The sequence below is a fragment of the Methylobacter sp. BlB1 genome (assembly GCF_015476545.1).
Lineage (GTDB): Bacteria > Pseudomonadota > Gammaproteobacteria > Methylococcales > Methylomonadaceae > Methylobacter.
Map to the genome: position 1 here is coordinate 57,672 of NZ_JADMKV010000007.1, position 43,621 is coordinate 101,292.

The window sequence follows — 43,621 nt, forward strand, 5'->3', positions numbered from 1 at the left end:
TTGTTATCGCAGGCAAGGCCTATCATTCACGACTGCTGGTCGGCACCGGCAAGTACAAGGACCTTGAAGAAACCCGTCTGGCCATTGAAGCCAGTGGCGCGGAAATCGTTACGGTCGCCATTCGCCGCACCAATATCGGCCAGAATCCCGGCGAGCCGAATTTGCTGGATGTTATCTCACCGGACAAATACACGATTTTACCTAATACAGCCGGTTGTTATACGGCCGAAGACGCGGTAAGAACCTGCCGCCTGGGCCGGGAATTGCTGGGTGGACACAAGCTGGTTAAGCTGGAAGTTCTGGCCGACCAGAAAACCCTGTTTCCCGATGTGGCCGAAACCTATATTGCCGCTGAATTACTGGTTAAGGACGGCTTTGATGTCATGGTTTACACCAATGACGATCCGATTGCGGCCAAACGGCTCGAAGAAATCGGCTGCGTGGCGGTCATGCCGCTGGCGGCTCCGATCGGTTCGGGTTTGGGCATACGCAACCCTTACAATATTCTGACCATTGTCGAAAACGCCAATGTGCCCATTCTGGTCGACGCCGGCGTCGGCACGGCCTCTGACGCGGCTATCGCCATGGAGCTGGGCTGCGACGGCGTCTTGATGAATACGGCCATTGCCGCGGCGAAAAATCCGGTACTGATGGCTTCGGCCATGAGGAAAGGCATCGAAGCCGGCCGTGAAGCTTTCCTGGCAGGCCGTATGCCCAGAAAGCGCTTTGCTTCCGCCTCATCACCGATAGACGGCTTGTTTTTCTGATTCGACGGGGTGGCAAAGTCCGCCCCGTGCAGTAATCCCGCATTATGCTTATATGATTTCTCCTGAACAAAATTTCCCGCAGCGCATTCGCAGCTTTATCCGCCGGCAAGGCCGCATCACGCCGGGCCAGCAGCTTGCGCTGGACAATTACTGGGCCGTTTACGGGCTGGACCCGCGAGCCGATTATGACTTTGCCGAAGTTTTCGGACGCGATGCGCCTCTCTGTGTCGAGATTGGTTTTGGCAATGGCGAAAGTCTGGCCAAGATGGCCGCCGCCAATCCCGGGATCAACTACATTGGCATCGAGGTTCACCGGCCCGGTGTCGGGCATCTGATGATGCAGCTGGCAGAGCAGGGCATCAGCAACGTCAGGATCTATTGCCATGACGCCATAGAGGTTATAGAGCATAAGATGGCTGATCATAGTCTGGCCGGCGTGCACTTGTTTTTTCCCGATCCCTGGCCGAAAAAAAAGCACCATAAAAGACGCATTGTAAGGCCCAGCTTTGTCGATTTGCTGGTCAAGAAATTAAGGTCCGGCGGCTATTTTCATGCAGCGACGGATTGGCAGAATTATGCCGAGCATATGCTGGAAGTACTATCGGCGGAGAGCCGGCTGATAAACACTGCCGATAGCGGGATGGCGTATTGCGAGCGCCCCGATTATCGGCCGTTGACCAAATTCGAGCAGCGCGGTCTGCGCTTGGGTCACGGAGTCTGGGATCTGATTTTTAAGCGCGCTTAAAGTGCGATTTGCTTGAACCCGCTGCCACTGGAAGTGGCAGCGGGTTCAAGATTTAAGGGAATTCACTGATCAGCTTCTGCTGAATGAGTGGGCATCCAGCTGCATGGCCCTGATAATGGTAGCCAGTTCATCGCGTTGCCGTTTCAAGGGCGCCAGTTCTGCTTCAAGGCTTTCTATGCTTTCAACGATGTCGCCTTTGGACTCGTTAATTTTTCTGAGCATTTGCAGACGGCTTTCAATCTGCCTTTTATGATCTTTGATTTGATGCATCAATGGCGTCAAGACACTGTTGCTCCAGACCGACGCGTCGGTATGCGCCTGGCCCAGAATGTTTCTGGCCTTGGCAATGAGCGTGTTGTAAAGCTTATTGATGACAATGCTCTGTTCGGTCATGGTCGTTTTGGTGCTGGTGCGGAACGCTTCGCCCTCTTCAAAGATTTGTTCCAGCTCAAACTGATATTGCTTGATGGAGAACAGCTGCGGCTCGATCTCCTGAAAGCCGTATTCATCCTTGAATTTTTTATGGATGGCTTTCACTAGACGACGCGTTTCATTGGTAATGTCCACGGAATCCTGCAACAGATCACGCAATTCATCGAACAGTTTCCGGATGTTTTGCTTCATGCCGTAGGTTGTTAAGCTCTTGGACATGTCGTTCTTGGTTCTTTTAATGATGGCGTCGATTTTTTCTTTGCCGAACGAATCGACCAGCATCTTGGCCTGCACGCTGAAAACCCGGCGGCTGGCCTGAAAGTTCTCGATATTGGCCAGATAGACGTTTTGCCTGTCCCGCGTTTCGGCCATCAGCTTGGCCGTCATATCCTGATTTTGAAAGTCAATTTTCTTGAATTCCTCAAGCTGGCTGACGGCGTTGTTATAGGCGGAGTTCGTCAGATTGGACGATTCGCTGATCAAAAAGCCCATGTCCCGGACAATCGTATCCATCAGGATGCTTTGCCGTTGCCTCAGGATATCGTTGGCAAGATAATTTTCCAATACGGTCAAACGGCTTTTCTCGAGCAATGCCTGATCATTCTTGACTTTAGCCAGCAGGGCTTGCTTGGCCGATACCGGGAAAATGGCCGCTTCATTTATTTTTAAAATAAATGCCGAGTTTTTTACTTGGGACTGAATGGATGCTTCATAGCCATTGTCGCCGGATAGATCATCCCACATGGCATCGATTTTATTCATGACCACGGCCAGGCCTTGTTTGCTGGAACCTCGCGTGTTGCTGCAAACATGGCTGCGCCACATTTCCATATCGCTTTTTGTGACGCCGGTATCGGCGGCCAGCACGAAAACAATGGCTTGCGCACTGGGCAGCATGCTCAGGGTTAATTCGGGCTCTGTTCCCAAGGCATTCAGACCCGGCGTATCGAGAATCGCCAGCCCTTCTTTCAACAAGGGATGGGGAAAGCTGATCAAGGCATGGCGCCAGCAAGGTATTTCGACTTTTTCGGGGTTGATGATGCCTTGCTCCGCGGCTTCGCGCTCGTTCCATAGCCCCAGTTTGTCTGCAAGCTCGCGGTCCACCAGTTTAGTGGCGACCAGTTCTTTAAAGGCTTCCTGCATCTGGGTCGGCGAGTTGCAGTCCAGATCGATATGATGCCAGCGTTCGGGCTTCTTTTTAAATTCGGCCAGAGAAATGTCTTCAAGCCGGCTTTCAATATTCAACAAGCGAATATAACTGCCGCCTTTTTCATCGTAAAACAGTTCCGTTGGCGACATAGTGGTGCGGCCAGGCGAGGACGGCAATAATCTGAGCCCGGTCTCGGCAAAGAACAGCGAGTTGATCAATTCCGTTTTGCCGCGCGAAAATTCAGCAACAAAGGCCAGGGTAATACGGTCAGACTCCAGCCCCGTCAGGATATTCAAAATAATATCCGTGCTATGGGCATCGTTCATGCCATAGCGATTGCGCCACTGATGGTACATTTCTATAGCCTGTATCAGTTTTGCACGCCATTGCGAATATTCGTGCATTTGCTCTTTAAATTCCAGATTACTCATGGCAAGCCTTTTTGCTAACGCGATTCTTCTTGTTATTGAAACATCAGATTAAAAATTAGTTTTGACTAAGTGTAGTCGATATCTCGGGAACTGTTAGTCTTGGATGTCTTTTTTCTTTGGCAAATGCTTCAGGAGTTAAATGCCGTAAAGCCGCTGATATTCTTTTATGGCATCGATCTGCTCGTAAGCGGCATTGTCAGTTAAATATTCAATAATATGTTCCAGGGTGATGATCGATATAACAGGCATATTGAATTGCTCGCTGACTTCCTGGATAGCTGAAATCTCGTTTTGGCCTTTTTCCTGTCTGTCCAGCGCGATCAATACGCCGGCCGGTGTTGCCTGGGCCTGTCTGATAATGTCCACGGATTCCCTGACCGAAGTGCCGGCCGTAATGACATCGTCAAGAATGAGGACCCGACCTTGCAGCGGCGCGCCGACGAGCGTGCCGCCTTCGCCGTGATCTTTTGCTTCCTTGCGGTTGAAGGCGAAAGGGATATCGCCGCCGGTCAAGGCGGCATAGGCGATAGAGGCCGCGCTGACCAAAGGGATGCCTTTATAGGCGGGGCCGTAAAGAATATCCGGTTTAAGGCCGGATTGAAGCAAGGCCTGTGCGTAAAAATGGCCCAGCTTGCCCAGTTGGGCGCCGGTATTAAACAAGCCGGTATTGAAAAAATAAGGGCTGATGCGGCCTGATTTCAATTGGAATTCGCCGAATCTGAGCACGCCGCAGTCCAGCGCATAGGAAATAAAGTCTTTTTGATAATCAAGCATATACTTTTACGGATTGAAGAGTTTGCGGTTTATTATTAAGCTCAGTTAAGGAACATATAATGTTGAGCCGTTACAGTGATTAAGTACGAAGTTAAACCATTAATTGTTTCCTGTTGCGGAACAGCGAGTGGTTTTATTATGGATTATAGAACAAAATTAATGTTGATTGCCTCAAACGGCCGTTAAAGAAAAGGCGATCGTGTCCGCGGTATAAACTGGACGCACCGGCTAAACGAGACGAGCCGGTGGATTATCACTGCGGCAGTGAACAGAACTTTTCCAAAACACTGTCCAGAAAATTCCAGCCTTTTTCCGAACAATAATAATGACCGCCGCGGCTGGTAAGCAAATGCTGCTTCAGGCAGGCCGACAAGGCGGGCTCAAGCGTATCAATGGCAAGACCGGTCGTTGCTTCGTAGCCCGCGACAGAAAATCCTTGTTTAAGGCGCAAATGGTTCATGATGAATTCCAGAGGCAGATCCGCTCTGGCAATCGGGTCGGCGCCGCCGTTTTTATGGGTATCGCGCAGGTATTGCTCCGGGCTTTTCGGCTTGAACGTGCGCACGATCCTGTCCGGCAAAGCCAGCGATAGCTTGCCGTGGGCGCCAGCGCCTATGCCCAGATAATCGCCGAATTGCCAATAATTCAAATTATGCCGGCATTGAAAGCCCGGCCGACTGTAGGCAGAAATTTCATATTGCCGATAGCCATGATCGGCCAGGAGCGCTTGACAGACTTGTTGCGTGCTGAAGATAACGTCATCATCGGGCAGTCTGGGCGGAAACTTATGAAAGTAAGTATTTGGTTCCAGTGTCAACTGGTAGAAGGAGATATGCGTAGGATTCAGGCTTATGGCCGTTTCAATATCGGCTTTGCTGCTGTCGGTGCCGGCGTCCGGCAAGCCGAACATCAAATCCAGATTAAAGTTATCGAATCCGGCCTGATGGGCGCATTCTGCCGCACGCATGGCTTCCTTACCCGAATGAACTCGCCCCAGTTTTTGCAGTAGCGTATCGTTAAAGCTCTGTATGCCGATCGACAGGCGATTGATGCCCAGAGACCTGAATTCGGCGAATTTATTGATTTCAAACGTGCCGGGGTTGGCTTCCAGGGTGATTTCAAGGTTATCGGCCAACGCAACTTGCTGACTTATGCCCGCCAATAAGCGATGAAAAGACTCCGGCGAGAAAAGGCTCGGTGTGCCGCCGCCGATAAAAATGCTGCCGACAGGCCGGCTGATGCCGTATAACTGCAGATCCTGGGCCAGATCGCTCAACAGTGCATCGATATAGGCGGTTTCGGGCGTATCGGCTTTAACCGTATGTGAATTAAAATCGCAATAGGGGCATTTCTTGATGCACCAGGGAATGTGAATGTATAAGCTGAGCGGTGGCAAGGCAATCGTTGAATTTGTTTAAAAAACAATTAGTTTAACATAATATGATTGCCGATGAGCGAGCCGGGATGTTATGACAGGAAAACTGGCTATTTATCCATCCGCGACGCCGAAATAATGCACGTTTCTATCAAAATACAGGGAACTTTTATGATTTTTGACGGACCTACATGCTTCATACTCGGCAGCATGTTATTAATCGGACAGGTTAATTTTTAAATGCTGGAGTGATTGTTGTGGTTGTGGGTCCAATTCTTGGATTTCCTACTAAACTTGTACGCTTTAGCCATAATCTCGGTGGATTTTCTGTTCGAGCATTATTGGCAGATGTTTAACTACCTGAAACATAGAGTATATGCGACTTTTATTGGTTGAAGACGACGAAATATTGGGCGATGGCCTGACAGCCGGTTTAAAAATGGAAGGCTATGCCGTTGATTGGCTGACCAACGGCAAACATGCCGATGAGGCTCTGAAAGTCAACACGTATGAACTGATCGTGCTGGACCTGAATTTGCCTGATATGGATGGCCTGGAGATTTTGCGGGCTTTGAGAAGCCGTAAAGACGAAACACCGGTGCTGGTTCTGACGGCTAAAGACACGATCCCTGACAGAATATTGGGCCTCGACAGCGGCGCCGATGATTTTGTGATCAAACCGTTCGATCTCAATGAAGTCTGCGCCCGCCTGAGAGCCCTTGCCAGACGCAATGAAGGCCGGGGCGCGCCCAAGATCGAGCATCGGGGCATTGTGCTGGACCCGGCATCGCATCTGGTTACTTATAATGACGAAAAGGTGGATCTATCGCAAAAGGAATTCGAGATACTGAGCTTCCTGATGGGCAATATAGGCAAGGTGGTATCCCGCTCCAGACTCGAAGAAAGTCTGTATTCCTGGGATTCCGATATAGAGAGCAACACCGTCGAGGTTCACATTCACTACCTGAGAAAAAAACTGGGATCGTCGATTATCCGTACTGTCAGAGGAGTCGGCTACATTATTGACGTTGATGAAGATTAATGAGTTATTCGCTTCGAAAACTGCTGCTGTTCACGCTGCTTTCCACATTATTGCTGATTTGGGGCATTGCCGCCTATAAAGGCTATAAGGAAATCCGCAATGAAGTGGCAGAACTTTTTGATGCGGATCTGGCGCAATCCGCGCGCGCCTTAAATTCATTCGTCGGGCATCTGTTGTATGCCGGTTCGCTGTATGAGTTGTGGGATCTGGACAAGTCAGAAATGTTCGAGCCGACCAAGGTGTTCAATCACCGTTATGAACGGAAGCTGGCTTTTCAGCTTATTTATAAAGACGAGGGTTTGATTCTTCGCTCCGAAAGCGCGCCGCCCCTGCCGTTATCGATCTCGCAGAATGGCTATAGCAAAACGCTCATTAATAATCACTTATGGCATGTTTTCAGTATTTCCGAGGAAAAAAGCGAATACATCATTCATGTCGGGCAGCGTGATGACATTCGCACGGAGCTGATGGATGACATTTCCAGACATCTGATCAAGCCGTTTCTGATCGGCCTGCCTTTTTTGGGGCTGGCTATCTGGCTTATCGTCGGACGGGCCTTGAAGCCGTTTGGCCAATTGACGCAACAGCTGGCCAGACGCGAAGCCAGCTATTTAAAGCCTTTGTCGGTCAAGAAGCTGCCTATCGAAATCGTGCCCGTAGTTAACGAGCTGAATAATCTGTTCATGCAGCTTGAACGCGCTTTTGAGCATGAACGCCGCTTTACGGCCGATGCCTCCCATGAATTGAGAACGCCTTTGGCCGGCTTGTTGACCCAGGCGCAGGTGGCTCTGAAAACCGACGATGAGCTGACGCGCCGCCAGGCGCTAGGGCGCATAGAGCAGGGCGTGCACCGCATGACCGATATGGTGCAGCAGCTGCTGATATTCTCGCGCATTGAATCCGGCACCGAGTTTCTGTCCAAGGAAACGACCGTGCTTGGCTATGAAGTCGTGCAGACTGTCGCGGCCCTGGAGCCGGAAGCGCATAAAAAACGCATCCGCATGGAGTTTATCGAGGATAACGCCGTGCCGATCATCGGCAATCGACAGCTGATCAATATTCTGGTCAAGAACCTGATCGACAATGCCATAAAATATACGCCCGCAAACGGCTTGGTCAGAATCAGCGTATCGGGGCAGGAAAGGCATCTGCTGTTGAGCGTCGAGGATTCCGGGCCCGGGATTGCGCCTGATCAGTATGAAGTCGCGCTAAAACGGTTTCACCGTTGCATTGAAACGGCCAAGAGCGCCAAAGGCAGCGGTCTCGGCTTTTCCATTGCCCAGCGCATCGCCGTGATACATGGCGCTGAGCTGAGCCTGGGAGAATCCCAATTTGGCGGACTCAAGGTTACTGTGCTGTTTCCGCTGCCGCCAAAACCGGTTGAACGAAGAAAGCGAGCCAGGAAGTTGGGTTTTTTCAATAACAGAAAAAGCCTGGGTTAAGGCATTGGGCGATTGATCGCCCAATGCCTTGAATTTTAATAAGCGGCCAGATTGTCCGGTTCTTCGATGACCGGATTGATCAGCGTGCCGATGCCTTCGATTTCGATTCTGGCAGTCTGCCCCGGCTTCATGTAACCGCGCGGCTTCATCTTCACGCCGACGCCGCTGGGCGTGCCTGTGGCGATGATATCGCCGGGTTCCAGGGTCATGGCCTGGGACAGGTAAGCGACCATTTCGTAGCAGTTGAAAATCATATGCCGGGTATTGGAATCCTGCCGAAGCTCATCGTCGATCCAGGTTTTCAGGTTCAGATTATGGGGATCTGCGATTTCATCGGCAGTGACGATCCACGGTCCCAGAGGGCCGTTCGTATCGAACGATTTGCCCAGCGTCCAGGTCGGCGAGCGGATCTGCCAATCGCGCACTGAGACGTCATTGGCGATCGTGAAGCCGGCGATGACTTGATGGGCCTTGTCGACGGACACATAACGGCAGCGCTTGCCGATGACCAAAGCCAGCTCGCCTTCATAATCGAGTTTGTCGGAGACCCTGGGACGGTAGATAGGCTCATTGTGCGCAATCACGCAACTGCTCTGCTTGGTGAAAAACGTCGGATATTCCGGTTTCTCGAAGCCGGTTTCTTCGATATGATCGGCATAGTTCAGGCTGATCGCCAGATATTTGCCGGGCCGCGGTACCGGCGCCTGCAGCTTGACTTCACTCAGGGGAATCCGGTGATTGCCGCTGGCTATCAGCTGCTGCATGGCCGCCAGAGCGGTTGCGCCTGCCGCCAGAAATTCAATCATGGTTTTGGGTATGGCGTTGTCGCCGTGGCTGTCAACGACGGCCTGATCAATGACCGCGCCTACCCGCGTTACATTATTGTGAGTGAAAGTCGCCAGTTTCATCGGTATAGCTTTCCTGTATGATTTTGAGGGCCGCTATTGTATAACGAAGAGTTGGCGGCAAAAAAAAGATATAATCAAACATTTTAATGCACTGTTTCAAGAACATGACCCAAAACGGATTGGCCGGACCGGCCAAACAAGATTGCCAATGACACAGATTCGACTGATAGCGCTGGACCTGGATGGCACGCTGATTGATTCTGCGCCTGACTTGTCCGATGCGATCAACAGAATGCTGGCTGAACTGGGCATACGCCCGCACTCGGAGGCTGCCGTCGCGCAGTGGGTCGGCAATGGCGTGGTCATGCTGATAAAGAGAGCCCTGACCGGACAGCTGCAACCCTCGGCCGACCCCGAAAATCTGCCCGAGGCTCTAGCTTTATTCGGCGATTTTTATGAGGCCCATGTTTATGAGCGCAGCGTCATTTATCCGGGCGTCATGGAAGGCCTGCAGCAATTGAAAGAAAAAGGTTTCAAACTGGCCTGCATTACTAATAAAATTAAACGTTTCACGCAGCCGTTGATGGTGAAAACCGGCATGGCTGAGTATTTTGATTTCGTTACTTGTGGCGATTCGTTCGCAAGAATGAAACCGGACCCGTTGCCGTTGCTGAAGACAGCGGAACACTTTGGCATTGAGCCGGAGAAGGCCCTTATGGTCGGCGATTCGATCAACGACATGCGGGCAGCGCGGTCGGCGGGCTTCAAGACCGCCGCGGTGTCATACGGTTATGCCGGAAAATACAGTATCGAGGATTTGAACGCCGATTATCAGATCCAGACCATTGTCGAGCTTGTCGACTTGTTTTAAAGCGAACGCGCAGGGCGCAGTTGAAGACCAAAAATGACTCCAGAACAATTTAAACACTACACGCAGCAGGGCTACAACCGTATCCCCGTTAGCCGGGAGGTTCTGGCTGACTTGGATACACCCTTGAGTGCCTATCTGAAATTAGCCGATGGCCCTTATTCCTATCTATTCGAATCTGTGCACGGCGGCGAACAATGGGGTCGTTATTCGATCATAGGACTGCCTTGCAAAACCATCGTCAAAGTCACCGGCAACCGGATCACCCTGGAGAACAACGGCGAGCTGCTGGAAACGCTGACGCACGAAAACCCGCTGGCCTGGATAGAGCAGTTCAAGGCGCGCTATAAAGTGCCCGATCTGGCTGAGCTGCCGCGCTTCAACGGCGGACTGGTCGGCTATTTCGGCTACGAAACCATCGGCTATATTGAGCCGCGCCTGCGCAGATCAGCCAAAAACGACCCGCTGGGCAATCCCGATATTTTGCTGATGGTATCGGAAGAAATGCTCGTGTTCGACAACCTGTCCGGCAAAATGCTGCTGCTGACGCATGCCAATCCCGAAGAGCCCGGTGCCTACGACCGCGCCGTGACTCGCCTGAACGATCTGGCCGTCAAGCTGCGCGAGCTGAAAGCCAAGCCGGAAAATCATAAAGCGCCCAGAAAAGTCGATGAGGCGGATTTTGTCTCCGGCTTTACGCAGCAGGGTTTTGAAGACGCCGTGCTGAAAGCCAAGGAATACATTACCGACGGCGACATCATGCAGGTCGTGCTGTCGCAGCGTCTGTCCATACCTTACACGGCCTCGCCGCTGAATCTGTACCGGGCCCTGCGCTGCCTGAATCCTTCACCTTACATGTATTACCTGAATCTGGACGATTTTCATATCGTCGGCTCATCGCCGGAAATTCTGGTGCGGCTCGAAGACAACACCGTGACCGTGCGCCCGATTGCCGGCACACGCCGGCGCGGCGCGACACCGGAACAGGATCTGGTGCTGGAACAGGATCTGCTGGCCGATCCGAAGGAACTGGCCGAGCATTTGATGCTGATCGATCTGGGCCGCAACGACACCGGCCGCATCGCCGAAATCGGCAGCGTCAAACTGACCGACAAGATGATCGTCGAGCGCTACTCGCACGTCATGCATATCGTCTCCAACGTGACCGGACAGCTGCAAGACGGCAAAAACGCCTTCGATGTGCTGGCGGCGACCTTCCCGGCCGGAACCGTCAGTGGCGCGCCGAAAATTCGCGCCATGGAAATCATTGATGAGCTGGAGCCAGTCAAGCGTGGCATCTATTCGGGCGCCGTCGGCTATATCGCCTGGTCCGGCAATCTCGACACCGCTATTGCAATCAGAACCGCTGTGATAAAAGATCAAACCTTACATATACAAGCCGGCGCCGGCATTGTTTACGACTCCATCCCCCGCAACGAGTGGGATGAAACTATGAATAAAGGCCGCGCCATCTTCCGCGCCGTCAGCATGGCCGAAGCCGGCCTGGAAGGAGAGCAATCATGAGCGCTGTAAAAGTGGTCATGGTCGATAACTACGACTCGTTCACCTACAATCTGGTGCAGTATTTCGGCGAACTCGGCGCCGATGTCACGGTCGTGCGCAACGACCAGGTGACCGTGGCCGACATTGAAAAACTGGCGCCCGACAAAATCGTGATTTCGCCGGGACCCTGTACGCCCAAAGAAGCCGGCGTCTCGGTCGAGGCTATTTTAAAGCTGGCCGGCAAATACCCGATCCTGGGCGTCTGTCTCGGCCACCAGAGCATCGGCTACGCGTTCGGTGGCAACATCATCCACGCCAAGAGCATCATGCACGGCAAAACCTCGCCGATTTACCATCACGATGTCGGCGTCTTCAAGGGGCTCAACAACCCCTTCACGGCGACGCGCTATCATTCGCTGGTGATCGAGCAGGCGACCTTGCCCGACTGCCTGGAAATAACGGCCTGGACCCGGGATGAAGCCGGTAATATCGACGAAATCATGGGCGTGCGGCACAAACAGTTCGATATCGAAGGCGTGCAGTTCCATCCCGAGTCGATCCTGACCGAGCACGGGCATGATATGCTGAGGAATTTTCTGGAGCGGTGATTGTTCGTTTCTACTTAAGAAATACAGCGGGCTAGATTCGCGGGAAGACAACCAAATTTTGAGGTAACTTATGAAATTAAAAGTCGTTGTTCATGAAGCCGAAGAAGGAGGGTTTTGGGCGGAAGTGCCGGCGATTCCGGGATGCGCGACTCAGGGCGATACATTTGAGGAGCTTTTGGCTAACCTTTATGAAGCGGTAGAGGCTTGCCTGTCGGTCGATCTGGATCAAATCGAAATCGCTAACAACGACAGAATTCTGGAGATTGCCGTTTGAAATCCGTATCGGGGAAACATTTTGCCCGGATACTCGAAAGTCGAGGCTGGCAGCTGTGGCCAGGATAAACGGCAGTCACCACGTGTATATGCAGCAAGGCAATCCCGTTCGTATTTCGCTTCCGGTGCATGGAAATGACGACTTAAAAATCGGGCTGCTCAAGCACTTTATGAAGATAGCCAATATTACAGAAGAAGATTTATAAGACCAGGTAAGCTGGCGTGACCATCAGATAACCGAGAACCACAATGCAAATCCAGAAAGCCCTGCAGATACTGCTCGATAAACAAGACCTGAGCGCCGATCAGATGCGCGCGGTCATGCGCCTGATCATGAGCGGCGGCGCGACCGATGCGCAGATCGGCGGTTTCCTGATCGCCTTGCGCTGCAAAGGCGAAAGCATCGATGAAATCGCGGCCGCGGCCGAAGTCATGCGGGAGCTGGCCGGCAAAGTGCATGTCAAAGGTGAATACCTGATCGATACCTGCGGCACGGGCGGCGACGGCGCAAATACATTTAATATTTCCACGACCTGCGCGTTCGTCGTAGCCGCAGCCGGCGGGCGTGTGGCCAAGCACGGCAATCGCTCCGTTTCGAGTAGCTGCGGCAGCGCCGATGTGCTGGAAGCGGCCGGTGTCAATCTCGATCTGACGGCCGAACAGGTCGCCCGCTGTGTCAATGAGCTCGGCGTCGGCTTTCTGTTCGCGCCCAAGCATCACGGCGCCATGAAATACGCGATCGGCCCGCGCAGGGAAATGGGCGTCAGGACGCTGTTCAACCTGCTGGGTCCGCTGTCGAATCCGGCCGGCGCACCAAACCAGCTCATCGGCGTCTTCGGCAAGGACTGGCTGGAGCCTTTGGCGCAGGTCCTGAAAAAGCTCGGCAGCCGGCATGTGCTGGTCGTCAATGCCGATGACGGGCTCGATGAAATCAGCATCGCCTGCGCGACTAGCGTTGCCGAACTGAAAGACGGCCAGGTCACGACCTATAAGGTGACGCCCGAGCAGTTCGGCTTGCAGCGCGCCGATATCGCCGAGCTGGCCGTCGACGGCACGGCGTCCAGCCTGGCGATGGTGAAGTCGGTGCTGGACAACCGTCCAGGACCTGCCCGCGATATCGTGGCGCTGAATGCCGGCGCGGCGATTTATGCGGCCGATCTCGCCGATTCGCTGGCAGCCGGCGTGGACAAAGCCCAGCAGGTCATTGCCAGCGGCGCGGCGCGCGCGAAATGGGATGCCCTGATTGCCTATTCAAAAACTTTAACTCACTGAAAACCATGACCAATACGCCTGATATTCTGAGAAAAATCCTCGACAAAAAACAGGAAGAAGTCGCGCATCGCAAACTGCGCATGTCCGTTGCCGACCTCGAAGACATCGGCGGCGGCATGGAGAGACCGCGCGGATTCTATAATGCTCTGCAGAGCCGGGTGCTGGCCAAAAAGCCGGCCATTATCGCCGAGATCAAGAAAGCCTCGCCCAGCAAGGGCGTGATCCGCGAGGATTTCCAGCCGGTCGCGATCGGCCAGGATTACGCCATGAACGGCGCGGCCTGCCTGTCGGTGCTGACCGACAAGGAATTCTTTCAGGGCTCGGAAGTATACCTGCAGATGGTCAGGGAGCGCTGCCCGTTGCCCGTGCTCAGAAAGGATTTCATGATCGACCCGTATCAGGTTTACGAAGCGCGCGCGTTGGGCGCGGACTGCATTCTGCTGATCGTGGCGGCGCTGACCGACAGCCGGATGCAGGAATTGTCCGACACGGCCACGAAGCTGGGTATGGACGTGCTGGTCGAAGTGCATGATGCGGCCGAAATGGCGCGCGCGTTGCAACTCGATACCAAGCTGATCGGCATCAACAACCGCAATCTGCGCACGTTCGAGACCACGCTGCAAACGACCCTGGACTTGAAAGCCCTGGTGCCGGCGGACCGCATGATCATTACCGAGAGCGGCATCCATACGCCGGACGATGTGCGCCTGATGCTCGATAACGAGGTTTATACTTTCCTGGTCGGCGAGGCGTTTATGCGCGCCGAAAGCCCCGGCCAGAAAATGCGCGAATTGTTTTCTTTATAATCCTGAAGCCGCGCTCCGGCGCCGGATCTTATGGTTTATGTCATTTACAGCATGGAACGGCCTGGCGCTGCTTCATGCTGTCTCGGTTGAATAATTGCATGCAGGTATAAGTTGATCGTTTCCGATTTTGTTTTGCGCGACTGGGGCGCTTGGGCGCCGGGGTTGAGCAGTTCCGATGACTGGCAGGCATGGAGTGCGGGACATAAATCGATGACGGCGGAGCCGCCCGGGGCGCCGGCTTCGGTGCCGAAAATGCTGCAGCGCCGGCTGAACCTGCTGGCGAAAGCCGTGTTTCATGCCGCCGACCACTGCATCAAGGCCGGTGAGCAGGTGCCGACGGTATTCAGTTCCACGCACGGCGAAATCGGCAAATCGTTCCAGATGCTCAAGACCATAGAAGCGGGCGAGGAACTGTCGCCGACAGCCTTCAGCCTGTCCGTCCATAACGCCATTTCGGGGCTGTTTTCGATTGTTTACGACAATCAGCAGGAAAGCACGGTTATTGCGCCGGGCATGGAAGGCATTGCCGCGGCTTTTATCGAGGCAGCCGGCATGCTGAGCGAGGGCAGGGACGAGGTTTTGCTGGTTTTGTACGATGAGCCGCTGCCCGATTTTTTCCCGTTTGAACCGTTCAAGCTGAACATCGATATGCCTTGCGCGCTGGCCTTGAAAATCGCGGCGGCAGGGCCTGGCCTGGCGATGCGGTTCTGTCGGTCGCCCGAATTGCGCGACGATGGCGAACAGCCGGTGCAGTTGCTGGCGTTTGCGAAGTTTCTGGCTTCCGGTCAGAAGTCGCTGACCCTGGGAAACCAAAAACATAGTTGGAGCTGGCATAAGCGATGACGGCAAAAATCCGGTACGGCTGGCGTCTTTTTGCCACAGGTTTCAGTTTTTTCAGTTTTGGTCTGGGCGGTTTGCTGCTATGGCTGCTGGTGTTTCCGCTGCTGTCGGTGCTGCCGGGCGCGCGCCGGCAGAAAATAAGCCGCGGGCAGCGCGTGGTGCATTACAGCTTTTACTCCTTCATTGGGCTGATGCATCGCTTGGGGATCATGACCTACGACATCGTCGGCCTGGAGAAACTGAACCGGCCGGGGCAATTGATCATCGCCAACCATCCGACTCTGGTCGATATCGTATTCCTGATCAGCCGGATCAAAGAGGCCAGCTGCATCGTCAAAGGTTCGTTATGGCGCAACCCGTTCATGCGCGGGCCTATCGTCAATGCCGGCTATATCAGCAACAGCGAACCTGAAAGCATGATCGCCGAATGCGTCGACTGGCTGAAGGCGGGCGGATCGATGATCATTTTCCCGGAAGGCACGCGCTCGGTGCCGGGCAAACCCTATCGGTTCCAGCGCGGCGCGGCCGCTATCGCGATACAGGCCGGAAAGATCGTCACGCCGGTAACGATTTCGTGTTATCCCAGCACGTTGACCAAGGCCGCGCCCTGGTACCGGATTCCCTACCGGCGCTTTCATCTGGCCATGCATGTCGGCGACGATATCGCGCTGGACGAATTTACCGGCGCGAGTTCGAAATCAATCGCCGTACGCCGGTTGAATCACTATTTGCAAGACTATTTTACGCAACAGAGAGAAGTCTATAAGTACTATGGAAAATGAACTAAAACAGTTGATCATCGATGCGCTGGATCTGGAAGATATCGGCATCGACGACATTGACAGTCATGAACCGCTGTTTAACGACGGCTTGGGTCTGGATTCAATCGACGCCCTGGAATTGGGCCTGGCGATCCGCAAGAAGTATGATGTAAAAATCGATGCCGAAAAAGACGATGTCGCGAAGATTTTTTCTTCGGTTTCGGCGCTGGCAGACTATATTGAATCGGTGCGCCGTTGAGGGTGTTATGAATTCACAAGAAGAAATTTTATCGGCTATCAAATCCATCATGGTCGAGCTGTTTGAAATTGACGAAGACAGCATCACCCTGGAAGCCCGGTTATACGAAGACCTTGATTTCGACAGCATCGATGCCGTCGACATGATCGTCAAACTGAAAGAAATGACCGGCAAATCCGTCAAGCCGGAAGACTTCAAATCGGCGCGCACGATCGGCGACGTGGTCGAGGCCGTCCATAGACTGGTGCAGGATTGATGCGGGTTGCGCTAAACAGCCTGATCGGCTTGCTGACGCTCGCCTATCCGTTCGCTGTTTACTTCGGCATGCACTATGTCGAACCGAGGGTCATCGCCGGTATTTTATTGACTCTGCTGGTCCTGCGTTTGGCCACTCGTATGGGCGGACAATGGCTGCGGCCGCTACTGATAGCCGGCATGCTCTATTGCGGCTTCGCGATCTGGGCCAACAATCTCATTGCCCTGCGCTTTTATCCGGCGCTGGTCAGTACCGGCATGCTGCTGATTTTTGCCTGGAGCCTGTGGTCGCCGCAGCCCCTGATCGAACGCCTGGCGCGGCTGCAGCATCCTGATCTGCCGCCCGAAGGCGTCGTTTATACGCGCCGGGTCACGCAAGTCTGGTGCGTGTTTTTTCTCATGAACGGCCTGATCGCACTGGCGACGGCCTTGTGGGGCAGTTTCGAGCAGTGGAGTCTATACAACGGCCTGATCTCCTATCTGCTGATGGGCACTTTATTCGGCGGCGAGTATATCGTCAGGCTGCGGACTCAAAAACATGCCCGATAGATTTATCACGCTGTCCAAGTGCCTGACGGCAAGGCTGGCCGATCCGCCGGTTTCCTGGCATGGCGGGCGTTATTATCACGCCAGCGAGTTTCAGGCGGCTGTCTGCCGATGGACGGACGAACTGCGGGCGCAGCCGGAACGGCGCTATGCTTTATACACCGAGGACGCCTATCCTTTCGCCGTGCTGTTGTTCGCGCTGCTGTATGCCGATAAGGAAGTCTGGATACCCGGTAATAACCGTCCAGGCTCGGCAGGACAGCTGAAGGAGCAGGGCTGCCGGTTGATCGGCGACTGGCCTGAAGAGGCGATTACGGACTATTTGCTGAACGCCATGCCATACCCGGATCAGCGATTGGCGCCGCTCGATCCGTCAAGCGCGCAACTGGTCATGTTCACCTCGGGCTCCACGGGCGAGGCCAAGCCGGTCCCTAAGCGATTGATACAGCTCCTGCGCGAAGCTGAAACGCTGGAAAAGCAGTGGGGCAGGCAGCTGGCCGATGCGGCGGCCTTGGCGACGGTCAGCCATCAGCATATTTACGGTTTATTGTTCCGCATCTTGTGGCCTTTGTCGGCAGGCCGCTGTTTCCACAGCCGCATCTATTTCAATGCCGAAGCCATAGCTCACTATGGCAAGAGCCGGCCCGTTTACTGGATTGCCAGCCCGGCGCACCTGAAACGGCTGGACCAGCCGCTGATGGCGGATTTTGCAGCTATCTTCAGCTCCGGCGGTCCGCTGTCGCATGAGGCGGCCATGCAGGTTTCCGCCTGCTGCGGGCAGTCCGCGATTGAAATCTTCGGCAGCACGGAAAGCGGCGGCATCGCCTGGCGCCGGCAGGGCCTTGAGCCGACGACGCCCTGGACGCTGTTCGAAGGTATGGCGTTGAGCCATGAGCAGGCGCGCTGGCGGCTGCAATCGCCTTATTTATTGGACGGCGAACGGCTGGAGCTGGCCGACCGGATCGAGCTCCTCGATGACGGCCGCTTCCTGCTGGCAGGCCGCCTGGACCGCATCGTCAAGGTCGAGGAAAAACGCCTGTCCCTGAGTGAAATGGAGCAGCGCTTGGCAGAGCTGCCCTGGATAGCTGAAGCCGTCACATTGATGATTGCGAAAAGCCGCGACACCATCGGCGCAGGCATCGTGCTGAACCGGGACGGCAGGCAACTGCTGGCAGAGCAGGGCAGATCAGGCCTGATCCGGCAGCTGCGCGAGGCGCTGCATCACTGGTTCGATGCCGTCGTTCTGCCGAGGAAATGGCTGATTCTGGACAGCATTCCGTTGACAACCCAGGGCAAAACCGACACGCGCCTGCTGAATGAACTGCTGGCGTCAAGCAGCCGTAAACTGCCTCAAGTGCTGGGCCTGAACCTGGCGCCTGAGCATGTCGAACTGAAACTGCTGATTCCGCCCGAGCTGGTTTATTTTAAAGATCACTTCCGGAATTTCCCGATCCTGCCGGGCGTCGTGCAGATCGCCTGGGCCGAGCATTACGGCAAGCTGTTTTTCGATATCGGCCAGCCGTTCTCGCATATGGACGTCATCAAATTCGTCAGGCTCATCGAGCCCGGCAATACGCTGACCTTGTCGCTGGAATGGAACGCCCGGGCCGGCAAACTGTATTTCACGATGAGCTCGAAGCAGGGGCCGCACAGCTCGGGCCGCTTGGTCTATGGAAAAACGCTATGAAAACCTGCATTATAAGGTCCCGGTGCATTGATTACATTGCGGAGGAAATATCATGACTATAGCGGAGAAGATTTTTGAGCAAGTTAGAACTTTGCCCGAGGCCGATGCGCGTGAAATTCTGGATTTTGTCGAGTTTCTGAAAGCGAAAAGGAAGCGGGATCATGAAGAACGGCAGGCTCATGCGCTGGCCGTTCTGGAAAAATTCAAGGGTCGCTACGACGGTACCAAATTCAACCGCGACGAGCTTCATGACCGTGCCGGCTTTCGTTGATACCAATGTTGTCGTCTATCTTCTCCGGTTAGCCTCTGAAAAAAGAAAATCCACGTGCATTATTCCAAACATCAAACAATCCGGCATCATGCCGGCACGGCCCGATTCATGCCATGAAAGCCTGCGTCATCGTGCCGGTTTATAATCATGAACAAGCCATCTCAGAGGTCGTGGCGAGACTGAAGGCGCAGGACCTGTTCTGCCTGCTGGTCAACGACGGCAGCTCGGAAGCCTGCTCAAACGTATTGGCCGCGATTGCCGAACGGGAAGCCGGCTGGCTGGCTCTGATCGACCGGCCTGAAAACGGCGGCAAGGGCGCGGCCGTGATCGACGGTTTCAACGAAGCCATCAGGCTGGGCTTTACCCATGCGCTGCAGATCGATGCCGACGGGCAGCACGACATTGACGATATTCGCGCATTCCTGGCGGCGAGCCGGCGCGAACCGGACGCCATGATTCTGGGCCGGCCCGTGTTCGACGATTCCGCGCCCAAAAGCCGGCGTTACGGCCGGCAATTCACCAACCTGTGGATAGCGACCAACACGCTGTCTCTGGCGATCGCCGACGGCATGTGCGGCTTCCGCCTGTATCCCCTGGCGGCTGTGGCGCGGTTGCTCAAGAGCACGCGTATCGGCCGGCGCATGGATTTTGACATCGACATCGTCGTGCGCCTGTACTGGCAGGGCACGGATGCCGTCAACGTACCCACGCGCGTGCGCTATCCTTACGACGGCGTCTCGCACTTCAAGCTATGGCGCGACAATGCCATGATTTCGATGATTCATGCCCGGCTGTTTTTAGGCATGCTGGTGCGTTTTCCGCAATTACTGATCAGGCATTGGCGATGAAGCAGAGCAAGCACTGGGCCGAGATGCAGGAAAGCGGCATCGTCTGGGGCATGCGCCTGCTGCTGAAAATTTACCTGCTGTGCGGCCGCCGTATTCTTCAGGTGTTTCTGTATCCTGTGGTCAGCTATTACTGGCTGGTCAACAAGCGGGGACGGCGAGCCAGCCGAGATTACCTGGATCGCGTGGCCGGCTTTTCGCCGTCGTTGAAGCCGGGCGGCAGTTACCGGCATTTCATCTGTTTCGCCAATGCCTTGATCGACAAACTGGCGGCCTGGTCCGGCGCTGTGTCACGCGCCGATGTCGAGTACCATGGCCGCGATGCCATGATGGCCCAGATCGCCAGCGGGCGCGGCGCAGTGCTGCTGGGATCGCACCTGGGCAACCTGGACGTCTGCCGCGTGCTCGCCCATCTGGACAAGGACATCCGCATCAACGTGCTCGTACACACCAAGCACGCCGAGAAATTCAACAAGTTGCTCAGCCAGTACAACGAAGCCAGCAGCATGAACCTGATACAGGTCACCGAAATCACGGCGGCCACGTCGATACTGCTGAACGACAAGATCGACAACGGCGAGCTGGTCATCATCACCGCCGACAGAACGCCGGTCAGCGAGCAGCCGCGCGTTCTCAAGGCTCGATTTCTGGGCGAAGAGGCACCGTTCCCGCAAGGCCCGTTCATCCTGGCGGCGTTGCTCAAATGCCCCGTCTATACGCTGTTCTGCCTGAAGGAGCGGGGCAGGCACGCGATTTACTTCGACCATTTCAGCGACGGGCTTAAGTTTCCGCGCAAAACGCGCGAACAGGCCATGCAGGTCGAGATCCAGCGCTATGCCGAACGCCTGCAGGCTTATTGCCTGAAAGAGCCTCTGCAATGGTTCAATTTCTTCGATTTTTGGCACGGATGATTGCCCGAATATTTGACCTGACTATGAATAAAAACAGAATTGATGTAGGTGCGAATTCATTCGCACTCAACGATGCCTCATGAATAATCAATCACCGCTAAAAGATAAAGTCATTTTCGACGGCCAGCCGCTGACGATCGAAGACGTGTGCCGGCTCGCCAGCCGGCAGGCCGTCTGCGAGTTAAGCAAAGACGGCCATTTCATAGCGCGCATCGACAAAGGCGCACAATTCATCGATACCTTGTTAAAGGAAGAGGGCTTTGTTTACGGCGTTACGACCGGCTACGGCGATTCCTGCACAGTAGCCGTGCCGCTGCATCTGGTCGAAGCATTGCCCCGGCATCTCTACACCTTCCACGGCTGCGGCCTGGGGAGCCATTTCGACGCCGAGCAGACGCGGGCCATTCTGGCCGCGCGCCTGAACAGTCTCGCGCAGGGCTTCTCGGGCGTGCGCTACCGGTTGCTGCAGCAGCTGGCCGCGCTGCTGAAACACGATATTCTGCCGTTGATTCCGCAGGAAGGCTCGGTCGGTGCCAGCGGCGACCTGACGCCGCTGTCCTATGTCGCGGCCGTGCTGGCCGGCGAGCGGGACGTCCTGTATCAAGGCCAGCGCCAGCCTGCGCAGGCGGTTCTGGCGAGGCTCGATATCGAACCTTTGACCCTGAAGCCGAAGGAAGGCCTCGCGATCATGAACGGCACGGCCGCCATGACCGGGCTCGCCTGTTTGGCGTATCAGCGCGCCGAATACCTGTCGCAGCTGGCTACGCGCATCACCAGCCTGGCTTCAGTCGCCTTGAAAGGCAATGCCTACCACTTCGACGAACAGCTGTTTTCGGTCAAGCCGCATCCGGGCCAGAACCGCGTCGCCGGGCGCCTGCGCGCCGATCTGCAACTGTCGACCGGCGCGCCCCGGCACGACACGCGCCTGCAGGACCGCTATTCCCTGCGCTGCGCGCCGCATGTGATCGGTGTGTTGGAAGATTCACTGCCCTGGCTGCGCCAGTTCATCGAAAACGAATTGAACAGCGCCAATGACAACCCGATCATCGACGCCGAAGGCGAGCGCGTGCTGCACGGCGGCCATTTTTACGGCGGCCATATCGCCTTTGCCATGGATTCGCTGAAGACGGCCGTGGCCAATCTGGCCGACCTGATGGACCGGCAGATGGCGCAGCTGATGGACCCCAAATTCAATCACGGCCTGCCGGCCAACCTGTCCGGCGCCGATGCCGGACAGGCCATGATCAACCACGGCTTTAAAGCCGTGCAGATAGGCGTTTCGGCCTGGACCGCCGAGGCGCTGAAGCTGACCATGCCGGCCAGCGTGTTCTCGCGCTCGACCGAATGCCACAACCAGGATAAGGTCAGCATGGGCACGATCGCGGCCCGCGACTGCCTGCGCGTGCTGGAACTCACCGAGCAGGTCGCAGCGGCCATGCTCCTGGCCGCCGTCCAGGGCGTGGAACTGCGCGGCAACCGGGAGGCGTTAAGCCCGGCGCTGCAAAACACCTGCGCGCAGGTGCGCGGACAGGCGGCGTTTTTAAGTGAGGACCGGGCCATGGAGCAGGAGCTGCGGCTTTGTATCGGGCTGATTCGCGAGCGGCATTGGATACTTTACGAGTAACCTCATCATCGTTTCCACGCTCCAGAGTACGAATGCTGCCAGTGACGCAGGAGCGTTGCAGGATGCGTTCCACGTTGGAGCGTGAGAACGATAAATTTACCGGGATTCCGTCTCGATGCACTCGAAAAACAGCCGGTTCAGCTGTTTGAAAACCGGCCCCGGGCATTTCGTCAATCCTCGTCCGTCAATATCCTTGACCGGAATCATTTCCGCGCCGGTGCCGGTCAGAAAACATTCATCCGCCGTATAAAGATCATAAGGCGCCAGCGGCGCAATCTGCACAGAAATGCCGGCCTCGGCGGCCAGTTCCAGGATCAGTTCGCGGGTGATGCCTTCCAGCGCGCCCTCCGTGCACGGCGGCGTGACCAGTGTTTCATTTTTCACGATAAAGATATTGTCGGCCGTGCCCTCGGTCACCCGCCCCAGGCCGTTCAATAAAACGGCTTCATCGACGCCGGCGTGATTGGCTTCGATTTTGGCCAGGATATGGTTCAGATAGTTGAGGCTTTTGATCCTCGGGTCCAGGCCGTCGAACGGCAGCCGGCGCGTGGCCGCGATGATCAGGCGCGCGCCCTGATCGCGGCTCTGGCTGTGCACGAGGCTTATCTGATCGGCAATGATGATCACGTTGGGCCGATGGCAGCCGACGGGATTCAGCCCCAGCGGGCCGGGTCCGCGCGTCACCATCAGCCGGATATAGCCCGACTCGTGGCTGAAAACCTCGACGGTTTCTTCGACGGCCGCCATCAGCTCGGCAAGGCTGTAAGGCATATCGAGCGCGATCGCCCTGGCCGACAATGCCAGACGTTCAAGATGCTGTTGCAGGCGGAACGCGCGTTTATGGTAGATGCGGATGCCTTCGAAAACGCCGTCGCCGTACAGCAAACCGTGATCGTTGACCGGAACGGACGCATCCGCCAGTGGTAACAGCTGACCGTTCAGCCAGCAGAGAGCTTGTTCAGACATATCAATCCTCGTTAATGTTTTTGGATAACGACTGTATTGGCCGGCAGAGATTTTCTGCCAGCTGCAACACAACAAAGCACAATGGCGGCAGCAATGATTTGCGAAGCCTCTATGGATTCCTCCAGAATAATCGCCGCGCCGGCAAGTGTTAAAAACGGTTGCAGTAACTGAAGCTGTCCGACTCGGGCGATGCCGCCCATGGACAGCCCTTTGTACCAAGCAAAAAAGGCCAGGTACATGCTCACGATGCTGACGTAAGCGAATCCGAGCAGGCTCGTCCAGCGCACCGCAAAAATATCCGTCGGCGCCGACATGACAACAGGCGGCAGCAGCACCGGCACGGACAGCAGCAAGGCCCAGCTGATGGTTTGCCAGGCACCGATCTCTTTGGACAACCGTGCGCCTTCTGCATAGCCGAAACCGACCGCGATAACAGAGCCCAGTAATAAAAAATCCGCAGCTTGAAGCGCGCCCGCTCCGGCCATAAAAGAAAACGCGACGATGGCGGCGCTGCCGACAGTCGTCGACAGCCAGAAGAAAGGACCAGGGCGCTCTTTTGCAAGCCAGGCGCCAAACAGCGCCGTCGACAGCGGAATCAGACCCACAATGACAGCGCCATGCGCAGCCGGAACGCTTTTCATGGCCAGAGACGACAGTAGCGGAAAGCCAATGACGACGCCGAGCGCCGTGGCTCCTAACCTGAGCCATTGCCGTCTGGTTGGAATGGTCGCTTTCGTCGCCCAAAGTGCGATTGCGGCCAGACTCGCGGCTATGATGGCGCGCCCCAACCCTACGAAGGCCGGGTCCAGATCGACCACAGCCAGGCGAGTCGCCGGCAATGTCAGACTGAAGCAGAATACGCCTAACAGGCCCAGGGCCAGACTTTGACGATTTGCCGATCTATGTTTAGGCATAAAGCTCACCTTTCAAAACCGTTCTGGCTCGGCCGGGCAAATGCGCCTGGCCGCCGGCCAGCCTGACGCCGGCTTTTCCGCTGAACGGCTGTTCGATGATATAGAGGGATTTGGTCATGATGAACTCCTTGTTGTTGACGCCGCTATCGTAGCCCACTATGCTGGTGCCGATACAGAAGCAAAAACAGTTAATTAAACCGGTACAGATGGCGTCGATCGGCCACTGTACCGCTGTCCTGACGCCTTATCTGTAACGGTAAAACCATGGCATTACTCTATGAAGTCATCGCGGATCATTTACTGACGGCCATCGACCAGGGTGTTTACCGCCAGGGCGACCGCCTGCCCAGCGTCCGCAAGCTGCGCGAGCAGCATAACATCAGCGTGGCCACGGCGGTTGCGGCGCTGCACCAGTTGGAAGACCAGGGTTGTATTGAAGCGCGGGAGCGTTCCGGCTATTACGTGCGCTTCCGGCCCGGCGCCAGATTTCAGGAGCCGGCCGTGTCCAGACCGTCCAGCCGGCCGACGCCCGTGACCGGCCAGGACATGGTGCTGCGGCTGGCCCAGGCGACTAATGATCCGTCTATGGTGCAGCTGGGCGCGGCGGTGCCGGCGCCTTCGTTTCTGCCTACGCAGCGCGTGGAACGGACCCTGGCCGGCTGTTCGCTCCGCTACCGCAACCGCGTCGCCGGCTACGAATTCCCGCCCGGCAGCCCGGAGCTGAGGCGGCAGATCGCCCGGCGCATGTCCGAGGCCGGCTGTCAGGTCAGCCCCGACGACATCGTCATCACCAACGGCTGCCAAGAAGCGATCACGCTGGCCTTGCGCGCGGTCACCCAACCCGGCGACATTGTCGCGATCGAATCGCCGACCTTTTATGGCATGCTGCAGGTCATCGAATCGCTGGCCCTGAAAGCCATCGAGATTCCGACGCACCCGCGCGACGGCATGGCGCTGGACGCTCTGCAATTGGCCTGCGAACAGTGGCCGATCAAGGCCTGCATCGTGGTGCCCAATTACAGCAATCCGCTGGGCTATTGCATGAGCGATGAGCGCAAACGCGAACTGGTCAATCTCATGAATCGTTACCGCATCGCGCTGATCGAAGACGATGTCTACGGCGACCTGGGCTTCGGCCTGCAGCGGCCCTCGGTCGCTAAAGCCTGGGATACCGAAGGCCGGGTCCTGCATTGCTCGTCGTTCTCCAAATCGCTGTCGTCCGGATTGCGCGTCGGCTGGATCGTGCCGGGCCAATACTTTGAAAAAGTGGAATATCTGAAATACGTGACCAACCTGGCCGCTCCGACCCTGGCCCAGCTGACCGTGGCGCAAATGCTGGAAGGCGGCAGCCACGACCGCTACCTGCGCCAGGCCAGAAATCAATACGCCCGCGCCATCGGACGCATGACGGAAGCCATCAGCCTGCATTTTCCCAGGGAAACCCGCGTGACCCAGCCGGCGGGCGGCTTCGTGCTGTGGGTGGAACTGCCCGGCGACATCAATGCCGTCGAACTGGCGCAGCAGGCGCTGAGGGCAGGTATCAGCATCGCGCCTGGCCCGATTTTTTCAGCGACGCAGAAGTACCGGAATTTCATCCGCCTGAACTGCGCCTGCGAATGGGATGAACGGGTCGATCGGGCTTTGGCGACTTTGGGCCGGCTTATCGGTTAGCAGCTTATCATTCCCACGCCACCACTAGCTCAGAACAAGGGCCGGCACTTCACTTATGAAAGAGCGCTGGAGCATGTGCTTGATCGTCTGATGCAGAGTTGCGCCCGCCAATGAGCTTGCGTCATCGCTTTTAAAGAATTGATACAGCGAGGCGAGTTCTGATGGTCTATAACTTGACAGTTGATCAAGCCCATCCAACTCGGTTATATCCATTAACATGCGGTAATTGGCTTCGGTCGCCGGCAGGTCGATCATGGCCAAAAGATTCCGGAGAGATTGCCGGCGACACTGCAGCCATTGCTGATCAGACCAGTCTTGACGCTGTGCATAATAAACCAGCAGCAGAAACAACAGCGGGTGCTGTTGCCAAAGGGATTGCTGATAATAACGGGTCAGCCAGTGCTCGCTAAAGGCAAACACGCTGCCTTCACCATGATTTTCCGGATGGCTTATGGCCGGCCCTTCCAACGCTTCTGATGAATGGGCGGGGTATCGAAGGATGCCGGGATTTGTTTGGGCGGCGGCGATTAAGGCCTTGCTCATAAAAAGCTCCTTTTTGACGCTTTGCGCTTGAATCATATAAACAATCAAAAAACGGAAGGACCTAAAAACAAAAGATAAACGTGGGGTATTACGGGCGAGTTACAACACGGTAAAAATTTGAATAAAGACCGAATACACAGGTTTTCGCGTCTGAACCGGCTACAGATCATGACCAGGGAGGTGTCGGATTGCGACGAACCGCCCCCGGCTTGTCTCTCTTAATGCAGCCGTTAGCTTTCCGGGAGTCCAGACGCTATTTCTGCCTCTGGCAATCAGGCAGACACCACTCGCTTGTCTCGGTTATCTGCCTGTTTCAGCGGAAGGTCACATGGCTGACTTCCATGATTTTCATAGGCATAAATACCGGTGCCGCCCTTCTCTGGCAGGTCATAGGTGTGGATGTTACAACCCTGGCCGGCCTTGATTTCGCCGGTCGTAAATGTATAGTCAGGCTCCGCTGCCATAACTATGCCGCTGATGCCCAGTGACAGCGCTGACACCATGGATAATGCGATTGCAAAATGTATCATTTTCATTTTCGGCTACTCAAAATTTACAAAATTAATAATCAATGATCCATCGAGCATGGCTGTTATGGCGCAATGGTCTCCGGATCTCTGGTCGTTAATCAAGCAACTCTCGTGCCAACTAAGTAAAAATAAAAAACAATATAAATATCAAAATGATATATTCAGAGGAAAAGAATTGAAAATAACTTTGCCTGGCGGGTGAGACAGTCTGGCTGTCTCACAGCTGTCTTATGAGACAGTCGCGAGACAGTGTCCAGGCAAGGTCGGAGGATTACGGAATCTGCGAGTCGGGCCCGGGGCGAACACTGGATTGAAAAGCGCCTGCTGCGGCCATAGGCTGGCTATCGATCCAGCGAAATGTCCAATTCAGACAGACGCCGGTAGAACGTAGCGCGGCTGATGCCTAGCATTCTAGCGGCTTGCAGGCGGTTGCCCCGGGTTTTTTTCAGAGCGGCCAGAATGCGGCCCCGCTCGTCTTCCGCGGCGGCTATGGGTTCGGGCTCGACAACGGCGGCCGCTGCGCTCCGGCTGAATTCGGGCGGCAGGTCCTGGGGATTGATGCGCTCGCCTTTGCTGTGGATAACCGCATAGTCCACGCAGGCTTTCAGTTCGCGCACATTGCCCGGCCAGTCGTAATCCATCAGGCATTGCATGGCTTCGGCGCCGAACCGGGGCTGGGCCCGGCTGGAAAAATGGAAGCTCTGGCGGAGGAAGGCTTCGACCAGCAGCGGGATGTCCGCTTTTCGCTCGCGCAGGGCCGGCACATAAAGCCGCGCCACGCGCAGCCGGTAGAGCAGGTCCTCGCGGAAGCGGCCTTCTCGGGCTTCTTCGGCCAGATCCTTGTGCGTCGCGGCCAGTATCCGCACATCGACCTTGCGTATCCGGGTTTCCCCGAGGCGAGTGATCTCTTTTTCCTGCAGCACGCGCAGCAGGCTGGCCTGCATGCTCAAGGGCAGGTCGCCGATCTCGTCCAGAAACAGGGTACCGCCGTGAGCGGCTTCAAAAAAGCCTTCCTGGTCTGAGACCGCGCCGGTAAATGCGCCCTTGCGATGGCCGAAAAGCTGGCTGGCCAGCAGCGACTCGCTGAGTCCTGCCGAGTTGACAGCGATGAAAGGCTCATCCTTGCGAGGACTGGCGGCATGGATGCTGTGGGCGACCAGTTCCTTGCCGACGCCGGTTTCGCCCTCGATCAATACGGTCCAGTCGCCGCGCGCCACATCTTCGATGAGCCGGTACAGTTCCTGCATGGCCTCACAATTGCCGAGCATCCGGCCGTAGCGGCTTTCATCGATGGTTTGCCGCAGTTGATGGATTTCGGTGACGTCGTAGAGCAGCAGAATGTGGCGGTCGGTGGCTTGCGGATCGTCGCGCACGTCGCATTCCACCCAGCAGGCTTTCCGGTCCGGACACTGCCAATGCAGGGTGATGCGGTAGCGTTCGGCGGGCGGAAGATCCAGTAGCCGCTGCAATTGTATTTTCGATTGCATTTCGAAAGGCAGCACCTGATCCCAGGGACGGCCCACGGCAGTGTCGCGGTCGATGCCGGCAAACTGCCCGCAGGACTCGCTGACGAATTCCACGCGGTGATCGGCGTCCAGCATCAGGGTGCCTACGCGGAATTGATTGAGCAAGACCAGCAGGTTTTCCTGGCTTCTCTTGAGCTCGGCCAAGGTATGCGCGGCCAGCGCCTCGGCTGACTTGCGCTCGGAAATGTCGCGCACGATGCCCTTGAACGTGACTCCCTGGGGGAGCTTCACCTCGGTCACGGTGAGATCGATAGGGAATAGGGTTCCGTCTTTCCGCTGCGCCGAGACTTCCCGGGCGGCCCCGATCATTTTGGCCCGGCCGGTTTTCAGGTAGTTTTCAATGTAGTGGGGATGCTGGTTGCGATGCGGCTCCGGCATCAGCAATCTGACGTTATGGCCCAGCAGTTCTTCCGGGCGGTAGCCGAAGATGCGCTCCGTGGCGGGGTTGACGGATTGGATGATGCCGGATGCGTCGATGGTGATGATGGCATCGACGGAGCTGTTCAGCAAGGCGCGATGGCGGGCTTCCTCTTCCTTCAGCTGGTTTTCCTTTTCCTTGATCTCGGAGATGTCGGCGAAAATCGCAACCGCGTCGGTGACATTTCCCTGCTGGTTATGTATCGGCGAGGCGCTGACGTGGAGCGGGACAACCCGGCCGTCGCGCCGGACCTCTATGTCGCTCACGGCCACTGTTTCTCCTGCCAGCGCCCGCGTGATCGGCAGGTCTTCAAGCGGATAAGGCTTATCGGTGCCGGCCATGGTCGCCTGGAAATAGTCCACCGAATTCTCAATTATGGTGCCCGGCTCGAGTGTTTTTCCCGTAATGGCGCTGGCCGCTCTGTTGGCAAAGAAGATCCGGCTTTGCACATCCAGAACCACTATGCCGGAAGGGATGGCTTCGAGGAATTTGTGGAATTGCCGGGCTTGCCTTTGCACTTCGGCCTGGGCTTCCCTTTGCGCCGTGACATCGGTTTGAATGCCTATAAAATGGGTGAGCTGGCCCTGATCATCGAAAACCGGCGCCAGACGCAGTTCATTCCAGAATAACGTCCCGTCCTTGCGGTAATTCCTGAGGACGACCGTCGTTTCCCGGCCCTCGTCCAGCGCTCTGCGCAGGACATCCAGCTCGGGCTGGTCATGATCCTCGCCCCGCAGGAATCGGCAGTTGCGTTCCAGAATTTCGGCTCTCGAGTAGCCCGTCATGGCTTCGAATGCCCGGTTCACATAGATGAGCGGCGTATCATCCTGTCTCGCGTCGGCCACGGTGATGCCGCAACTGGCCGAGTCCAGTGCTTTGATGATCCAGTCCGGTACGTTTTGGGGATTAGTCAAGGGCACGATGGTCGCCTTTTTTATTAGTTCAGGTTGGCAGAAAGATACTATACGTCTGGCCTTTGTTTGGCATTTCTAGTTCCCGAAAATCTCTGGGAAATAAGCCCGGGCTCTGCAAGCCTGTGGGGGGCGGCTTCGCCTAGAGCGCCCCCACAGGTTTTGAAGCACTCTTATTCTCTAGTTTTAATCGGCCTCATCGCCCTCTTTTTCCGGCTGACGGAAAGGCAAAATGCGTAAGCCTGAGTGGAAGGTATGGCCGCTTTGCGGATCTAACCCACCCTAAGACTCGACATGAGATAAAATAGAGGGCTTATGAGCGCATGCTTACCCCTATAATTGAAGCTTCATTCATGCTATTTAACTCATACATTTTTATTTTCCTATTCCTTCCGGTGACCGTTCTGGGTTTTTATTACATCGGCAAACGCAGCCACCCTCTGGCCCTGTTATGGCTTGCTGCTGCGTCGCTGTTTTTTTACAGCTGGTGGGATGTGCGTTTTATCGGGCTGTTATCGGGTTCGATTGTTTTCAATTACAGCGCGGGCTATTTGATCAGGGATAGGCATTCTCTCTATCCCGGCCAGGCAAAATTGGTATTAACCGGCGGCATCATGGCCAATTTGATGTTGCTGGGCTATTTCAAGTATGCCAATTTCTTCATAGAAAACATAAACAGCCTGATCAATACTTCATTCTCGACTAGCGATATTTTATTGCCGCTGGGTATTTCGTTCTTTACATTCACGCAGATCGCTTTTTTGGCGGATGCTTACCAGGGCAAGGCGAAAGAATATAATTTCATTCGCTATATATTGTTCGTGACTTATTTCCCGCATTTGATCGCCGGTCCCGTGCTGCACCACAAGGAAATGATGCCGCAGTTCGCCAGGCACGACATCTGCCGGATCAACTGGGAAAATATCGCCACGGGCCTGACTATTTTTGTGCTCGGGCTCGCGAAAAAGATATTCATAGCCGACTCGCTGGCCGATTTCGCCACACCCGTTTTTACAGCCGTCCAACAAGGAGGGCAGCCGTTGTTCTTTGAAGCGTGGATAGGCGCCTTATCGTACTCGCTGCAATTGTATTTCGACTTTTCAGCGTATTCGGACATGGCGATCGGTTTGTCGCTGCTGTTCAACGTGCGCCTGCCGATCAATTTCAATTCTCCCTATAAGGCTGCCAGTATCATCGAATTCTGGCGCCGCTGGCATATCACGCTGTCGCGCTTTTTGCGCGATTACCTGTATATTCCCTTGGGCGGCAACCGCCGCGGCCCTGCGCAGCGTTATCTGAACTTGATGATTACCATGCTGCTCGGCGGGCTGTGGCACGGGGCGGGCTGGACGTTTGTCATCTGGGGCGGATTGCACGGTTTGTACCTGCTGATCAACCATGCCTGGCGCGAGCTGAAGGCCTTAGCAGGCTGGCAGGACGGCGGCAGGAATGCGCGCCTGTTATCCGGAATCGGCACTTTTCTGGCCGTCGTCGTCGGCTGGGTATTTTTCCGGGCCGACAGCGTCGATACGGCCATGCGGATGCTCAATGGCATGATGGGGTTAAACGGCTGTTCGGTGTCCAATAAACTGGGCCGGTTCGAATTCAGCCAGGCGCTGGAAAATTTCGGCTTCCGCTTCAATGGCGTCATGACCTTGACCAGGCTGAAAACGGAGAAAATTATTCAGATATTGGTTGTCACGATGATCATCGTCTTCAAACTGCCCAATATCGCGCAAATCATGGCCAACCATCAGGTGGCTTTAACGGCGCCGAATCCGGAAATCAGAAAACCGGGTTTCATTCACTGGCAGCCGTCGTTATGGCATGCCTTGTCGATTTTGATCCTGGGCTTTTTTGCGTTGATTAACTTATCGAAGCAGTCGCCTTTTTTGTATTTCCAGTTTTAAGCAATGAATTCTCTCGCGCATACTTTTAATTTCAGAAAATACAGCCTGACACTGATCGTACCTCTCACCATTGCCATATTGACGTTGTGGGGCGTGGAATGGTATTTCGAGCCGCTCGATGGCGATCTGACCAGAGTAGGGCATCTGCCGGAAAAGGATTTTGGCTGGAATGAGTCTCAACCGCTTATTGCTCAAGACCAGCTAAAGAGCGATGCGTTGACTGACTCGGACGTGTTTGTAATTGGCGATTCCTTTTCCGAACAGCTGCTTTGGCAAACCCGGCTGCTGCCAAAGCATTTAAAACACAGCTTCATCCATTGGGACCAATTCAAGCCCTGCGAGAATATCGGCGACGCCTTGCGCCAGGCCGGGTTCAAAGGCCGCTATGTCGTGCTTGAAAGCCTTGAGCGTTATTTTCAGCAACGTATGAATGCTATTTGCAAAAACAATGGCGGCATTAAAGTCAAAGTCCACAGCAAGCCTTCACCGCTCATAACGCGCACGCACTCGCTGATGACATCGATAAAAAGCCCAACGGGCGGTGAATGGACGCTCAAAGCTCTGATCAACAAGATCAAGTTCACTTATCTGGAGAGGCCTGGCGATTTTATCGTTTTCAATAACGCACGGCTCGTCGCTATGGATGGCTGCGGCTTGTTTTCCCACCAATTATGCAACTATGGTTTGTTTTTCAATGGCGACTTCGATAAACCCGCGTTTGACTCAATAAACAATGTCCTGGCTATCAATAACAACCTGCTTAAAGCGGGTATTCAGCCTGTCTGGCTTGTTGTGCCGGATAAATCCACGGTTTATTTGAATAAACGCGTATCAACCCCTATCTGGGATGCCTTGGCCCGGTATCCGGCATTATCAGCCCCGAACTTAGCCGATCTGTTTATACAGCAGAGCAAACTGGTCAAGGATTTCTATAAGCCCAACGACACGCATTTGAGCGTCAACGGTTATCTGTATCTCGGCGATCTCGTGGCGGACCGGCTGCAGTAGCAAGGCTTGAGCGGAAGAAGGCAATTTGGTACTGTGGCGCTATCATCAACGTCAACTTATGGAATTTCATTATGGCAGGCACAGTTACCGCTTTACTCATCACTTACTGGTTTTACAGGAGCGCCGAAGCGACCGGCAAAAATCCCTTATCCTCGGCCGGACTGGGCTTCCTGTCCTTCCTGATTCCCTGCGTTGTCTGGACCTTCGCCGTAACGCCGGGACTGCGCGATGCGGTCGAACACAACCCGGGCACCCTCTCAGGCCTATTTGTCAATTATGCCTATATCGTCGTAGGCGCGGCTTGCGCCGCTTGGGTCAAACACATGCATTTCAAGCAGGCCGAGTCGTAAAGTCTCGCTGTCAAACTGGATAACATATCATTCCCACGTTCCGGCGTGGGAGCCCCAAATTGGAAGCCGCTCGCCGTTTACGATTAACAGGCCAGTCAATTGGCGCTAAACAATTTGGCAGCGCTAGAGCCCCTCATAATATTTGTTTGATTATGCCCCGTATTGCGTTAGACTTTAGTTTCGAATCGATACAATAATTAAAGCCGGTCTTAGAGGTGCATTATGAAACGCAAGCTACTGGATTTGCTGAGTATGTTGTTATTCAGCTTAATAGGACTCAGCTGGATCGGGGTTGCCAGCGCGAACCAACCCGATTTTGAACAGCTCAAGAAGAATTACTATGACGCTCACCCGGGCAAAGGATCACATGCCGACTATTGGGAGCCGATTCCCATCCAGAAATACTGGAACGCCAAGGACTTTTACAAGCCGCCCAAAACCGTGCAAGGCGAGTTCGGCCGCGATGACTGCGTAGGCTGCCATCAAGCCACCAGCCCAGGCGCCTTTCATGCCTGGAAAAACAGCGTCCACAGCGACCTGGCTGCAATTCGTAATCTGCCGGACAGCGACGTGCGCGCCTACAAGAAGCAAAAACTGGCCGAAGTGGAAGCCAATCTGGTGAAGCAGGGCCTCCTTGAAGAAGGCCAGCAACTCGATCAGGTCGGTTGTATCGATTGTCATGGCGGCGTCGGCAAGGAAACCGTCAACCACGCCGAGAATCTGGTGATGCCGGACCGCGCCGCCTGCGGCTCGTGCCATCTGGATGAATTCGCCGAAGCGGAATCGGAAAAAGATCAGGAATGGCCGCAGAAGCAATGGGGCAAAGGCCATCCTTCCCATGCGGTCGACTGGGAGGCGAACGTCGAAACCCCCATCTGGGCGGCCATGCCGCAGCGGGAAGTGGCGCAAGGCTGCGACATGTGCCACTACCAGCAGAACAAATGCGACGGCTGCCATACCCGCCATACCTTCTCCGTCGCCGAGGCCCGGCAGCCGGAAGCCTGCTCCACCTGCCACAACGGCGCGGACCATAACGAATTTGAGGACTTCATGCTGTCCAAGCATGGCACCCAATACCAGACACAGGGCAAAGCCAAATGGGATTTCGAAGTGCCGCTGAAAGACGCCATCGCCAAAGGCGGCTATACGGCGCCGACGTGCCAGGTCTGTCACTTTGAATACAAAGGCGAATATTCCCACAATCTGGTGCGTAAAGTGCGCTGGGCATTCAACCCGACGCCGGCCATCGCCGACAATCTCGGTCATCCGTGGTTCGAGGACCGCAAGCAGGCCTGGGTCGACACCTGCAGCCTGTGCCATTCAGCCAGCTTCGCCAAGGCCTATCTGGATGCGGCCGACAAAGGCACCCTTCAGGCCCTGGCTGTGGAGCAGGAAGCTAAGAAAGTCGTCACCAAACTTTACGAAGACGGCCTGCTGGTCGGCCAGAAAACCAACCGGCCTGCGCCCCCTGCGCCGGAAAAAGACGCACCAGGCGGATTCTTCCAGTTGTTCTGGGCGAAAGGCAACAACCCCAGCCGCGTGGAACGCATCCATGCCGATATGTGGGAACATAACCTGATCAAGCACTATAAAGGCATTTTCCACGCCAATCCGGGCGGCTTCACCTACACCGAAGGCTGGTCGGAACTCATGAAGGACTATACCAATATCATGGATGAAGACACGCGCTTGCGTGCAGCGGCCGGTAAGACAGCGCCTGCTCCGGCTTCTGCTTCGGCATCCTCTTCAGCCGATGAAAAAAGCGGCGATAACAGTCTGCTCATCAGCGGCCTGTTGCTGATCGTGTTAGGGTTGGCTGTGGCTTATATGGTTTTGAGGCCAGTCCGGACCCAAAAGCTCGAGAATGTGGAAGACCAGCCGGAAGATGTGAGCGAACAGGGCAGAGAGCAAGAGTGATGTCTCGGAAAATAAGAGAAGGACTGCTTATGGTGATCAGTATCGTACTGCTGGCGACAGGCGGCGCGATACTGTACCGGCAACTGCTGCCTTCGTCCTCCGTCAAGGCGGATGGCGCGACAAGCGGCGATCAGCTCAACGTCCGCCATGCGCCGGAACCGCAAGCCGATGCGCAGGGCCGTTTCCCTGCGCAGTCGGTCGAGCGCTATGCCTTCAGCCAGAACGGCAAGGATCTGTTCAGCCTGCTGGTGGCCCGGTATCAGGACAGCGCCGGACTGCCGCAGGGCGCGGTCCTGTTTCCGAAGGATGCGCAGGCGATTGCTTCCAGCCCGACCGGCCTGCGCCATGCCGTCTGGCAATCGGCGGCCGACGTCATTGCCCGCAAGGCACCGCAGGACGCGCTGTTCCTGAGCTGGTGGGACGACGGCCAGCGCATTCATTATCTGAGCGGCAAGGAGGCCTGGCTGCGCAAGCCGTCCGATAAAACCTTTGCCCATCCGGTCTGGAAGGGGTTGAAGGACGGCTTGCCGGCGGCATCGGATGAGGAGCGCACGCGCCTGGCCCAAATGGCCCGCTGGCTGACCATGGACAGCGAAAAAGCCCTGGCCGAAATCGCCGCGCATTTTGGCCCGTCGCAGCCCGTCTATCTGCTGGTCAACAATGATCTGCTATTGCATCTGGCCGAGCTTACCGCCTATGGCGGCGCGCCTTTATCGCTCGATTCGAAAAATATCCCGGCGGGCAATGATCTGCATGGGGATATTGCCCTGGTCAAGCGTTGGGCTAATGAGACAGGCGACGGCAATTATCTGGCGCAAAAAGAGGACAGTTATTACCGTGTCTGGTCAATGCCCGATGCGAAAGCCAAAAACACCCTGTTGGTGAGATTGCTGCCTTTTGTGGATTCGCTGAAAAAGTTGCCTGAAGGCGTCAGTCTGGTCTATCAGAGCCATTGGGGCGGATTCTTGTCCGTTTACAAAATTGAGCATCAGCCAATCCATTAAAAAGCGTAAAAGCTTTGGATCTGATGTTATAGCTGCAAATATCAATTTGACGGGATTTACGCAAGTCTGTGGCGGCGGCTTCACCTAAAGCGCCTACTGTTGATAGCCGCCCCACAGGTTTTAAAACTGCTCGTTTCGGCGGGTGAGCAGGCAAACTGCGTAAGTCCTGTTTTTGAATTAAACTGGCTGGTAGGATTCGATCCTAAGCGAATGATGGAATATTTTAAAAACGAGTGAGATGGTGTCAAAACTTTATTGCAATGATTTATTGGATAACGGGGAAGCCTAGCCTTTCGCATCCAAAGAATCTGGGGTCCAATAAAGGCTTGCAGATGGGCTCGAGTTAAATAACTGAACTACGGCGAGGGCGAGCATTCTGCATTATATTCTTCCTCGAGTACGCTGAGTTGTTCCCGATCCATCTCCAGTTCATCCTCCAATGCCTGTATTCCATTCTTGATCTCCTCGATTTGATTAGCATCTTGACTCGGCTGTTTCTGCAGCTCACCGAGATGATCCCTCTGACTATTAATTTCGCGCTCCTTCATTTCGATTTCTTGCTTCAATGATTTGATAGCTTCCGCCGTCCTCTCGCAGAAAGTTCCGGTTGCATAATCATTATCCTCGGGCGGTTGAGTAAACATGAGTAGCCCTCCATTCTGTTGATGGTGATAAGCATTACTATCTGCCCCGACATGCCGCATAACCGGCTGCTGACAACGCATCATGCGTGGCGGGCAGGCCGGATTGACGCGATGGTTAGTCATTTATAGTGAACCGAGATGGATTTCCGTTGCTTTCATAGCTATTGTTCATGTTTTCAGCTGAATTTCCATTCGCAACATTACTGTCTGGCTCAACAGGCGTTGAATCATTCATTCAGACTTTATAGGAAGAAATTGACTGTCTGCTTTTGAATGATGGCCGATCGTTTTATTAATCAGCAGTTATCGATGACTGCATGGATGGAAAATGATACTTCCATTTCCCTGCATTGGCTCCTAAGACAAATCTGATTTACAGATAAATTAATCGAAAATTACCATTTTCAAGGACTGCAAGGTTTTTGCTTTAATGCCGGAAGGATGGTTTTTGCTCCTGGAATGCAGCACTCTTCTGGCAATCCGCCATTTAAATAATTTCGCATGAAACCAAAATCAGGGAATAAAGCAATGACATTGCAATTTAATCGAAGCCTGCGCCTGGCAGCGTTGAGCTTTCTGTTGGCAGGCCCAGCCCACGCGATCAGTTACGAAGTATGGGTCAGTGATCAAACCAATAGCCAAGGGATTTCCAGGGAGAATCCTAATGGCACCCATGGCGGTTTTTTGCGGGTATTTGATGGTGAGGATCTTGATAGCGATGATAAACCAAGACACAGAGCATTGGATACCGCATGGCTGTGGCCCACTGCACTGGCCAATACAGGTTCTCATGTGGTGCGCATTCATGGCATGACGCCTTCACCCAATCACAACTATTTGGCAGTCAGTTTTGTCGCCAGTGGGCATTTGGGTCTGGTAGATGCGCGGAAACGTAGAGCAGTGGCGTTATTTCGCACCACAGCAACCAAAAACGGCGACTTGGACGGCGCCGGCAATGCCATTGATGGCTCGATCAAGAGTGGCCAGCAAAACCATTTGACACTTTGGAGTCCGGACGGCAAGTACCTGTTAATTTCCAACCAAAACGGCAAATTGCTGGAGCGGGTCAACCTTAGCTGGGACAAAGAAGGCAACATCACCAAGGCGGTGTTCGATGCCGCCGCCAGTCTTGATCTCGTCGGAGGCAACGGCCGCATCGTGACCCAGCCGGTTAGCGACAGATCTTTCAGGATAGGTTCGGTTTCGGGAACAGTGGCTGATGGCCAGTCTCCGCTAACGCCAGCAGGCGAACATAAACAAAACGCTCAAACCCGTCCTAATAACGCCGCTGTGTGCAGCGGCATTGCGGGCGACAATCACACCGCATTGATCACGCTGGCAGGAGGCGGTTTGTTTGTCGTCGATTACACCAGCACACCAATGCAAATTGTTGCCGAATACGACAAAAACACCATCAGCGCAGCGGGCTGTGGCGCTACGGAAGCCGGCGGGTTCACCTGGCTGAATGCGGGGGTGTTTAAAGCCAATGTTGCTTCGTTCGCACTCTATCGCTTGCCCACCGAATGGCCCTCGGCGCCAGAGTTCAACTCGCCTAATTCACCTGCCCCTGAAGTTGTCTACCAAGATCAAGACCACGCGCAAACCATCCCGCCCAGTAACGTCATCCAAGGCAACAACCGCGATGCACATGGTTTTGGTTTTACACTCAACCGCACTTATCTGCATCAGTTTGACCGGGTAAAAAACAATGTCGAGGTCTTTCATGTCGGTACCGGCGAACGCAATACCTACTACCTGACCACTATCGATGGCCAGGAGCCAAACGGCCAAAACGAAAGCAATGCCTGCACCACCACGCCCGGCGCCAGCTATGATCCAACCGATCCGAGCAAACGCAACCCGAGCGGTATTGCCGTGAATAATGATCCATCACCCGATTTGTTTGATCTTTCCCCGCATGGCAACCGTTTTTATGTGGCCTTGCGCGGTCCCAATCCTTTATCAATTACTCATGCCGCCGCGGGCAGCTGTCCAGGTTTGGGTATTGTCGAACTGGACGCGACTGGCGGAGGCAAACATGGCGTACTGACGCGCGTCATTCCTTTGGAATGGTTCGATTACAGCGGCGCAACTAATATCAGCGACCCGCATGCAGCAGTCGTCCGCATCAAGTAAAGCTTATTGCGCGTCATAGTCAAATTGCCCACAGGGATGTGGGTGCACACACAATGCCATTCAGTTAAGACGTGTTCCGTTCGCCCTGCTCCTTCGACTACGCTCAGGACTAGAGGCTTTGTCGAAGGGGGAGCGGAACAAGTCGTTAAGCCGTTCATGGTTCGACAAGCTCACCACGAACGGCTTAACTTAACGGCATTGGGTACACACAGGGTCTATAGCCGCCGTTAAAAAACAATCCCAATAGTTAGCCCGCTTAAATGCAGATACTTACCCAACAAATAAACTTCAGTTTCAACATGGGGCCATTGTGCTTAATCAACTTGATTCGCCTGGTTGCTTGCATGGCACTTTTGAATAGCCCAATGGCAATGGCGCATGGTGAGAATAGTACCGTTTACCGCCTGGAAGTGTCGGATGCGCTTACCGCTATCGCCGGCCCTTTTTACGCGGAAGACGCGACCAGTTTCGAAATCGACTTCGACATCGCCAATCAATCACAAACCGTCTGGAAACAGCTCAAGCTAACGATGGAACGCTGGGATGTGGCGACTGAAAAATACCTGCCGGCGGTCCACGGTGATTTACTGGATCAAACCAAAGCGGCGTTAGTAAATAAAATTGCAATCAATGGACAAACAAAGAACGCCTGGCGTGAGGTACGCGCCGACAGCCTTGATCAAGTAACCGTTATTTTTGATAACTTTACCGTTGAGCCCGGCGATGAATTCAGTGTGGAAACGCTGCATATTCATAATTTGGAAGCCAGTAACTGGCGCTTAAAGATAGAAGCTGTGGGCGATTCCTCCCCGTCTTCCTCTGATAAGCTGACATTTATTTTCTCGGTGGGCGCCGCTGCGCTTTTGCTGCTAAGCGGCGGGTTCTGGCTGCGCAGGCAAAAATGGAGGACCTGGACTCGACGTGCTTAACGGCAGCCCGGGCTCTAATCCTGTATGAATGGTGAAGCGAACGTCGCTTGTCGCATATAAAAAGCGCCGGTGAACAAGCCGAGGCAGAGATGAAAATTTTTAGGGAGTAATAACAACCCTACCTGACCACGCAAAGCGGGACGCGCCTTTATCGGCGTTTCCGCGTCACGTGAAATCGTTGCCACTGTCCAAAGAAGAGGCCAAAAAGCTTTTTTTCGCCCAGGCAAGTCGTTCGCGATGAATTGATCTGCTTAACCTTGCGCCAGATCCGCACTATGCTTGATGACATACATGAACCGGACCAGCGTCCCGCGCTCGGCGTGGTCCTTGAACCAGCCGTTCTCGGCCATGCGTATATGATCGGGCAGCAGGATCGTGTCGGGATCGCTGTCCTTATTTCTGGCTTTATCTGGAATTTTTTAATCCAGCATTCATCAAACCCAAAGCTTCCAGATAGATTGCCCGGAAGTTTAAGCATCAATGTTATCCCATTTGGAAAACGAGGACCTAGTGCCCAGTCAATCCTGAGTTGACGAATAAAAGTAAATCCGTTCGTCCTGAGCTTGTCGAAGGATGAGCGGATTTACGCACAGCCTATTGATCCGACATATTAATACTGACTGAGTACTGGATAATAACTTATCAGGCTCGTCCTGAATGAGAGGAGGTGATGTTCGATATGCCTTGCATGAAGTCTAACATTGCATTGCCTTTTTATTAAGGAGATGAGCCATGAAAAAAATATGTCATTTGAGGAATGCCGGCGTTTCGGCTGGATGCCTTGCATATCTGTCAGTGCTGGCGCGCTTTTTACAGACGATGATAGTTTCATTTCTAGTGTTGTCAATCGGTCTTGCCGAAGCGGGAGAAACCGAGATGACCCGTGTGATTGAACTCCACTTAAGTTCGACTTCCCCTTCTGTCGCCAAAGATAGTCTTTCAGCAGCCCCTCCAGCTGAAAATACAGTAACAATATTATCCCAGAAGAGTACTCAAGGCGCGCTGCCCACACAACGCAACCCGGAGCTTTCCCGGCAGCATCTCGTCGTTGTGGGACTGAATGCAAAGGGTCAAGAGACATCACGGACTGTCATGCTCGATCCCAGGATAATTCGCGCAGAGACGACTGACTCATCCGGAAAACTCATCTCTCCAGGACTTCTTTATCGGAACGATGTAACCTTTTCGGTCACAGTACCTGATGAGCCCGGCATCATTGGGTTAAAGGTTTATCAGCCACGCTGGACAGGAGCAGAATACGCCTTGGACCTCATAGGCGAAGCCAAGCTTCCGGGAGGGACCCATGATTAAGCCCATCAGCATGAAACTTTGCTTCAGCCGAATTATCCAGCAATCAGCGATTTTCGGCTTGATAATAGGGTTGCTAGGATTCTCGCCATGGGTACTTGGCGAGCCTGTAACCATCATTCGCAATAACGGCAGTTCTGCAAACAGAGTAGATTTGGTAATTTTGGGTGATGGATATACAAGTGCGGAGTTGGGGAAATACGCCACGGATGCAGAACAGGCTGTGCAGGGCTTTTTTGCACAAGAACCCTTCAAGGAATATCAAAAATATTTCAATGTGCACCGGGTGAACGTGACGAGCGCGGAATCAGGAGCGGATCATCCTGAAAACGCTCCTCCGATCAGCAAAAACACCGCTTTTGACGCGACTTATAACTGTTCGGGTATTGAGCGGCTGATTTGTGTCAATATCTCAAAAGTTCAGACAGTACTCGACAATAGTGTAGGAGCTAATCAACGGGATATGGTTCTCGTTTTGGTTAACGACACAAAATACGGAGGATCCGGAGGAAGTATCTCGGTGGCTTCTCTGAATTCCGCGGTTATCGAACTTGTCTTACACGAGGTTGGCCATAGCTTTGGACTGCTGGCGGATGAGTATGTGACCCAGCCGCCCCCTTGCAACAACACAGTGGAACCATCTGAGGCAAACGCCTCCCGCCAAACGAATAGAAATCAGATAAAATGGAACGTCGGGGGTGGTCTTCCCAACGGATGGATAGATCCTGCCACGCCGATTCCCACAACCTCGACCAGCCCGGGAGTACCCGGACTCTACCAAGGAGCTAAGTATTGTCCTGCCGGGTTATATCGACCTACCTATAACTCTAAGATGCGATCGCTTGACACTCCATTTGAGCAAATCAATGAGGAGCAGCTCGTTAAACGGGTCTACAACTGGGTTTCTCCACTGGATTCCAGCACCCCGCAGCCTTCCGGCATAACTCTCAATCTTGGAGACAATCAGGCTTTCAAGGTCACCGTACCGACACCTAATACGCACGCTTTATCAGTTACGTGGTACGTAGATAGATCGCAAGTAGCGACAGGCCTGACATTTACCTTTAATTCCGCAAGATTTGGGGCCGGCCCTCATACCCTCCAAGTCGTTGTGGACGATCCGACGCCTAAGGTAAGGAACGACCCCGCGGATGTGCTAAGGGAGGCGAGGACATGGAACATTACTGTTAATGCATCAGCGCTGAACTGCTTTGGAGTGCGCGCAACTATCGTCGGCACTAATGCCAATAACATCCTGCAGGGAACCCCCGGAAATGACATCATCGCCGGATTGGGCGGTAACGATGTTATTAACGGCAGAGGCGGTAACGATCGTATCTGCGGCGGCGCGGGCAATGATGTGCTCATAGGTCTGGATGGCAGCGACTTCCTTGACGGAGGACCCGGAATCGATGTGCTTAACGGCGGCCCAGGCACTGACGTCTGCAATAATGGTGAAGCAATCGCCGCTTGCAGCCCATAAAAAGCGCGGATGAACGAACCGGAAATGGGGCGGGAATCTCTTGGAAATAACAACCATGCCTGATCATGTGAAGTGGGATGCGCCTTGATTGGCGCATCCGGCTAACCACGTCGCGTAAAATGTAAAGGCTGACTGCGAGCCCTTTTAGCTAAAAGGGCCGATTATTCACCACGAACACAATCCATGTTACACGGTTCGTAAAACAGCTGGCTTTTGCATTCACCGTAATAATAATATTCCGGCTCCTGCATCAAAAATTGGCAAAATCTCAACGCCTATTTGTAGATTGATCGCATTTTTTGATTTTTCTTTCGATTTACTATTGTTGACCTGCTGGTAGGCCTATAATGAAGCCGAGGTACACAGCCTCCCCGACTGGCACTCTGGTGTTCGATAAGTCCACGGAAAAAATGTTAATCGTGATAGTTTGAGTATTAGAAAGAGAAAAGCAAGAAGAGGAGAATAAAAATGAAGCACGGCAAATTTTCAGGTAATCCAAAAACAGAGTGGCTTACCGATGATAATGGTACTGATAGAGATATGCGCTTGCTGGAGGATTTCTCTTACGCGGATCCTGATGGCAAACTTTGGCTAGCGCCCGAAGGATCGGTAGTAAATGGTGCGAGCATTCCTAGGCCGCTGTGGTCGTCTGTCGGAAGCCCATACACAGATGACTATCGTAGAGCATCTGTAATTCATGATGTTGCATGTGGCACGCCAGGCGTTTCAAGGAAGGAAGCGGACGTTATGTTCTTTCATGCTTGTCAGGCTGGAGGCTGCTCGGAGGCTCAAGCACGGATTTTGTATGCAGGCGTACGTATCGGAGCATGGGCTTCAAGAAGTTTGCCAGATTGGACGATTTCGAGCGAGACGCTTCTATTTAACATGCCTCTCGATGTTCCCACTCTTGAAGAAAAATTTATGCAGGGCAAACTTTCAGATATCGCGGTAGAGATGAAGGAACTTCCTGAAGGAGCATCTGTTGAGCAGCTTGATGAGGCTATTGAGCGTCATCTTCAAATCTAAATATGGACTAAAAAATAAGGTATTGTTAATTAAGTACAGTATCCAATTCACCGTTCCATTTAAGCATCAAAAGCATGACGGAATATTTCAGC

General features: G+C 54.3%; 43 protein-coding genes (1 of these 43 running past the window's edge). 32 read left to right on the plus strand and 11 right to left on the minus strand.

The window, feature by feature from the left end; all coding sequences use genetic code 11:
• A protein-coding gene (gene thiS, locus IT781_RS04655; protein ID WP_194968974.1) for a sulfur carrier protein ThiS crosses the window boundary here: on the plus strand, window positions 1-767 show its 3' portion. 211 nt of this gene lie to the left of the window's left edge; 767 of the gene's 978 nt are visible here — the last part of the coding sequence; the start codon falls outside the window, past its left edge; it ends in the stop codon at window positions 765-767.
• 52 nt (window positions 768-819) lie between these two features.
• Window positions 820-1,512 (plus strand): tRNA (guanosine(46)-N7)-methyltransferase TrmB, encoded by a 693-nt coding sequence (gene trmB, locus IT781_RS04660; protein WP_194968975.1) that lies wholly within the window; start codon window positions 820-822, stop codon window positions 1,510-1,512.
• 69 nt (window positions 1,513-1,581) lie between these two features.
• On the opposite strand, the gene IT781_RS04665 is transcribed toward trmB, so the two are convergent.
• The 3 genes from IT781_RS04665 to hemW all read right to left on the minus strand — a co-directional run bounded on the left by IT781_RS04665 (window position 1,582) and on the right by hemW (window position 5,695).
• Window positions 1,582-3,525, minus strand: a complete 1,944-nt coding sequence (locus IT781_RS04665; protein WP_194968976.1) for a dynamin family protein — start codon at window positions 3,523-3,525, stop codon at window positions 1,582-1,584.
• A 135-nt stretch (window positions 3,526-3,660) separates the two neighbouring features.
• The gene (gene pyrE, locus IT781_RS04670; protein WP_194968977.1) at window positions 3,661-4,299 is read right to left on the minus strand and encodes an orotate phosphoribosyltransferase; all 639 of its coding nucleotides are present in this window, start codon (window positions 4,297-4,299) and stop codon (window positions 3,661-3,663) included.
• Window positions 4,300-4,552: 253 nt separating this feature from the next.
• Complete coding sequence (gene hemW, locus IT781_RS04675) at window positions 4,553-5,695, minus strand: radical SAM family heme chaperone HemW (RefSeq protein ID WP_194968978.1); 1,143 nt, start codon at window positions 5,693-5,695, stop codon at window positions 4,553-4,555.
• Between the two features lie 355 nt (window positions 5,696-6,050).
• Between hemW and IT781_RS04680 the strand changes: the two genes are divergently transcribed.
• Together IT781_RS04680 and IT781_RS04685 are read left to right on the plus strand one after the other, a co-directional pair.
• Window positions 6,051-6,716, plus strand: coding sequence for a response regulator (locus tag IT781_RS04680; RefSeq protein WP_194968979.1), 666 nt, complete (start codon window positions 6,051-6,053; stop codon window positions 6,714-6,716).
• On the plus strand, window positions 6,716-8,158 hold the full coding sequence (locus IT781_RS04685) for an ATP-binding protein (protein ID WP_194968980.1): 1,443 nt from the start codon (window positions 6,716-6,718) through the stop codon (window positions 8,156-8,158). Before IT781_RS04680 ends, IT781_RS04685 begins: the two co-directional genes overlap by 1 nt.
• A 35-nt stretch (window positions 8,159-8,193) precedes the next feature.
• Here the strand turns inward: IT781_RS04685 and IT781_RS04690 are convergent, their stop codons facing one another.
• Entirely contained in the window at window positions 8,194-9,066 is an 873-nt protein-coding gene (locus tag IT781_RS04690) for a fumarylacetoacetate hydrolase family protein (protein ID WP_194968981.1), read from the minus strand.
• Window positions 9,067-9,214: 148 nt separating this feature from the next.
• Here IT781_RS04690 and IT781_RS04695 point away from each other — a divergent pair, with 148 nt between their 5' ends.
• The 17 genes from IT781_RS04695 to hutH all read left to right on the plus strand — a co-directional run bounded on the left by IT781_RS04695 (window position 9,215) and on the right by hutH (window position 22,335).
• Window positions 9,215-9,877 carry a phosphoglycolate phosphatase gene (locus IT781_RS04695; protein WP_228778928.1) on the plus strand — a complete coding sequence of 221 codons (663 nt, stop codon included), beginning with the start codon at window positions 9,215-9,217 and terminating at the stop codon, window positions 9,875-9,877.
• 33 nt (window positions 9,878-9,910) lie between these two features.
• The gene (trpE, locus tag IT781_RS04700; RefSeq protein ID WP_194968982.1) at window positions 9,911-11,398 is read left to right on the plus strand and encodes an anthranilate synthase component I; all 1,488 of its coding nucleotides are present in this window, start codon (window positions 9,911-9,913) and stop codon (window positions 11,396-11,398) included.
• The gene (locus tag IT781_RS04705) at window positions 11,395-11,985 is read left to right on the plus strand and encodes an aminodeoxychorismate/anthranilate synthase component II (RefSeq protein ID WP_194968983.1); all 591 of its coding nucleotides are present in this window, start codon (window positions 11,395-11,397) and stop codon (window positions 11,983-11,985) included. Before trpE ends, IT781_RS04705 begins: the two co-directional genes overlap by 4 nt.
• Before the next feature lie 70 nt (window positions 11,986-12,055).
• Window positions 12,056-12,259, plus strand: a complete 204-nt coding sequence (locus tag IT781_RS04710) for a type II toxin-antitoxin system HicB family antitoxin (protein ID WP_194968984.1) — start codon at window positions 12,056-12,058, stop codon at window positions 12,257-12,259.
• The gene (locus IT781_RS04715) at window positions 12,249-12,464 is read left to right on the plus strand and encodes a type II toxin-antitoxin system HicA family toxin (protein WP_228778929.1); all 216 of its coding nucleotides are present in this window, start codon (window positions 12,249-12,251) and stop codon (window positions 12,462-12,464) included. Before IT781_RS04710 ends, IT781_RS04715 begins: the two co-directional genes overlap by 11 nt.
• 43 nt (window positions 12,465-12,507) lie before the next feature.
• Window positions 12,508-13,530: an anthranilate phosphoribosyltransferase gene (gene trpD, locus IT781_RS04720; protein ID WP_194968985.1), complete on the plus strand. Its 1,023-nt coding sequence runs from the start codon at window positions 12,508-12,510 to the stop codon at window positions 13,528-13,530.
• A 5-nt stretch (window positions 13,531-13,535) separates the two neighbouring features.
• Window positions 13,536-14,336 carry an indole-3-glycerol phosphate synthase TrpC gene (gene trpC / locus IT781_RS04725; protein WP_194968986.1) on the plus strand — a complete coding sequence of 267 codons (801 nt, stop codon included), beginning with the start codon at window positions 13,536-13,538 and terminating at the stop codon, window positions 14,334-14,336.
• A gap of 111 nt (window positions 14,337-14,447) precedes the next feature.
• Window positions 14,448-15,179 (plus strand): beta-ketoacyl synthase chain length factor, encoded by a 732-nt coding sequence (locus IT781_RS04730; protein ID WP_194968987.1) that lies wholly within the window; start codon window positions 14,448-14,450, stop codon window positions 15,177-15,179.
• Window positions 15,176-15,958, plus strand: coding sequence for a 1-acyl-sn-glycerol-3-phosphate acyltransferase (locus IT781_RS04735; protein ID WP_194968988.1), 783 nt, complete (start codon window positions 15,176-15,178; stop codon window positions 15,956-15,958). Before IT781_RS04730 ends, IT781_RS04735 begins: the two co-directional genes overlap by 4 nt.
• Entirely contained in the window at window positions 15,948-16,196 is a 249-nt protein-coding gene (locus tag IT781_RS04740) for a phosphopantetheine-binding protein (RefSeq protein ID WP_228778930.1), read from the plus strand. The genes IT781_RS04735 and IT781_RS04740 overlap by 11 nt, the downstream gene beginning before the upstream one ends.
• A gap of 7 nt (window positions 16,197-16,203) precedes the next feature.
• On the plus strand, window positions 16,204-16,452 hold the full coding sequence (locus IT781_RS04745) for an acyl carrier protein (RefSeq protein WP_194968989.1): 249 nt from the start codon (window positions 16,204-16,206) through the stop codon (window positions 16,450-16,452).
• The gene (locus IT781_RS04750; protein ID WP_194968990.1) at window positions 16,452-17,000 is read left to right on the plus strand and encodes a hypothetical protein; all 549 of its coding nucleotides are present in this window, start codon (window positions 16,452-16,454) and stop codon (window positions 16,998-17,000) included. The genes IT781_RS04745 and IT781_RS04750 overlap by 1 nt, the downstream gene beginning before the upstream one ends.
• Window positions 16,990-18,684, plus strand: coding sequence for an AMP-binding protein (locus IT781_RS04755; RefSeq protein ID WP_194968991.1), 1,695 nt, complete (start codon window positions 16,990-16,992; stop codon window positions 18,682-18,684). Before IT781_RS04750 ends, IT781_RS04755 begins: the two co-directional genes overlap by 11 nt.
• 52 nt (window positions 18,685-18,736) lie before the next feature.
• Complete coding sequence (locus IT781_RS04760) at window positions 18,737-18,955, plus strand: DUF2281 domain-containing protein (RefSeq protein ID WP_194968992.1); 219 nt, start codon at window positions 18,737-18,739, stop codon at window positions 18,953-18,955.
• Between the two features lie 113 nt (window positions 18,956-19,068).
• On the plus strand, window positions 19,069-19,803 hold the full coding sequence (locus IT781_RS04765) for a glycosyltransferase family 2 protein (RefSeq protein WP_194968993.1): 735 nt from the start codon (window positions 19,069-19,071) through the stop codon (window positions 19,801-19,803).
• Complete coding sequence (locus tag IT781_RS04770) at window positions 19,800-20,711, plus strand: hypothetical protein (protein WP_194968994.1); 912 nt, start codon at window positions 19,800-19,802, stop codon at window positions 20,709-20,711. Before IT781_RS04765 ends, IT781_RS04770 begins: the two co-directional genes overlap by 4 nt.
• Window positions 20,712-20,790: 79 nt before the next feature.
• A complete protein-coding gene (hutH, locus tag IT781_RS04775; protein WP_194968995.1) occupies window positions 20,791-22,335 on the plus strand; it encodes a histidine ammonia-lyase in 1,545 nt (514 codons plus the stop codon).
• Window positions 22,336-22,431: 96 nt separating this feature from the next.
• On the opposite strand, the gene ilvE is transcribed toward hutH, so the two are convergent.
• From ilvE to IT781_RS22580, 3 genes are read right to left on the minus strand one after another with little or no spacing between them, the layout of a single operon-like run.
• Window positions 22,432-23,301 (minus strand): branched-chain-amino-acid transaminase, encoded by an 870-nt coding sequence (gene ilvE / locus IT781_RS04780; protein ID WP_194968996.1) that lies wholly within the window; start codon window positions 23,299-23,301, stop codon window positions 22,432-22,434.
• Between the two features lie 11 nt (window positions 23,302-23,312).
• On the minus strand, window positions 23,313-24,215 hold the full coding sequence (locus tag IT781_RS04785; RefSeq protein ID WP_194968997.1) for a DMT family transporter: 903 nt from the start codon (window positions 24,213-24,215) through the stop codon (window positions 23,313-23,315).
• Window positions 24,208-24,333 carry a hypothetical protein gene (locus IT781_RS22580; protein WP_255528656.1) on the minus strand — a complete coding sequence of 42 codons (126 nt, stop codon included), beginning with the start codon at window positions 24,331-24,333 and terminating at the stop codon, window positions 24,208-24,210. The genes IT781_RS04785 and IT781_RS22580 overlap by 8 nt, the downstream gene beginning before the upstream one ends.
• A 146-nt stretch (window positions 24,334-24,479) precedes the next feature.
• On the opposite strand from IT781_RS22580, the gene IT781_RS04790 reads away from it, so the two are divergent.
• Complete coding sequence (locus IT781_RS04790; RefSeq protein ID WP_194968998.1) at window positions 24,480-25,886, plus strand: PLP-dependent aminotransferase family protein; 1,407 nt, start codon at window positions 24,480-24,482, stop codon at window positions 25,884-25,886.
• Between the two features lie 24 nt (window positions 25,887-25,910).
• On the opposite strand, the gene IT781_RS04795 is transcribed toward IT781_RS04790, so the two are convergent.
• From IT781_RS04795 to IT781_RS04805, 3 genes are all read right to left on the minus strand, one after another.
• Window positions 25,911-26,429 (minus strand): hypothetical protein, encoded by a 519-nt coding sequence (locus IT781_RS04795; RefSeq protein WP_194968999.1) that lies wholly within the window; start codon window positions 26,427-26,429, stop codon window positions 25,911-25,913.
• Window positions 26,430-26,701: 272 nt separating this feature from the next.
• Window positions 26,702-26,965, minus strand: a complete 264-nt coding sequence (locus tag IT781_RS04800; protein WP_194969000.1) for a hypothetical protein — start codon at window positions 26,963-26,965, stop codon at window positions 26,702-26,704.
• Window positions 26,966-27,300: 335 nt separating this feature from the next.
• Window positions 27,301-29,823 carry a PAS domain S-box protein gene (locus IT781_RS04805; RefSeq protein WP_194969001.1) on the minus strand — a complete coding sequence of 841 codons (2,523 nt, stop codon included), beginning with the start codon at window positions 29,821-29,823 and terminating at the stop codon, window positions 27,301-27,303.
• Between the two features lie 344 nt (window positions 29,824-30,167).
• Between IT781_RS04805 and IT781_RS04810 the strand changes: the two genes are divergently transcribed.
• From IT781_RS04810 to haoB, 5 genes are all read left to right on the plus strand, one after another.
• Window positions 30,168-31,724, plus strand: coding sequence for an MBOAT family protein (locus IT781_RS04810; RefSeq protein ID WP_194969002.1), 1,557 nt, complete (start codon window positions 30,168-30,170; stop codon window positions 31,722-31,724).
• Between the two features lie 3 nt (window positions 31,725-31,727).
• Window positions 31,728-32,732 (plus strand): hypothetical protein, encoded by a 1,005-nt coding sequence (locus tag IT781_RS04815; protein ID WP_194969003.1) that lies wholly within the window; start codon window positions 31,728-31,730, stop codon window positions 32,730-32,732.
• Window positions 32,733-32,803: 71 nt separating this feature from the next.
• On the plus strand, window positions 32,804-33,082 hold the full coding sequence (locus IT781_RS04820; protein WP_194969004.1) for a hypothetical protein: 279 nt from the start codon (window positions 32,804-32,806) through the stop codon (window positions 33,080-33,082).
• Window positions 33,083-33,304: 222 nt separating this feature from the next.
• Window positions 33,305-34,999, plus strand: coding sequence for a multiheme c-type cytochrome (locus IT781_RS04825; RefSeq protein WP_194969005.1), 1,695 nt, complete (start codon window positions 33,305-33,307; stop codon window positions 34,997-34,999).
• Between the two features lie 29 nt (window positions 35,000-35,028).
• A complete protein-coding gene (gene haoB / locus IT781_RS04830; RefSeq protein WP_228778931.1) occupies window positions 35,029-36,003 on the plus strand; it encodes a hydroxylamine oxidation protein HaoB in 975 nt (324 codons plus the stop codon).
• Between the two features lie 356 nt (window positions 36,004-36,359).
• On the opposite strand, the gene IT781_RS04835 is transcribed toward haoB, so the two are convergent.
• Window positions 36,360-36,770 (minus strand): hypothetical protein, encoded by a 411-nt coding sequence (locus IT781_RS04835; protein WP_194969007.1) that lies wholly within the window; start codon window positions 36,768-36,770, stop codon window positions 36,360-36,362.
• A 405-nt stretch (window positions 36,771-37,175) separates the two neighbouring features.
• Here IT781_RS04835 and IT781_RS04840 point away from each other — a divergent pair, with 405 nt between their 5' ends.
• The 5 genes from IT781_RS04840 (at window position 37,176) to IT781_RS04865 (ending at window position 43,529) form a co-directional block, all read left to right on the plus strand.
• Window positions 37,176-38,783 (plus strand): hypothetical protein, encoded by a 1,608-nt coding sequence (locus tag IT781_RS04840; protein WP_194969008.1) that lies wholly within the window; start codon window positions 37,176-37,178, stop codon window positions 38,781-38,783.
• 344 nt (window positions 38,784-39,127) lie between these two features.
• Window positions 39,128-39,712, plus strand: a complete 585-nt coding sequence (locus tag IT781_RS04845; RefSeq protein ID WP_194969009.1) for a hypothetical protein — start codon at window positions 39,128-39,130, stop codon at window positions 39,710-39,712.
• A 732-nt stretch (window positions 39,713-40,444) separates the two neighbouring features.
• Complete coding sequence (locus IT781_RS04855; RefSeq protein WP_194969010.1) at window positions 40,445-41,023, plus strand: hypothetical protein; 579 nt, start codon at window positions 40,445-40,447, stop codon at window positions 41,021-41,023.
• Window positions 41,016-42,503 carry a M64 family metallopeptidase gene (locus IT781_RS04860; protein ID WP_194969011.1) on the plus strand — a complete coding sequence of 496 codons (1,488 nt, stop codon included), beginning with the start codon at window positions 41,016-41,018 and terminating at the stop codon, window positions 42,501-42,503. The genes IT781_RS04855 and IT781_RS04860 overlap by 8 nt, the downstream gene beginning before the upstream one ends.
• 468 nt (window positions 42,504-42,971) lie before the next feature.
• Entirely contained in the window at window positions 42,972-43,529 is a 558-nt protein-coding gene (locus tag IT781_RS04865) for a DUF1353 domain-containing protein (protein WP_194969012.1), read from the plus strand.
• Window positions 43,530-43,621: the final 92 nt, after the last annotated feature.

What these genes read in the sequence shown, in the direction of transcription:
- IT781_RS22580 (WP_255528656.1), bottom strand. Translation starts at nt 24,333, where the DNA reads ATGACCAAATCCCTCTATATCATCGAACAGCCGTTCAGCGGAAAAGCC.
- IT781_RS04705 (WP_194968983.1), top strand. Translation starts at nt 11,395, where the DNA reads ATGAGCGCTGTAAAAGTGGTCATGGTCGATAACTACGACTCGTTCACC.
- IT781_RS04840 (WP_194969008.1), top strand. Translation starts at nt 37,176, where the DNA reads ATGACATTGCAATTTAATCGAAGCCTGCGCCTGGCAGCGTTGAGCTTT.
- IT781_RS04745 (WP_194968989.1), top strand. Translation starts at nt 16,204, where the DNA reads ATGAATTCACAAGAAGAAATTTTATCGGCTATCAAATCCATCATGGTC.
- IT781_RS04770 (WP_194968994.1), top strand. Translation starts at nt 19,800, where the DNA reads ATGAAGCAGAGCAAGCACTGGGCCGAGATGCAGGAAAGCGGCATCGTC.
- IT781_RS04755 (WP_194968991.1), top strand. Translation starts at nt 16,990, where the DNA reads ATGCCCGATAGATTTATCACGCTGTCCAAGTGCCTGACGGCAAGGCTG.
- trmB (WP_194968975.1), top strand. Translation starts at nt 820, where the DNA reads ATGATTTCTCCTGAACAAAATTTCCCGCAGCGCATTCGCAGCTTTATC.
- IT781_RS04845 (WP_194969009.1), top strand. Translation starts at nt 39,128, where the DNA reads ATGGCACTTTTGAATAGCCCAATGGCAATGGCGCATGGTGAGAATAGT.
- IT781_RS04665 (WP_194968976.1), bottom strand. Translation starts at nt 3,525, where the DNA reads ATGAGTAATCTGGAATTTAAAGAGCAAATGCACGAATATTCGCAATGG.
- IT781_RS04825 (WP_194969005.1), top strand. Translation starts at nt 33,305, where the DNA reads ATGAAACGCAAGCTACTGGATTTGCTGAGTATGTTGTTATTCAGCTTA.
- IT781_RS04790 (WP_194968998.1), top strand. Translation starts at nt 24,480, where the DNA reads ATGGCATTACTCTATGAAGTCATCGCGGATCATTTACTGACGGCCATC.
- IT781_RS04690 (WP_194968981.1), bottom strand. Translation starts at nt 9,066, where the DNA reads ATGAAACTGGCGACTTTCACTCACAATAATGTAACGCGGGTAGGCGCG.
- trpE (WP_194968982.1), top strand. Translation starts at nt 9,911, where the DNA reads ATGACTCCAGAACAATTTAAACACTACACGCAGCAGGGCTACAACCGT.
- IT781_RS04865 (WP_194969012.1), top strand. Translation starts at nt 42,972, where the DNA reads ATGAAGCACGGCAAATTTTCAGGTAATCCAAAAACAGAGTGGCTTACC.
- IT781_RS04835 (WP_194969007.1), bottom strand. Translation starts at nt 36,770, where the DNA reads ATGACTAACCATCGCGTCAATCCGGCCTGCCCGCCACGCATGATGCGT.
- IT781_RS04760 (WP_194968992.1), top strand. Translation starts at nt 18,737, where the DNA reads ATGACTATAGCGGAGAAGATTTTTGAGCAAGTTAGAACTTTGCCCGAG.
- pyrE (WP_194968977.1), bottom strand. Translation starts at nt 4,299, where the DNA reads ATGCTTGATTATCAAAAAGACTTTATTTCCTATGCGCTGGACTGCGGC.
- IT781_RS04695 (WP_228778928.1), top strand. Translation starts at nt 9,215, where the DNA reads ATGACACAGATTCGACTGATAGCGCTGGACCTGGATGGCACGCTGATT.
- IT781_RS04855 (WP_194969010.1), top strand. Translation starts at nt 40,445, where the DNA reads ATGAAAAAAATATGTCATTTGAGGAATGCCGGCGTTTCGGCTGGATGC.
- IT781_RS04740 (WP_228778930.1), top strand. Translation starts at nt 15,948, where the DNA reads ATGGAAAATGAACTAAAACAGTTGATCATCGATGCGCTGGATCTGGAA.
- IT781_RS04680 (WP_194968979.1), top strand. Translation starts at nt 6,051, where the DNA reads ATGCGACTTTTATTGGTTGAAGACGACGAAATATTGGGCGATGGCCTG.
- hutH (WP_194968995.1), top strand. Translation starts at nt 20,791, where the DNA reads ATGAATAATCAATCACCGCTAAAAGATAAAGTCATTTTCGACGGCCAG.
- IT781_RS04785 (WP_194968997.1), bottom strand. Translation starts at nt 24,215, where the DNA reads ATGCCTAAACATAGATCGGCAAATCGTCAAAGTCTGGCCCTGGGCCTG.
- IT781_RS04815 (WP_194969003.1), top strand. Translation starts at nt 31,728, where the DNA reads ATGAATTCTCTCGCGCATACTTTTAATTTCAGAAAATACAGCCTGACA.
- IT781_RS04800 (WP_194969000.1), bottom strand. Translation starts at nt 26,965, where the DNA reads ATGAAAATGATACATTTTGCAATCGCATTATCCATGGTGTCAGCGCTG.
- IT781_RS04820 (WP_194969004.1), top strand. Translation starts at nt 32,804, where the DNA reads ATGGCAGGCACAGTTACCGCTTTACTCATCACTTACTGGTTTTACAGG.
- haoB (WP_228778931.1), top strand. Translation starts at nt 35,029, where the DNA reads ATGGTGATCAGTATCGTACTGCTGGCGACAGGCGGCGCGATACTGTAC.
- IT781_RS04860 (WP_194969011.1), top strand. Translation starts at nt 41,016, where the DNA reads ATGATTAAGCCCATCAGCATGAAACTTTGCTTCAGCCGAATTATCCAG.
- IT781_RS04810 (WP_194969002.1), top strand. Translation starts at nt 30,168, where the DNA reads ATGCTATTTAACTCATACATTTTTATTTTCCTATTCCTTCCGGTGACC.
- ilvE (WP_194968996.1), bottom strand. Translation starts at nt 23,301, where the DNA reads ATGTCTGAACAAGCTCTCTGCTGGCTGAACGGTCAGCTGTTACCACTG.
- IT781_RS04735 (WP_194968988.1), top strand. Translation starts at nt 15,176, where the DNA reads ATGACGGCAAAAATCCGGTACGGCTGGCGTCTTTTTGCCACAGGTTTC.
- IT781_RS04795 (WP_194968999.1), bottom strand. Translation starts at nt 26,429, where the DNA reads ATGAGCAAGGCCTTAATCGCCGCCGCCCAAACAAATCCCGGCATCCTT.
- trpD (WP_194968985.1), top strand. Translation starts at nt 12,508, where the DNA reads ATGCAAATCCAGAAAGCCCTGCAGATACTGCTCGATAAACAAGACCTG.
- trpC (WP_194968986.1), top strand. Translation starts at nt 13,536, where the DNA reads ATGACCAATACGCCTGATATTCTGAGAAAAATCCTCGACAAAAAACAG.
- IT781_RS04750 (WP_194968990.1), top strand. Translation starts at nt 16,452, where the DNA reads ATGCGGGTTGCGCTAAACAGCCTGATCGGCTTGCTGACGCTCGCCTAT.
- IT781_RS04685 (WP_194968980.1), top strand. Translation starts at nt 6,716, where the DNA reads ATGAGTTATTCGCTTCGAAAACTGCTGCTGTTCACGCTGCTTTCCACA.
- IT781_RS04765 (WP_194968993.1), top strand. Translation starts at nt 19,069, where the DNA reads ATGAAAGCCTGCGTCATCGTGCCGGTTTATAATCATGAACAAGCCATC.
- IT781_RS04710 (WP_194968984.1), top strand. Translation starts at nt 12,056, where the DNA reads ATGAAATTAAAAGTCGTTGTTCATGAAGCCGAAGAAGGAGGGTTTTGG.